Here is a 56,623-nt window from a genome sequence, read left to right on the forward strand (position 1 = left end):
CCGCAATGTCAACTGCCTGAAACATTCGGTCGAATCCGGTTAACACGGCCTCCTTAGCGTCAGGGCATCCCCGAACCGCCGAGGAGGTGCCCGTGCCGCAGGTCGAAACCCACTGCCCCTACTGCGCGCTGCAGTGCGGGATGAGCCTCGACGGCACCCGCGTGACGCCGCGGGACTTCCCGGTCAACGCCGGTGGCCTGTGCCAGAAGGGCTGGACCTCCGGCAGCCTCCTCACGTCGCCGAAGCGGCTGACCACTCCGCTGCTGCGCGTGAACGGCGCGCTCGAGCCGGTGAGCTGGGACTTCGCCCTCGACTTCGTCGCGCGCAAGCTGGCCGAGATCAAGGCGGAACACGGCCCCGACGCCACCGCGATCTTCGGCGGTGGGGGACTCACCAACGAAAAGGCCTACCTGCTCGGCAAGTTCGCCCGCGTCGCGCTCGGCACCTCGCAGATCGACTACAACGGCCGGTTCTGCATGTCGTCGGCCGCCGCCGCGGGGAGCAAGGCGTTCGGGCTCGACCGCGGGATGCCGTTCCCCGTCACCGATCTCAAGCAGGCCGACGTCGTGCTGCTCGCCGGGGCGAACCCGGCCGAGACGATGCCGCCGTTCACACAGCACCTGCGCGGGAGCGACCTGATCGTCGTCGACCCGCGGCGGACGCCGACCGCCGAACTGGCGAGCCTGCACCTCGCGCCCGCGCCCGGCACCGATCTCGCGCTGGCGCTGGGGATCCTGCACGCCGTCGTCGCCGACGGCCACCTCGACCAGTCCTATGTGGACGAGCGCACCAGCGGGTTCGGAGCCGCGTGGCGGATCGTCGCGTCGTGGTGGCCGGAACGCGCCGAGCGCGTCACCGGGGTGCCGGCCGCCGACATGCGCCTCGCCGCGGCGAAGCTCGCCGGCGCCCGCAACGCCTACATCCTCACCGCGCGCGGGACCGAGCAGCACGCCACCGGCACCGCGACCGTCGGCGCCTGGATCAACCTCGCCCTCGCGCTCGGCATGCCGGGCCGGGCGGGCTCCGGTTACGGTTGCCTCACCGGCCAGGGCAACGGACAGGGCGGCCGCGAGCACGGCCAGAAGGCCGACCAGCTGCCCGGCTACCGCAAGCTCGACGACCCGGCCGCCCGCGAGTACGTCGCCGGCGTGTGGGGCGTCGAGCCGGACAGCCTGCCCGGCCCGGGGCGCTCGGCCTCCGAACTGCTCGAAGCGCTCGGCCAGGAAGGCGGCCCGAAAGCGCTGATGGTCTTCGGCAGCAACGTCGTCGTCTCGGCGCCGCGCTCGCAGCGCGTCCAAGACCGGCTGTCCGAACTGGACTTCCTCGTCGTCGCCGACTTCGTGCTGTCGGAAACCGCCGCGCTGGCCGACGTCGTCCTGCCGGTCACGCAGTGGGCCGAGGAGCACGGCACGCTCACCAACCTGGAGGGCCGGGTCCTGCTGCGGCGCAAGGCCCTCGACCCGCCGCCCGGCGTCCGGTCCGATCTGGACGTCCTCAACGGACTGGCGAAACGGCTGGGGCAGCCCGAAAACCGGTTCCCCGCCGACGCCGAGACGGTGTTCGAGGAGCTGCGGATCGCGTCCAAGGGCGGGATCGCCGACTACTCCGGCGTCAGCTACGACCGCCTGCGCGCCGGCGAAGCCCTGCACTGGCCGGTCCCGGCGGACGACCACCCCGGCACCCCGCGGATGTTCCTCGACAGCTTCGCCCACCCGGACGGCCGCGCGCGGTTCGTGCCGGTCGAGCACACCGGCCCGGCCGAGCTGCCCGACGACGAGTTCCCGCTGACGGCCACCACCGGCCGGGTGCTGCAGCACTACCAGTCGGGTGCGCAGACCCGGCTGATCGAGGAACTCAACGACGTGGTGCCGGAGGCGTTCGTCGAGGTGCACCCGGACACCGCCAAGCGCGCCGGGCTCGAAGAAGGCGATCCCGCGCTGATCCGGTCCCGCCGCGGCGAGACCACGGCCAAGGTCCGGTTCGTCCAGAGCCTCCAGCCCGACCTCGTCTTCCTGCCGTTCCACTTCCCGGGTGAGCAGCGCGCCAACCTGTTCACCAACCCGGCGCTCGACCCGGTGAGCCGGATGCCGGAGTTCAAGGTGTGTGCCGTGTCCCTGTCTACTGTGGATGGTGCCGCATGACCCCCCGTGAAGTCGTCATCGTCGGCTACGGCATGGCCGGTGCCCGGCTGGCCGACGAAATCCGCCGCCGCGACCCGATCGCCGAACGCGTTCGCCTGACCGTGCTCGGCGCCGAGAAGCACGCCGCCTACAACCGGGTGCTGCTCTCGGCCGTCGTCGCCGGCGGGATGAGCGCCGAGAGTGTCCGCCTGCACGACGACGAATGGGCCGTGCGCCACAACATCGACCTGCGGCTCGGGGTCGACGTCGCCCGCATCGACCGCGAGAAGCGCTGCGTCGAACTCGGCGACGGCTCCACAGTGGACTACGACGCGCTCGTGCTCGCCACCGGCGCCAACCCGTGGATCCCGCCGGTCGAAGGCCTCGAGGCCGGCCCGGGTGTGGTCGCCTTCCGCAGCCTCGACGACTGCGCCAAGATCCTCGAAGCCGCCCGGTTCGGCGCGCCCGTCGCGGTGCTCGGCGGCGGCCTGCTCGGCCTGGAAGCCGCCCGCGGCCTGGCCGGGCGCGGCAACCAGGTGACCGTCGTGCACCCGCTGGGGCACGTCATGGAGCGCCAGCTCGACCCGGCCGCCGGGCACGTACTGGCCCGGCAGCTCACCGACATGGGTGTGACGTTCAAGTTCGGCGCCACCGCCGCCCGCTACCTCCCCGGCGACGGCCTCAAGCTCGACGACGGCACCCTCGTCCCGGCCGACCTGGTGGTCGTCGCGGCGGGGGTCCGCGCCGAGACGCGCCTGGCCGTCGAAGCCGGGCTCGACGTCGAGGGAGCTGTGCTGGTGGACGACACGCTGCGCACCAGCGACGGCCGCATCCACGCCCTCGGCGACTGCGCCCGCCACCCCGGCGCCCCGGCCGGGCTGATCCAGCCCGCGTGGGAGCAGGCCGAAGTCCTCGCGGACGTCCTGACCGGGACGAACGCGGCCGCCCGGTACCGCGGCACGACCGCCGTGACCCGGCTCAAAGCTCGCGGCATCGACCTCGCCGCGCTCGGTGAGACGCAGCTCGACGCCGGTACCCCCGACGCCGAGGTGCTGACGTTCAACGACCCCACCGGCGGCCGGTACGGAAAGCTCGTCGTCCGCGAAAACCGCGTGGCCGGAGCGATCCTGCTCGGCCTGCCCGACGCGGCCGCCACGATCACCCAGTTCCACGACCGCGGCACGCTGCTGCCCGACGACCGCCTCGCCGTCCTGCTCGGCCGCGCGCTGCCCACCGGCAGCACCCCGGCCGCCAGCCCGGCCGACCTGCCCGCCGCCGCGGTGATCTGCCGCTGCAACAACGTCACCAAGGGCCGGCTGGTCGAAGCGTGGAAGGCCGGCGCCACCGACACTCCCGCACTGGCGCGGGCCACGCGGGCCACGACGGGCTGCGGCGGGTGCACCGACACCGTCGGCGGCATCGCCAACTGGCTCGCGGCGCAATGACCAACCCGACCCGTCGCAAGGAGAACTCCGTGGCACACCAAGGCAAGCACTGGATCGAGCACTGGGAACCCGAGAACGAAGAGTTCTGGGAGTCCACGGGCAAGAAGATCGCCCGCCGCAACCTCTGGTTCTCGGTCTTCGCCGAGCACATCGGCTTTTCGATCTGGACCCTGTGGTCGGTGATCGTGCTGTTCATGGGCAAGGACTACGGTTTCTCCGCCGCCGACAAGTTCCTGCTCGTCTCGACGCCGACGCTGATCGGCGGCCTGATGCGGCTGCCCTACACCTTCGCCGTGGCGAAGTTCGGCGGTCGCAACTGGACGGTCGTGTCGGCCGCCCTGCTGCTGATCCCGACGATCCTCGCGGCGGTCGTGCTGCACCCCGGCACGTCGCTCGGCACCTTCCTGCTGGTCGCGGCGCTCGGCGGCGTCGGCGGCGGCAACTTCGCGTCGTCGATGACGAACATCAACACCTTCTACCCCGAGAAGCACAAGGGCTGGGCCCTCGGCCTCAACGCGGGCGGCGGCAACCTCGGCGTCGCCGCGATCCAGCTGATCGGGCTCCTGGTGATCGGCACGGCCGGCGCGACCGCGCCGCGGATCGTGCTCTACGTCTACATCCCGCTGATCGTCGTCGCCGCGGTGTGCGCGTACTTCTACATGGACAACCTCGCCACCGTGAAGGGCGACACCAAGGCGATGCGCGAGGTCGTCAAGGACCCGCACACCTGGGTCATGTCGTTCCTCTACGTCGGCACGTTCGGTTCGTTCATCGGCTACAGCTTCGCCTTCGGCCTGGTGCTGCAGAACCAGTTCGGCCGCACCCCGCTGCAGGCGGCCGCGGTGACGTTCCTCGGCCCGCTGCTCGGCTCGCTTTCGCGGCCGACGGGCGGCTGGCTGGCCGACCGGATCGGTGGCGGCAAGATCACCTTCTTCACCTTCATCGGGATGGCGCTGGCCACCGTGGTGCTGATCCTCGCGTCGACGTCGAAGTCCCTCGCGCTGTTCACGGTCGCCTTCATCGTGCTGTTCGTGCTCACCGGCGTCGGCAACGGCTCGACGTACAAGATGATCCCGGCGATCTTCCGCGCCAAGGCGAAGGTGGCGATCTCGAACGGCGCCGAGGAAGCGGCCGAGCTGCTCAAAGCGCGGCGCCTGTCCGGCGCGCTGATCGGCCTGGCCGGCGCGATCGGCGCCGAGGGCGGCCTGTTCATCAACCTGGCCTTCCGGCAGTCGTTCGCCGACGCCAAGAGCGGGGTCCCCGCCTTCATCGGGTTCCTCGTCTTCTACGGGCTGTGCTTCGCCGTCACCTGGGCGGTCTACCTGCGCAAGCCCGCCGAACAGCCCACGAGTGAGCGCGGTCTGGCGCTCGCGGGAGCGGAGGTCTGAGATGCCCACCCTGGTCGTCGCCGGACACGGCATGGTCGCCCACCGGCTCGTGGAGGCGGTGCGCGCGGAAGACCCTTCCGGCAACTGGCACGTCGTCGTCCTGTCCGAGGAGCCGCGTCCGGCGTACGACCGGGTGGCGCTGACGTCCTACGTGGACACCTGGAACCCCGCTTCGCTGGCACTGCCCGGTTCGGACTACGCCGGTGACCCGCACGTCGACCTGCGGCTCGGCGAGCTGGCCGTCTCGGTGGACCGGGCCGCGAAGACGGTCACCACGGCGTCCGGCGCCGTGCAGCCGTACGACGCGCTGGTCCTGGCCACCGGCTCGCGGCCGTTCGTGCCGCCGGTGCCCGGCCACGACCTCCAGGGCTGCTTCGTCTACCGGACCATCGAGGACCTCGACGCGATCCGCGCCGCGGCCGTCGACAAGCCGGGCCGCGGCCGGCGCTCGGCCGTCGTCATCGGCGGTGGCCTGCTCGGCCTGGAAGCCGCGAAGGCGTTGCGGGACATGGGACTCTCCCCGCACGTCGTCGAGATGGCGCCGCGGCTGATGCCGCTGCAGGTCGACGAGGGCGGTGGCTCGCTGCTGCGGCGGCTCATCACGAACCTCGACGTCACCGTCCACACGGGAACGTCGACCGACGCCATCGAAGCCGACGGCTCGCGGCTGCTCGCCAAGCTGGGCAACGGCACCGAGCTCGACGTCGACCTCGTCGTGTTCTCCGCCGGCGTCCGGCCGCGGGACGACCTCGCCCGCCAGTCCGGCCTCGAGGTGGGCCCGCGCGGCGGCGTGCTGACCGATTCGTCGTGCCGCACGAGCGACCCCGCGGTGTACGCGATCGGCGAGTGCGCCGCGGTCGAGGGCCGCGTGTACGGCATCGTGGCGCCCGGCTACGCGATGGCCGAGATCGTCGCCGCGCAGCTCACCGGCGGCTCCGGCGAGTTCCCGGAGCCGGACACCTCCACGAAGCTCAAGCTGATGGGCGTCGACGTGGCGTCGTTCGGGGACGCGCACGCGAAGACCGAAGGCGCGCTGGAAGTCGCCGTCAACGACGCGGTCGCCGGCACGTACAAGAAGCTCGTGGTCACCGACGACGGCAAGACGCTCCTGGGCGGTGTGCTCGTCGGCGACGCGACCGAGTACAACACCCTGCGCGCGCTGGTCGGCCGTCCGCTGCCGGCCGAGCCGGGCGCGATCCTCGCCCCGGCGGGCGGCGGCGCGGCGGTCGGTGTCGACGCGCTCCCGGACGCGGCGCAGATCTGCTCGTGCAACGCGGTCTCCAAGGGCACGATCACCCGCGCCATCCACGAGGACGGCTGCGACTCGGTGCCCAAGCTCAAGGCGTGCACCCGCGCCGGCACCGCGTGCGGCTCGTGCGTCCCACTGCTCGGCAAGCTGCTGAGCGCGGCCGGCGTCGAGCAGTCGAAGGCCTTGTGCGAGCACTTCCCGCAGTCGCGCGCTGAGCTGTTCGAGATCGTCCAGGCCACCCGCATCACGACGTTCAGCGAGCTGATCGGCCGCTACGGCTCGGGCAGCGGCTGCGCGGTCTGCAAGCCCGCGGTGGCGTCGATCCTGGCCACCCTCGGCAACGGCCACGTGCTCGGCGGCGAGCAGATGACGTTGCAGGACACCAACGACCGCTACCTGGCGAACCTGCAGCGCAACGGCACGTACTCGGTCGTCCCGCGGATCCCCGGCGGCGAGATCACGCCGGACAAGCTGATCGTGATCGGCGAGGTCGCCCGCGACTTCGGGCTGTACACCAAGATCACCGGCGGGCAGCGGATCGACCTGTTCGGCGCCACGGTGGACCAGCTGCCGCTGATCTGGCGGCGGCTGGTGGACGCGGGCTTCGAGTCCGGGCACGCGTACGGCAAGGCGCTGCGCACGGTGAAGTCGTGCGTCGGGTCGACGTGGTGCCGCTACGGCGTGCAGGACAGCGTCGGGCTGGCGATCGAGCTGGAGCTGCGCTACCGCGGGCTGCGGTCGCCGCACAAGCTCAAGTCGGCGGTCTCGGGGTGCGCGCGGGAGTGCGCGGAGGCGCGGAGCAAGGATTTCGGGATCATCGCCACGGAGAACGGCTGGAACCTCTACGTCGGCGGCAACGGCGGCACCACCCCGCGGCACGCCGACCTGCTGGTGTCCGATGTGGACACCGAGACGCTGATCCGGACCATCGACCGGTTCCTGATGTTCTACGTGCGCACCGCCGACCGGCTGCAGCGGACCGCGCCGTGGATCGAGGAGCTCGACGGCGGCCTCGACCACCTGCGCGCGGTGATCGTCGACGACTCGCTCGGCATCTGCGAGGACCTCGACGCGGCGATGGCCAAGCACGTCGACAACTACGCCGACGAGTGGAAGGGCGTCCTCGAGGACCCGGAGAAGCTGGCCCGGTTCTCGTCCTTCGTCAACGCGCCGGGCACCCCCGACCCGGCGATCTCGTTCCGCGAGGAGCGCGAGCAGAAGGTCCCGGTCATGCTGGGTGTCCCGGAGGTGCGGCGATGACGACGTCGATCGAGCGAACCTGGACGGCGGTCTGCGCCGCCGACGCGGTCCCCGAGTACGCGGGGGTGGCGGCGCTGCTCGACGGCGGCGTCCAGGTGGCGATCTTCCACCTGCCGGGCGACCGGTGGTACGCGCTGTCCAACTGGGACCCGTGCAGCGGCGCGGCGGTGCTCTCCCGCGGGATCGTCGGGGACGCCGGCGGTGTCCCGGTGGTCGCCTCGCCCGTCTACAAGGAACGGTTCACGCTCGACGGTGGACAGTGCCTGGACGCCGAGGACGTGTCCGTTCCGGTGTACGAGGTGCGCGTGCGAGAGGGCGTGGTCGAAGTGGAGAGCCCGTGACCGGCGTCCTCCCGCTGACCGGCTTCGTGGTCGGCATCACCGCGGCGCGCCGAGCCGACGAGCTCGGCGCGCTACTGGTGCGCAAGGGGGCGAGCGTCCGCTACGGCCCGGCGATCCGGATCGTGCCCCTGACCGACGACACGGAACTGCACTCGGCGACGGCCGGGTTGCTCGAGGCGCCGGTGGACGCGGTGGTCGCGACGACCGGCATCGGCTTCCGCGGCTGGCTCGAGGCGGCTGAAGGCTGGGGACTCGGCGACGCGCTGGTCTCGCGGCTCTCGGACTGTGCCCTGCTGGCCCGGGGGCCGAAGGTGACCGGTGCGATCCGCGCGGCGGGGTTGTCCGAGGCGTACTCGCCGGCGTCGGAGAGCAACGCGGAGCTGTTGCAGCACCTGCTGGCCACCGACGTCTCGGGCAAGCGGATCGCGGTGCAGCTGCACGGCGAGCCGTTGCCGTACTTCGTGGAGACGTTGCGGGCGGCGGGGGCGGAGGTCATCGAGATCTCGGTGTACCGCTGGGTCGGCCCGGTGGACCCGGGCCCGGTGGACCGGCTCCTGGACGGCGTCTTGGACGGGTCGATCCACGCGCTGCCGTTCACGAGCGCCCCGGCGGTGGCTTCGCTGCTGGCGCTGGCCCGGCGCACGGGCCGGCTGCCGGGCCTGGTCTCGGCGCTGTCGGGCCCGGTGGTGGCGGCCTGCGTCGGCCCGATCACGGCGGGACCGCTGGCGGCGCTGGGGGTGCCGACGGTCCAGCCGCACCGGGCGCGGATCGGCGCGCTGGCCCGCACGGTGGCGGAGACGCTGGTGACGCGCTCGCCCCGGTTCTCCGCGGGCGGCCGGGAGATCGAACTGCGCGGCCAGGCGGCCATCGTGGACGGTGACTGGCGGGAGGTGGCGCCGGCGCCGATGGCGTTGCTGCGAGCGCTGGCGGCCTCGCCGGGGCGGGTGGTGTCCCGGCGCGAGCTGATCTCGGCGTTGCCGGGAGGCGGCGAGGAGCACGCGGTGGAGACGGCGATCGGGCGCCTGCGGACGTCGCTGGGCGGCGGGAAGGTCGTCCAGACGGTGGTGAAGCGCGGGTACCGGCTGGCCGTGGACGCCTGAACCGCGTGTCAGCGGGCGCGTCAGGCCGTGTCAGTGCGGTGGCCATCCGGTGTCAGCGGGCCGGGCGAAAGTGGCTTCACACCGAAAACGAGACACCAGGAGCCCCACGATGCAGCACTTCGCCACCACCGCCCCGATCACCACCGTCCTCGACATCCCCGCCGGCCGCGTCCGGTTCGTCGCCGCCGACCTGGCCGAGACCTCCGTCGAGGTCCTGCCCGCCGACCCCGCGAAGAACCGCGACGTGAAGGCCGCGGAGCAGGTCAAGGTCGCCTTCTCCGAAGGTGTCCTGCGGATCGAAGGCGCGGTGAAGAACCAGTACTTCGGCCCGTCCGGCGCCCTCGACGTGACCGTCCAGCTGCCCGCCGGATCCGACGTCCGGGCCAAGGCCGCCAGCGTCGAGCTGCGGGGCGTCGGCCGGCTCGGCGACGTCACCGTGGAAGGCGCGCACGGCGAGGCCGTGTTCGACGAGGCCGAGAGCCTCCGCCTCACCGCCCACGCCGGCGACGTCTCGGTCGGGCGCCTCACCGGCCCGGCGGAGATCACCACCGGCAAGGGCGACATCCGGATCGCCGAAGCCGTGAGCGGCAACGTCGTCCTGAGCACCCAGGCCGGCGACATCACGGTCGGCGCGGCCACCGGCGTGTCCGCGTCCCTCGACGCCGGCACCACCTACGGCCGGATCCGCAACTCCCTCAAGAACACCGAGGGCACGCCGGGCCTGACCATCCACGCGACCACCGCGTACGGCGACATCGACGCCGGCAGCCGGTGACCGCACCCCGTCGAGCGCCCCAATGTGGCGTTGGTTGCGTCCAACGCACCGAACGCCACATTGGGTGCGCTGGACGCACCGAACGCCACATTGGGGCGCTTGGGCCGGACCGCGGACCGGTGTCAGCCCACCCAGGTGACCGCGTGCTTCTCGAACCCCCGCGCCGCCGCCACCCTGGCCGCTTCGGCTTCGGCGTCCTCGCGGACCGCCGGGCGGAGGGGGTCGAACGCCGTCACCGTGAACGTCAGCTTCGCGCCGCTGCCCTTCGTGCGCCAGGTGCCCGCGATGTCGCCGTCGGCCAGGAGGACGCCGGGGTTGCCCAGCATCTTCCAGACCTCCTTGCGACGCGCGGGATCCGGGACCAGCAGCGCCTTGTCGCGGGCCTGGATGAAGGGGTCGAGCGGCGGCAGCAGCCGCACCACGTCGGGTTCCGGCGGGTTCTCCAAGGCCTCGAGCCGGTCCGGCGGCAGGTACTTCCGCCGGCCCGCCACTTCGACCTCGGCCAGGTCCGCCGGCCACGTCCGGTCCACGACCGCTTTGGCCGTCCCGACGAACTCCGCCGCCTCGCCCGGGGACGCCGGGCCGTTGAGCCGCAGGTAGTCCTCGACCACCTTGGTCGCGGCGGCCGGGTCCGGGGTGCGGCGCATCCGGCCGCGGCCTTCGAGTGGTGCCAGCGTCGCCGGGGAAGCGCCCGCGACCAGGCGGACGCCCGCGTGCGGCGCCGCGACGCGCATCAGCTGTTCCTGGATGTGGGTCGCGTTGCAGCCGCGGCACCACCGCGAGAACGACGGCGGCAGCGCCTGCGTCACCGCGGTGCTCACCGCCCCCTTCGTCATCGGCTTGGTGACGACCTTCCGCAGCGCGGCGGCCGCCGTGAAGACGACTTCGGCCGCTCCCTGCCCGGTCGCCGCCAGTTCCTTGCGCTGCCACAGCATCCGGGCGAGCGCGTCCGCGTCGTCGAGGGGCACCAGCGCCCGCGTCACTTCGGCGAGGCCCAGGTGGAAGTGCGGCGCGCCGCGCAGCGTCCAGGCGAGCACCAGCCGCGGATCGTCCACAAGGGACACCTCACCGTCCAGCCGGGCCACGAGGGCGAGCAGCGCGGTGTCGCGCATGCTGTCCTGCAACCCGGCCCGGACGACGGCGAGGTCGGCCACGTCCCGCGCGGTGCGGTGCAGGCCGTGCTCGGCGATGCGGTAGGCGAGTACCTGGCGGCGGTCCACGTGCGGCTCCTAGAACGTGTACTCGAACGTGTAGCCGACCCGGTCCTCGCCCAGCGCGCCGCCGACGGTGCCGGAGCCGGTGAGCCCGGCCAGCCCGCCGGTGCCCGAACCGGCGACGACGGTGAAGTTCGACGCGATGCCCTTGGCATCGAACGTGTACTCGTGGCGCACGATGAACGTCCCTTCGCGACCGTCGACCCTGCCCTCGAAGCGCTCGAAGCTCGGCGACGTCGTCTCGCCGCTGTTGTAGCCCTCGCCCGCGTAGTACAGCAGAAGGTCGCAGATCGACTCGCCCTCGAGGACGCCGTCGTACGCGAAAGTGGCGTGCGCGTACGCCACCCGAGGGCCGCCCTCGGTACCGCTGACGAGCTTTTCTTCCCAGTTCTTCGTGGTGAATCCGTTCATGGGGACCACTCTGCCGGGCATACCTGTCAGCTTGTGTCAGGTATTTCTGCCAGAATCGGGGCATGCGCGCGAGCCGCCTCCTGTCCGTCCTCCTGCTGCTGCAGAACCGCGGCCGGATGACGGCGGAAGAGCTGGCCGACGAGCTCGAAGTCTCGGTGCGCACGATCTACCGGGACATCGACGCGCTGTCGGCGTCCGGCGTCCCGGTGTACGCCGACCGCGGGCGGACCGGCGGCTACCGGCTGGTCGACGGCTACCGCACCCGGCTCACCGGGATGACCGAAGAAGAGGCGCAGTCGCTGTCGCTGGCCGGGCTGCCGGTGGCCGCCGCCGAGCTGGGCCTCGGGACGGTCCTCGCCGCGGCGCAGCTCAAGCTGTACGCGGCGCTGCCGCCGGAGCTGCGCGACCGGGCGGGGCGCGTCGCCGAGCGGTTCTACCTGGACGTCCCCGGCTGGCACCGGGGGATCGAGAGCCTGCCGACGCTGTCCGCCGTCGCCGACGCCGTGTGGGCGTCGCACCGGCTCCGGATCCGCTACGAGCGGTGGGGCCAGCGCGTCGTCGAGCGGGACGTCGAGCCGCTGGGGCTGATCCTCAAGGCCGGCAACTGGTACCTCGCGGCGCGGTGCGAAGGCACCGACCGGACGTACCGGATCTCGCGGGTGCTGGCGCTCGAAGACCTCGGCGAGGCGTTCGAGCGGCCGGCCGGGTTCGACCTCGCGCGGTACTGGCAGGAGTGGTCGGAGCAGTTCGAACGCCGGATGTTCCCGCGCGTGGCCGTGGTGCGGCTGTCGCCGCGGGCGCAGGCTCTCGTACCGTTCTACGCGGGCTCGGTCGGGGCCCGCGCGCTGCGCTCGGCCCCGGGCGAACCGGACGCGGACGGCTGGCTCACCGTGGAGCTGCCGGTGGAGCGGGGCGAACCGGCCATCGGCGAGCTGCTGCGCTTCGGGCCGCACCTGGAGGTCCTCGAACCGGCGGACCTGCGGGCGGAGCTGGCGGAAGCGATCGAGGAGATGGGCGCGATGTATGGGTGAGCTGAGCGGGATCGCCATCGGCGTCACGGCCGAACGCCGGGCCGACGACTTCATCGCGGCCCTCGAACGCTACGGCGCCGAGGTCCGCCACGCGCCGACGATCACCATCGTGCCGCTGGACGCCGATCCGGAACTGCGCGCGGGCACCGAGGCCGTGCTCGCGGCACCGGTCGCGGTCACGGTGGTCACGACGGGCGCGGGCTTCCGCGGCTGGCTCGACGCGGCCGCCGGCTGGGGCCTGCGCGAGCCGCTGCTGGACCGGCTGCGGGAGTCCCGGATCTACGCCCGCGGCCCGAAGGCGGTCGGCGCGATCCGCGGCGCGGGCCTGCGGGAGTCCTTTTCGGCCGGGTCCGAGTCGAACGCGGAACTGTTCGGCGCCGTCGCCGCGGCGGGCGTCGACGGCGCGCGGGTGGCGGTCCAGCTGCACGGGACGCCGCTGCCGGAGCACACGTCGTCGCTGACCGGGGCTTCGCTGGTGGAGGTGCAGCCGTACCGGTGGTATTCGCCGCCGGACGTCGGCCCGGTGCACGAGCTGATCGACGCGGTGGTGGCGGGGGAGCTGGGCGCCCTGGCGTTCACGAGCGCCCCGGCGGCGGCGAACTTCCTGGCGCTGGCGCGGTCGTACGGGCGGTACGACGCCGTGGTGGCGGCGCTGCGGGGACCGGTGCTGGTCGCGTGCGTGGGCCCGGTGACGGCGGCACCGCTGGAGGAGGCGGGAATCCGGACGGCCCAGCCCGACCGCCAGCGACTGGGGGCACTGGTCAAGCTCCTGGTCTCGACGCTCTCAGCGCCGGGCTAACGCCCCAATGTGGCGTTGGGTGCATCTGACGCACCCAATGTGGCGTTCGGTGCGTTGAGCGCACCCAACGCCACATTGGGGTGCTTGGGGCGGCGGTCAGTGACACCGGTGTGGGGTCGGTGCGCCGGTCGTGAGGCCGAGGTCGTCGGCGTGGCCGGCCGCCAGCCGGGGCCACTGGGCGATCGGCCGTCCGTCCGGCCACTCCGCGGTCGGTGGCCACTCCGGTGCCCCCGCGCCGGTCCGGACGTTCGTGCGTTCCTGCGGCCATCCCGGCGGCGAGTCCTCCCACGGCTCCCGGCGGCCGAAGACCGTCAGGTCCATCAGCGCGTAGCTGTGGTCCATCGCCTCGACGCCCCGCCGTTTCGTCCAGTACGTCTCGAAGACGCGGTCACCTTCGCGCAGGTAGCAGACCAGGTGGAACAACCCGATCTCGCGCCCGACGAGAAGCTCCCCGAGCGACGGCTGGGCCGAGTACCACGGCACGTCCCACCCCAGGAACGCCCGGTAGCGCAGGCTTTCGTCGTACGAAACCCGTGCGTCGCCCGGCTCCACCGCGACGTTCCGGCCCTGGGAGAACACCGCGTACGTGATGTCCCGCGAGTGCAACGCGGACAACTCGGCGACCTGGTTCGCGTAGAACGTGCAGCCCTCGCACTGTTCGGCCGCGGGCCGGCCCGGGTTCCACATGAAGTAGTACGCCACCAGCTGACGCCGGCCCTCGAACGTTTCGAGGAGGGTGACCGGTCCGGCTGGGCCGAGCAGTTCGAGCGCCGGGTCCACCTCGGTCATCGGCAGGCGGCGGCGGGCCGCGGCGATCGCGTCGCCTTCGCGGGTGTGGGCCTTTTCCCCGGTGCGCAACCGGTCCAGGGAAGCTTGGAAGGTGGCGCGGTCGACGATCCTCGGCGTGCTCATCACGACTCCTCGGCGAAGCGTTTGATCTTGGCCAGGCGGCGGTCCCACTCGGCCGCGAGCGCCGCCATCCAGCGGGCCGTCGCGTCCAGGGCGTCGGACCGCACCGCGTACCGGACTTCGCGGCCGGCCTTCACGCTGTCGACCAGCCCGGCCGCGTCCAGCACCGCGAGGTGCTTGACGACCGCCTGACGCGACACCGGCAGCCCGGCCGCCAGGGTCGTCGCGGTGGCCGGGCCGTGGGCCGCGAGCAGGTCGAGCACCCGGCGGCGGGTCGGGTCGGCCAGTGCGGCGAGCACCCCGTCGACAACTTCGGCGGACGTCATCCGGCGCGCGCGGCGAGCGCGGGGAGGCACTGCTCCCAGCCGGCGGTGTGGTCCTTGACCACGTTGTCGCGGTTCTCCCCGGACGTCGGCAGCCCGCCGAACCCGCTCTCGACGACGCGCAGCCGGGTGCCGCCGCCGTCCGGGGTCAGGGTGAACTCGACCAGCGTGGAGTTGTCTTCGCGCAGCTCCTCGCCGGGGAACGCGCTCACCCACCGGTACACCAGGTAGTGCGGCGGATCGACCTTCTCGACGCGGATCGGGAACTCACCGTGCGCCGAGTGCGTGACGACGACGGTCTCGCCCTCTTCGGCGAGCGTGCCATGCACGGTTTCGTCGTCGGTCGCCCAGAAACCGGGCTCGGCCACCAGCGGCCAGACCTTCTCCGGTGCGGCGGCGATCAGGATCTCGCGTTCGATCGGCATCGGCGGGCTCCTCTCGTGTGCAACTCAAGGGTTGCACATCGAAGAGGTGTGGTGCAACCGCGTGGCTGCACCGACGAGGTCAGTCTTCTTCCGCCGGGAGTTCGCCCGCCTCTGCCGCCCGGACCGCTTCCCGGCCCGCGGCCTCCTCGCTCAGCCCGCGCCGCCAGTAGCCCGTGAAGCAGATCGACCGCTTGTCGACCTCGCGCTCCCGCACCAGGTGCCGGCGCACCAGCTTCACCACGCCCGCCTCGCCGGACACCCACGCGTACGGCGTCCCGCCGGGGAACGCCGCCCCGCGCACCGCGTCCAGCAACGCCTCGCCCAGTGGTCGCGAACCGCGCAGCACCCAATGGACCTCGACCGCGCCGAGCGTGGCGAACGCCTGCCGGTCCGCCCGGTCCGCCAGCTCGACGTACACCGAAGCCCGCGTGCCCGGGGGCAGCTGCTCGACGATCGCGCCGATCGCGGGCAGCGCCGTCTCGTCGCCCACCAGCAGCTGCCAGTCGGCGGCGGGCGGAGGCGCGTACAGGCCGTGCGGGCCCAGGAACGCCACCTGGTCGCCCGGCCGGACGCGGGACGCCCACGCCGAGGCCGGTCCCTCGTCGCCGTGCAGGACGAAGTCGACGTCGACCTCCGCCGCTTCCGGCCGCAGCGCCCGGGCCGTGTACGTGCGCATCGGGGGCCGGACGTCGTCCGGCATCGCCAGGTACGTGCGGTACCAGGACATGACGTCCGAACCGGTCTCCGGGAGCACCGGCGCTTCCTGCCCGGCGAGCGGGAAGAACACCTTGACGTACTGGTCCGGCGCTTGCGGTGTCAGCTCGCGGAAGGTCTCCGCGGCGAACGTCACGCGCACCAGGTGCGGCGACAGCGGCCGGACCACCGTGACCGAGGCCCGGTGGTAGGTCAGGGTGGTGCGCTCCGCCTGCGTCGTCATTAGGCGAGGCTAACCTAAGAGTCGGGAATCAGAACAGCCCTTCCGGACCGGGATCCTCGTCACCTCCGTGCTTCCAGCGGTACTTCCGCAGGTCCACGCGCTGACCGTCGGCCAGCACCCCTTCCGCCCGCAGCCGCTCCAGCTGGTCGTGGACCAGGTGGGGCGCCGGGGTCCCGTTCGCGCGCAGGATCCGGTGCCACGGCAGGTCGTGCCCGTCCTCGGCGAGGATGGCGCCCACCATCCGCGGCGAAGGCGCGCCGGCGAGCGCCGCAATGTCGCCGTACGTCGCCACCGTGCCGGCCGGCACCGACTCGATGATCTCCCGCACGCGCTCGTGCAGAACGTCGTCCATACCGACACTCTGCCGCACGGGTACGACACTTTCGGTGGCCGTCCGCCGCACCGGGCGCCGCCTTCGCCGAACGCGCGCCCGCTAAGCCGTGCCGGTGCCGCACCCACTACTCCGGACGTGGTTCCATCGCGGGGTGAACGGGAGGCGAACGGCGCAGGCGGACGCGCGGCTGGTGCGCACGCCGGTCCCCGACGCACCCACGTTCACCTGGGACGAAGACGCCCGCCGCGTGCTCTCCGCACCCGGCGGGTTCCGCCGCGTGCTCGGCGGCCCCGGCACCGGCAAGACGTCGCTGCTCGCCTCGGCCGCCACCCGCCGCATCGCCGAGGGCGTGGACCCCGAGAACGTGCTCGTGCTCACCACGTCCCGCAAGGCCGCGGACGCCCTGCGCGCCGACATCACGCGCCGCCTCACCGCCGACCCGGACCAGGCGCGGCCGCTGCCCCGGACCGTCCGCGAACCGCTCGTGCGCACCGTGCACTCCTACGCCTACTCGCTGCTGCGGCTGGAAGCGACGGCCGGCGAGCTCCCGCCGCCGCGGCTGCTCGCGGGCGCCGAGCAGGACGTCGTCGTGCGCGAGCTGCTGGCCGGCGACCTCGACGAGGAAGCCGGGTACTGGCCGGAGGCGCTGCGGCCCGCCCTGATCGTCCCGGGCTTCGCCGAAGAGCTGCGCGACCTGCTGATGCGCGCGGCCGAACGCGGGCTCGGCCCGGAGGACCTCGCCGAGCTGGGGCGGCGCCGCGGCCGCGAGGAGTGGATCGCCGCCGGGCAGTTCTGGGCGCAGTACGAAGAGGTCACGCAGCTGCAGGGCGCCGGCGGCAACGCGCTCGGCGTCGCGAGCGCGCCCGCGCTGGACGCCGCCGAGCTGGTCACTTCCGCGCTGCTCGCCCTCGAGGACGACGACGAGCTGCGCGAACGGGAGCGCACGCGCGTGCGGCACCTGTTCGTCGACGACGCCCACCACCTCGACCCGCTGCAGACCAGCCTGGTCCGGGTGATCGGGCACACCGCGGCCGAGTTCGTCGTGGCCGGCGACCCCGACCAGAACGTGTTCTCCTTCCGCGGCGCGGACGCGAGCCTGTTCGCCGACGCCGACCCGGACGGCAGCCGGACCGTCACGCTCACGACGTCGCACCGGCTGGCCCCGGCCGTGCGCTTGGCCGTGGCGAAGATCGGCGCGACCCTGCCGGGCGCGTCGGCGCACCGCAAGATCGTCCCGCCGAAGGGGGCCACCGGCGGGAACGTGCGCGTCCGCGTGATGCCGACGCCCGCCGCCGAGGCGAGCTGGATCGCCGACCAGCTGCGCCGCGCGCACCTCGTCGACGGCGTGCCGTGGTCGGAGATCGCGGTGCTCGTCCGGTCGCCGGCGCGGACTTTCCTGGTGCTGCAACGGGCGTTGCGCGCCGCCGGCGTCCCGATCGGCTCGGCGACGGAGGAGCTGCCGCTGGCGAAGCAGCCCGCGGTGCGGCCGCTGCTCGCCGTGCTGAAGCTCGCGCCCGCGCCCGAACTCCTCGACGTCGACCTCGCGGAAATGCTGCTGTCGTCGGCACTCGGCGGCGCGGACCCGCTGGCGCTGCGGCGGTTGCGGCGCGGCCTGCGCCGGCTCGAACTGGCCGGGGGCGGGCAGCGCTCGAGCGACGAGCTGCTCGTGGAAGCGCTGCGCGGCGGGGACATCCTCGCCGGGCTGGCCGACGCCGAGGCCGAGCCGGTGCGGCGCGTCGGCGGGCTGCTGCGCGTCACGCACCAGGCCGTGGCCCGCGGCGACGGCGTCGAGCAGGTGCTGTGGCAGCTGTGGACCGAAAGCGGGCTGCAGGACAAGCTGCTGAAGCAGGTCGAGCGCGGCGGATCGCTGGCCGCGCAGGCCGATCGTGATCTCGACGCCGTGGTCGCGCTGTTCGACGCCGCCGGCCGGTACGTCGACCGGCTGCCGCGCGCGAGTGTCGCATCGTTCGCGGACTATCTTGGCGCGCAACGGATCGCGGGCGACACGCTCGCCCCGGCCGCCGTCCCCGGCGACGGCGTCTCGCTGCTCACCGCGCACGCGGCCGCCGGTCGCGAGTGGACGGTCGTCGCCGTCGCGGGCGTCCAGGAGGGCGCGTGGCCGGACCTGCGGCTGCGGGGATCCGTGCTGGGCGTGGAACGGCTCAAGGACCTGATGGCCGGCGTCGACGACGACGCCGTGTCCCAGACCGCGCCGATCCTCGCCGAGGAGCGGCGCCTGTTCTACCTCGCGATGAGCCGCGCGAAGCAGACGCTGCTGGTCACCGCGGTTTCGGGTGAGGACGAGCAGCCGTCCCGGTTCCTCGACGACCTGGAGGAGAACGGCGCGGACGACGGCGGTCTCGACTCGCGGATGAAGCCGCCGGGCCGGTCGCTGGTGCTGGCCGAGCTGGTGGGGGAGCTGCGCGAGGTCGTCTGCGACGACAAGGCGGAGCCGGCGCGCCGGCGCAGGGCGGCGAAGCAGCTCGCCCGGCTGGCCGACGCGAAGGTGCCGGGCGCGCACCCGAGCACGTGGTACGGCCTGCTCCCGGCGTCCAGCGACGAGCCGGTGCACCCGCCGGGCGACCTGATCCGGATCTCACCGTCCACAGTGGAGATCCTGACGAAGTGCCCGCTGCGCTGGATGATCGAGCGCCACGGGGGCAGCGACCCGGCGCAGCTGGCCGCGGTGACCGGGACGCTGGTGCACGGGCTGGCGGAGGCGGTCGCGTCCGGCCGCACCGACGCGGAGCTGCAGTCCGCGTTGGACGACGCGTGGGTGCGCGTCGACGCCGGGGCGCCGTGGTTCTCCCGGCGCGAACGGCGGCGCGTCGAGCAGATGCTGCAGAACTTCGTGACGTGGCTGGAGCGCAGCCGGGCGGAGCTGAAGGAAGCCGGCGTCGAGCAGGACATCGAGGTGGAGCTGCCGGCCGGCGGCGCCGACGAAGTCCGGGTGCTGCTGCGCGGCCGCGTCGACCGGGTGGAGCTGGACGCCGACGGGCGGCCGGTGATCGTCGACATCAAGACGGGGAAGGTGCCCGTTTCCGGCGCGGACGCCGAGGCGCACCCGCAGCTGGCGGCGTACCAGCTCGCGGTGCTGCTGGGGGCGATCAAGGGCAGCAACGAACCCGGCGGCGCGAAGCTGGTTTACGTCGCGAAGGCGAACAACAAGACCGGGGCCACCGAGCGGTCCCAGCCGCCGATGGACGAGGTCGGCGGCAAGCAGTGGCTGGAACTGGTCCGCGACGCCGCGGCTTCCGCCGCCGGCCCGGACTACCAGGCGCAGGAGAACCCGGACTGCGACCGCTGCCCGGCGCGCGGCTGCTGCCCGCTGCGTCCCGAGGGCAGGCAGGTGCCAGGCCCGTGACCGCCTCGACCACCGCCGCACTTTCACGTGAAAGTGCAGCTTTGCGCCACAAAGCCGCACTTTCACGTGAAAGTGCGGCGTCGGGGTGTGGGGTGGGGAAGTGAGCCCGCTTCTCGTCGCCACTCCCGTCGAGCCCGCGGAACTCGCCGACGCGCTCGGGCTGCACCGGCCGACTCCCGAGCAGGCCACCGTCATCGCCGCGCCCGTCGAACCCTCCCTCGTGGTCGCCGGGGCCGGGGCCGGGAAGACCGAAACCATGGCCGCGCGGGTGGTCTGGCTCGTCGCCAACGGGATCGTCAGCCCCGACCGCGTGCTCGGCCTCACCTTCACCCGCAAGGCCGCCCGCCAGCTCGGCGAACGCGTCCGCGCGCGGCTGCGGCGCCTCGCCGGGTCCGGGCTGCTCGACCGCCTCGACCCCACCGGCGCCCTGCGGTCCACTGTGGTCGCGGGGGAACCGACCGTCCTCACCTACCACGCCTACGCCGGGCGCATGCTCTCCGAGCACGGCCTCCGGCTGCCGGTGCAACCCGGCGTCCGGCTGCTGTCCGAGACGTCGTCGTGGCAGATCGCGCACCGGGTCGTGTCCACTTGGGACAACGAGCTCGACACCGACCGCGTCCCGCCGACCGTCACCGCGGACCTGCTCGCCCTCGCCGGCGAACTCGGCGAGCACCTCATCTCCACCGAGCAGCTCGCCGAGTACACCCGGTGGCTGTGCCAGGTCATCGAAACCGCGCCGCGGGCCAAGGGGCAGCGGGCCGCGCTGCCGCAGAAGCTCACGGAAATCATGGCGGCACAGCACTTCCGGCTCGCGCTGCTGCCGCTCGTCGAGGAGTACCACCGGCGCAAGCGCAACGAAGGCGCGCTCGACTTCGCCGACCAGATGTCGCTGGCCGCGCAGCTCGCGAGCGGCTACCCGTCGGTCGTGCGCGGCGAGCGGGAACGCTACGGCGCCGTCCTGCTCGACGAGTACCAGGACACCGGGCACGCCCAGCGCGTCCTGCTGCGCGCGCTGTTCGGCGGCGTCGAGAACCCGCCGATGCCGGTGACCGCCGTCGGCGACCCGGCGCAGGCCATCTACGGCTGGCGCGGCGCCAGCGCCGCCAACCTGCCCCGGTTCACCACGGACTTCCCGCGCTTCGACGGCGAACGCCTGGTGCCCGCGCACGACTTCGGGCTGCTCACCAGCTTCCGGAACCCCCCGGAGATCCTCGACCTCGCGAACGCGATCGCCGAACCGCTGCGCGCCCGCGGCCTCGGCGTCGAACGGCTGCGGGCGCGCGAAGGCGCCGGTCCCGCGGACATCGCGTGCGCGCTGCTGCCGGACATCCGCGCCGAACGCGAGTGGGTCGCCGACGCGCTGTCCCGGCGCTGGTACGCCCACCAGGAACGGACCGGCAAGCCGCCGACCGCCGCGGTCCTCGTGCGGCGCCGCGCCGACATGGCCCCGATCGCCGCCGAGCTGCGGGCGCGCGGCCTGCCGGTCGAGGTCGTCGGGCTCGGCGGGCTGCTCGACGAGCCCGAGGTCGCCGACCTCGTATCGACGTTGAAGGTGCTCGCGGACCCGCTGTCGGGCAGCGCGGCGGCCCGGCTCCTGACCGGCGCGCGCTGGCGCCTCGCGGCCGCCGACGTCGCCGCGCTGTGGCGGCGCGCGGGCGAGCTCTCCAGCCCGGAGAAGCCGGACACCCCGGAGCTGGTCGCCGAGCGCGTCGAGCAGGCCGGGCTGATCGACGCCATCGACGAACCCGGTGCGGCGGACCGGTATTCCGCGGAGGGCTACCGGCGCATCCGGCGGATCGGCTGGGAGCTGGCCGCGCTGCGGCGCCGGCTCGACCAGTCGCTGCCGGAGCTCGTCGCCGACGTCGAGCGCACGATGCTCCTGGACGTGGAATCCCTGGCGCGGCCCGGATCCGCGGGACGCGCCCACCTGGACGCGTTCGCCGAAGTCGTCACCGACTACGCCGAGACGGCGCCGACCGCGACCCTGTTGTCCTTTGTGGACTACCTGAACACCGCCGCGCACGCGGAAGACGGGCTCACCCCCGGCGAGGTCGAGGTCGTCCCGGACCGGGTGCAGGTGCTCACCGTGCACTCGTCGAAGGGCCTGGAGTGGGAGGTCGTCGCGGTCCCGCACCTGGTGCACGAGGTGTTCCCCGGCCGGCGGCGCTCGTCGTCGTGGCTGCGGACCGCGACGTCGCTGCCCGCCGTGCTGCGCGGCGACGCCGAAGACCTGCCGGAGCTGCGCATCGCCGAGGGCTACGACCGCAAGGAAGTCCAAGAAGGACTGGAGCTGCACGAGGTCGGGTTCGTCGAGCGGGAGCAGTCGGAGGAGCGGCGGCTCTGCTACGTGGCGCTGACGCGGTCCGAGCACGCCCTGATCGTTTCCGGGCACTGGTGGAACGAAAGCAGCAGCCGCGCGAAGGGACCGTCGGAGTTCCTGACCGAGATCGCCGACGTGCTGCGCGAAACCGGCGTCGGGCAGCTCGCCGACTGGGCGCCGGAACCGACGTCGGACGACGAAAACCCGCTGGTCTCGGACTCGCGGAAGGCCCGGTGGCCGGTCGACCCGCTGGCGGACCGGCGCACCGGCGTGCAGACCGGGGTCGAGCTGGTGTCCGAAGCGATGTCCTCTTCTTCCGAGGACACCGCGGAGTCCTCGGAAGAAGAGGACGACGACCCGGACGGCTGGCTGACCGACACCGACGTCCTGCTGGAGGAGTGGGCGCGCAAGGACGACCACGTCAAGCGGGTCCCGCTGCCTTCGCGGCTCACGGTGAGCCAGCTGGTCACGCTGGCCGACGACAGTGCCCGGCTCGCGAGCGACCTGCGCCGGCCGCTGCCGATGGAGCCCAACAGCTTCGCCCGCCGCGGCACGGAGTTCCACGGCTGGCTGGAGCGCCGCTTCGGGGGCGACCAGCTCATCGAAATCGACGATCTCCCGGGTGCGGCCGACTTCGACGAGGCCCCCGACGCGGACTTCGAGGAGCTCCGGGCGGCGTTCGAGGAAAGCGAGTGGGCGGAGCGGGTTCCGGAAGCGGTGGAGGTGTCGTTCTCGGCCGACGTCGAGGGCATCACCCTGCGCGGCCGGATGGACGCGGTGTTCTGGCATCCGGACGGCTATTGGGAAGTCGTGGACTGGAAGACGGGCTCGGTCCCGGCCGAGTCGCGGCTCCCGGCACTGGCGGTCCAGCTGGCGGCGTACCGGATGGCGTGGGCGGCGCTGAAGAACGTCCCGGTGGCGCAGGTGCGGGCGGCGTTCCACTACGTCCGGGCGAACCGCACGATCCGCCCGGCGGACCTGCTGGACGCGGAAGGCCTGCGCCGCCTGCTGCGGGACATCCCGGAGGCGTGACCCGGCCCCGGTGCGCTGAAGGGGACGTTCCTCGCATCAGATGCGAGGAACGTCCCCTTCAGCGCGTCGGATGAGACGAACGTCCCCTTCAGCGTCAGGCCCGGTCGCGGACCTTCAGCGCCCACGCGATCAGCGGCCACTGCAGCGGCAGCCGTCCCCACGCGATCGCCTTCTGCGGTGCCGGAGCGTTCCGCGCGTCCACCGCCATCTTCACGTTCCCCGGGAACACCCCCAGGAACAGCAACGCCGCCGCCAGCCCGCCCAGCCGGCGCGTGCGCGGGGCGGCCACCGCGGCCGCGACGGCCAGTTCCGCCACCCCCGAGCCGTACGTCCACGCCCGGCGCGAGCCCGGCAGTTCCTTCGGGATCAGGCCGTCGAACGGCTTGGGCACGGCGAAGTGCAGGACGCCCATGAAGCCCAGCGCCCCCGCCAGGAGGTGCGCGGGCCGTTGCGAGGTAGCCATCGGGTCATCGTCGCGTTCCACGCGGCGGCCCGCCACCCGGTTGGGCTATCCTCCGGGCGTGAGTGACGCTCGACACCAGCCGCTGGGAGCCGGTGCATGAAGGCCCTGAGGCGGTTGCCACTGGGCAGTCTCACCGATCGGCCGGACCACGAGCTCGTCGGCGTCCTGCGGATGCCCGAGCTGACGGTCAGCCCGCTGCGGTCCATCGTGAAGCGGATCATCGGCGCGCTGCTGGCGCTGCTGGCCACCGTGATCATCGTCTACGTCGACCGCGACGGGTACCGCGACGCGAACGGCGACGGACTGTCCCTGCTGGACAGCCTGTACTACGCCACCGTGTCGCTCTCGACCACCGGTTACGGCGACATCGCGCCGGCCACGTCGTCCGCCCGGCTGGTGAACGTCCTGGTGATCACCCCGCTGCGGGTGCTCTTCCTCATCGTCCTGGTCGGGACCACCCTGGAAGTGCTCACCGAGCGCTCCCGCCAGGCGTTCAAGATCCAGAAGTGGAGGACGAAGGTGCGCGACCACACGGTCGTCGTCGGGTTCGGCACCAAGGGCCGGTCCGCCGTCAACGCGCTGCTCGGCGACGAGAACGTCGCCCCGGGCCAGATCGTCGTCGTCGACACCGACCAGCAGGCCCTCGACGCGGCGAGCGCGCTGGGCCTGGTCGCCGTGCACGGCTCGGCCACCCGCTCCGACGTCCTCCGCGTCGCCGCGGTGCAGCACGCGCGCGCGGTCGTCGTCGCCCCGAACCGGGACGACACCGCGGTGCTCGTCACCCTCACCGCCCGTGAGCTGGCGCCCAAGGCGCACATCGTGGCGTCGGTGCGGGAGGCGGAGAACGTCCACCTGCTCAAGCAGTCGGGCGCCAACCAGGTCGTCGTCTCCAGCGAGACCGCCGGGCGGCTGCTCGGCATGGCGACGTCGACGCCGCTGGTCGTCGACATCATGGAGGACCTGCTCACCCCCGAATCCGGCCTGGCGATCGCCGAGCGGGCGGTCGAGCCGGCGGAGGAGGGCGGGTCGCCGCGGCACCTGCCCGACCTCGTCCTCGGCCTGGTCCGCGACGGCGTCCTCTACCGCGTCGACGCCCCGCAGGCCGACGCCATCGAGCCCGGCGACAAGCTCCTGTACGTCAAGAAGGTCACGCAGGCGGAGAAGATCGAGCAGCGGTAAGGCCACCTGGGTTTCGGCCGCGGAATCTGGAACCATGGCCGGGTGCCCCCGCGATCCCTCGCCCTCAGGTGGCCCACGGTGGCGATCCCCGCCGCGGCGGGCGTGCTCGTCGTGCTGCTCGCCTGGCTGGCCGGGCCCGGGCTGCTGGGCATCACCAGCGACAGCCTCGGCGCGCCGGTGCAGGCCGAGGTCACCAAGCCCGCGGCGTGCGACAAGCCGGACGCCGTCGAGACGGTCAAGTTCACCGTCGCCGGCAAGACGCACGAAGGCACGCTGAACGGCTGCGGGCACGGCCAGGGCGAGCGCGTCGAGGTCGGCGTCCCGGAGACGCTGCCGGACCAGGGCCCGGTCGCGGTCCACGCGGCCGACACGTCGATCGGCGCTTCGGACGCGCGTCGCCCGCTCGGGCTCGCGCTGCTGGTGTTCGCGTGCTTCTCCGGCGGGATGTTCGTTTACTTGTGGCTGAGCATCCCGCTGCGGCCGAAACCGGCTGCGGTCCGCCCCACGTCTTGAACGGGTCATTCAGGTCTTCGGAGGTCCTGAATGACTCATTCAAGACGGGCGGGCGAGCCGGTCACCTGCAGCGCCTGTGGCCTGGCCCGGGTCCGGAAACCCGTCAGCTGACCTCGGACGACGGCGCCGCGAAGGTGTTGCAGTCGGCGATCCGGTTGCTCGTCGCGCCCGCTCGCCACCAGGCCGCGTAGTGCGCGTTCGTGCCGTGGTCGTGGCTGCGGGACGTGTTGTCGCCGCGGGTCTCCTGGTCGTTCCACGCCTTGTTGTACATGTCGCGGCTGATCGTGCCGCCCTGGTCGACGTGCGCGCCGAGGAACATGCCCGAGAAGCACTGGGCCTGCAGTTCCTTGCGGCGGGACATCTCCAGCCCGGCGGGGCTGTTCTGGCCGGCCTCGTAGATCTTCTGCCAGGCCGCGTCCATCAGGCCCGCGACTTCCTGCACGTGGTGCCCGTACTCGTGGGCGAACAGGGCCAGGTAGACGCCGGGGTTGTTGCCGTACTGGTCGGTCTGCAGCCCGCGGAACGGGACGTACAGGTTGTTTTCGCAGTAGTACGCGGCGGTCGCGATGCCGACCTGGATGGTGCCGCACTCGGTCTCGAAGCTCGCGCCGGTCGGGAAGTGCAGGGCCGGCGGGGTGAACGGCAGGTGGTAGGCCTCGAGGAACGGGCCCCACGCGGCGTCGAGGCACTTGCTGGCCGCGGTGAAGAACGCCTCCGCGCCCTCCTGCGTGCTCTGCCAGGCCGGGAGCGTGCAGACGCGGTTCTGCAGGCCGGCGTTCGGGTCCTGCAGGATCGGGTGGTCGGCCAGCTTGAGGACCTTCTGCGGGCCGGTCGCGGTGGGCGACGGCGTCTCGGACGACGGGGCCGACGCCGACGCCGGGGCACCCGCGCCGCCGGGCGGCAGGGGCGCCGGACTGTCCTGCGACGACGGTGCGTCACGGAAGTTGGGGTTGGCCAGCGGGGTCTCGGTGCGGTTGAGCGCGACGATCGCGACCAGCCCGAGCACCAGCACGGCCACCGCGCCCAGGCACACGCCGATCACGGCGGCCGGGGAGCGGCGCTTCGGGACGGCCACGGTGTGCGGCTGGCCGAGCCACGGGAGATCCGGTTGCGCACCCGGCACCGGCGGCGGCTGAACGGTTCCGCGAGGCGGTACCTGGCCGTGGGGCGGTTGCGTCACTAGGCAGTCCCGAAGGGTCTCGGTACGGACCGGGGGTACCCGATCCCGCGGTTCAGCATATCGGGGGAATGGGCCGTCTCGCACCCGTCCGTGCGCGTGGTGTCACGGCGACCGGACGTCACCCCAGGTCTGGCCGGGTGCAACCGCCTCTGAGAGAGTGTCGGCAAGCAGGCACTGCAGGCGAGGGGCTTCGATGACAGACACCGGTGGCGCGTCCGGCGGAGAGGGCGCCGACACGCCGACACCGAGCCAGGGCGTGCCCGCGGCTCAGGCCCCCGGATCGGGTGAGCCGAAGCCGTCGGAAGATCACGCCGCGTCACCGGCCACGCCGCCGCGCGGCTGGCAGGCGCCGGACACCCCGGCCGCCCCGCCGTCCCCGCCGCCGGGCTGGCAGCAGCAGGCACCCGGGTGGCAGGCGCCGCGGTACGCGCCGCAGCCGCGCTGGAACCCGCACGGGCTGGGCAAGCCGGGCGTGATCGCGCTCCGGCCGCTGAACATCGGCGACATCCTCGACGGCGCGATCACCACGCTCCGCCGCCACCCGCTGCTGGTCCTCGGCATCGGCGCGGTCGTCGCGGTGATCAGCGCCGCGCTGACCTTCGTCGCGCAGAAGTTCCTGTACGCCGACCTCGAGAACTTGGCCTCGACGGCCGACCTCGGGCCGGGCGCGACCGACGAAGAACTGCGCAACGCCCTCTTCGGCACCTTCGGGGACCTCCTCATCGTGGCGCTGCCGGCGTCACTCATCTCCGCGCTGCTGATGACGGTCACCACCGGCCTGATGGCCGCGGTGGTGGGCCGCGCCGCGCTGGGCCGCGAGGTCTCCTTCGGCATCGCCTGGCGCGAGGTGCAGCCGCGGCTGCTGCCGCTGCTCGGCGTGGCGTTCGTCTACGCGCTGACCAGCACGATCGGGCTGATGCTCTGCATCATCCCCGGGGTGCTCGCCTGGGTGTTCTGGGCGCTGGCTTCCCCGGCGCTGGTGCTCGAACGCGGCACGTTCCGGGAGGCGTTCGCCCGGTCGGTCAAGCTGGTGAGCGGCGCGTTCTGGCGGGTGCTCGGCATCCTCCTGCTGGCGCGGATCATCCAGTCGTTCTTCGAGAACATCATCCAGCTGCCGTTCGCGCTCGGCACCGGCGTCTTCGACGGGTTCCTCAACCCGGGCAAGGTGTCCGTGCCGGGTACCGGCGAGCTGCTGCTGCAGTCCGCCGGGCAGATCGTCTCCGGGACGATCGCGATCCCGTTCGTCGCGCTGGTCACCGCGATCGTCTACCTCGACCAGCGGATGCGCCGCGAGGGCATGGACATCGAGCTGGCGCGCGCGGCCGGGGTCCAGCCCCCGCAGGCGTGGTGACGCTGTTCTTCACCGACGTCCCGGTCGACATCGACCGGGACCCGGCCCGCCGCGCCGCCGCGGAGGAGCTGAGCGACCCGAAGTACCGCGACGCGCAGCCGGGTTTCCTGGAGCAGGTCGGGCAGTGGCTCGGCGAGCAGGTGGAAAAGCTGCTGAAGGGCGTGTCGTCGGTGGTCCCGGGCGGGCCGTTCGGGCTGCTGCTGGTCCTGGTGCTGCTGATCGTGCTCGTCGTCGTGGTCCGGCTCCGCACCGGCAAGGTCGCCCGCACGGCCCGCGCCGACCGGGTCGTCTTCGGCGGGCAGCGCAAGAACGCCGCCGACTACCGCCGCTCGGCCGCCGAAGCCGCCGCGGCGGGCCGGTACGACGACGCCGTGCGCGACCGCTTCCGCGCGGTCGTGCGGGCGCTGGAGGAGCGCGCGCTGCTCGACACCCGCTCCGGCCGGACGGCGGACGAAGCCGCCGCCGAGGCCGGTGTCCTGCTGCCCGCCGTGGCCGACGCGCTGCGCACGGGCGCGCGGCTGTTCGACGACGTCCACTACGGCGGCCGCGAAGGCACCGAAGCGGCGTACCGGACGCTGACCGAGCTGGACGAGCAGTGCCGCCGCGAGCGGCCGGTCGCGGTATGAGCAGCACCTCGGTCTCGCCGGACGTGCGCCGGATCTGGCGCGGGGCCCGGATCCCGCTCGCCCTCGTCGCCCTGATCTTCGCCGCGGGCGCGCTGCTCCTGCTCGGCCGCGGGGAGCAGACGCACGGCGCGCTCGAACCCGGCTCGTACGAACCCGGCGGCGCCCACGCGCTCGCGAAGCTCCTGCGCGACCAGGGCGTGGACGTCCGGACCGCGCACACGATGGCCGAGGCGGACGACGCGGCGGGCGAGAACGCGACGCTGCTCGTCACCCAGCCCGACCTGGTGCCGGCGAAGCGGCTCGACGCGCTGCGGGAGCGCTCCGCCGACGTCGTGCTGGTAGCACCGGGAGCGGTGACCCTGCACGACTCGCTGCCGCTGGTGCGCCGGGAAAGCGACAGCGACGTCGGCACGCTGAGCCCGCAGTGCACGGTCGCCGCGGCCGTCGCGGCGGGCGACGTCACCCTCGGCGGCACCGGGTACGCGTCCCCGGGCGCGCGGTCCTGCTACCCCGGCGAAGACGGCGGTGGCACGCTGCTGCAGCTCGCCGACGCGGGCGGCACGACGACGCTGCTGGGCTCGGCGGCGCCGCTGACCAACTCGCGGCTCGCCGACGAGGGCAACGCGGCGCTGGCGCTGCACCTGCTCGGGGCGCACCCGCGGCTGGTCTGGTACCTGCCGTCGGTCTCGGACCCGGGGCTGGACGACACCCGCAAGTCGATCTTCGACCTGATCCCCTCCGGCTGGTACTACGGAGCCGCGCAGGCGGGCATCGCCGTCGCGCTGCTGGCGCTGTGGCGGGCGCGGCGGCTGGGCCCGGTGGTCACCGAGCCGCTGCCGATCGTCGTCCGCGCGGCCGAAACCGCCGAGGGGCGCGCGCGGCTGTACCGGCGGGCGAAGGCGGCCGACCACGCGGGTGAGACGCTGCGGAAGGCCACGCGGACCCGGCTGCGGACCGCGCTGGGCCTGCCGCGCGACGCCGATCCGGCGGCGCTGGTGGCCTCGGTGAGCGAGCGCACCGGCCGCGCGGCGAACGACGTCGGGGCGGTGCTCTACGGCCCGCCGGTGACCGGCGACGCCGCGCTGGTCCGGCTGGCGGGCGAACTGGACACGGTGGAACGAGAGGCAGGGCGAACTTGACCAGCGAGAACGCGACCGGGGCCCGTGACGCGCTGATCGCGCTGCGCGCCGAGGTCGGCAAGGCCGTCGTCGGCAACGACGCCGCCGTCACCGGGCTGATCCTGGCGCTGCTGTGCCGCGGGCACGTGCTGCTCGAAGGCGTCCCCGGCGTGGCGAAGACGCTGCTCGTGCGCGCGCTGGCCGCGGCGCTGGACCTGGAGACCAAGCGGGTGCAGTTCACGCCGGACCTGATGCCCGGCGACGTCACCGGCTCGATCGTCTACGACGCCCACAGCGGCGAGTTCTCCTTCCGCGAGGGGCCGGTGTTCACGAACCTGCTGCTCGCCGACGAGATCAACCGGACGCCGCCGAAGACGCAGTCGTCGCTGCTGGAGGCGATGGAGGAGCGGCAGGTCTCGCTCGACGGCAAGACGCGGCCGCTACCGGACCCGTTCATCGTGATCGCCACGCAGAACCCGGTGGAGTACGAGGGCACCTACCCGCTGCCGGAGGCGCAGCTGGACCGGTTCCTGCTGAAGCTGACCATGCCGGCGCCCTCGCGCGAGGACGAGATCGGCATCCTGTGGCGGCACGCGCAGGGCTTCGACCCGCGCAATCTCGCGGCGGCCGGGCTGAAGGCGGTCGCCGGCGCGGTGGAGCTGGCGACCGCGCGCGAAGCCGTCGCTCGCGTGACGGTCGGGCCCGAGGTGATCGGGTACGTCGTCGACCTGTGCCGGGCGACGCGGTCGCTGCCGTCGGTGCGGATCGGCGTTTCTCCCCGTGGGGCCACGGCGTTGCTGGCGGTCACCCGGGCCTGGGCGTGGCTCGCCGGGCGCGACTACGCGACCCCCGACGACGTCAAGGCGCTCGCGCGGCCCGCATTGCGGCACCGCCTCGACGTCCGGCCGGAAGCCGAGCTCGAGGGCGTCACCGCGGACGGCGTGCTGGACCGCGTGCTCGCGTCCGTGCCCGTGCCGCGCTGACATGGCCGTCACCGGGAGGCTCGGGCTGCTGGCGCTCTTCGGCGCATTGGTGGTCGGGCTGCTGGCGCCGTCGGACGCCGGGCTGCTGGCGGTCGGCGGGGTGCTGCTGGTGCTGGTCGTCGTCGACCTGGTGCTGGCCGGCAGCGTGCGGACGTTGACGTTTTCGCGCTCCGGCGACACTTCGGTCCGGCTCGGCGAGCCGTGCGAGGTGACGCTGCTGGTCGGCAACCCCGGCGGGCGGACCGTGCGGGGCGCGCTGCGCGACGCGTGGCCCCCTTCGGCGGGCGCCTCGGACCGGCACGCGGTGAAGGTGCCGGCGGGGGAGCGAAGGGCTTTCGTGACGGCGTTGCGGCCGACGCGGCGGGGCGACCGGACGGCGGCGCGGGTGACGGTCCGGTCGGTGGGCCCGCTGGGCCTGGCGGCGCGGCAGGGCTCGCACGAGGTGCCGTGGACGGTCCGCGTGCTGCCGCCGTTCCACAGCCGCAAGCACCTGCCGTCGCGGCTGGCGCGGCTGCAGCAGCTCGACGGCCGCAACGCGGTGCTGATCCGGGGCCAGGGCACGGAATTCGACTCGCTGCGCGAATACGTGATCGGCGACGACGTCCGCTCGATCGACTGGCGGGCGACCGCGCGGGCGGCGGACGTCATGGTCCGGACCTGGCGCCCCGAGCGCGACCGGCACGTGGTGCTGGTGCTCGACACGGGCCGCGTCTCGGCCGGCCGGGTCGGCGACGCGCCCCGGCTGGACGCGGCGATGGACGCGGCCCTGCTGCTGGCGGCACTGGCGTCCCGCGCCGGCGACCGCGTCGACCTGCTGGCCTACGACCGGCGGCTGCGGGCGGCGGTGCAGGGTTCGTCGGGTGCCGCGCTGCTGACGTCGCTGGTCAACGCGATGGCGCCGCTGGAGCCGTCGCTGGTCGAGACGGACGCGCGCGGGATGGTCGCGGAGGTGCTCCAGCGGACCCGGCGCCGGGCACTCGTGGTGCTGCTGACCGGCCTCGACGCGGCACCGCTGGAGGAGGGGCTGTTCCCGGTACTGAGCTCGCTGACCGCGCGGCACGAGCTGATCGTGGCGTCGGTGGCGGACCCGCGGGTGGCGGAGATGCTGTCCGGCCGCGGCGACGCGGAAGCGGTGTACGACGCGGCGTCGGCGTCGCGGACGGTGGCCGAGCGCCACCGCGTGACCGAGCGGCTGGGGCGGCACGGGGTGAGCGTGGTGGACGCGGTCCCGGAGGAGCTGGCCCCGGCGCTGGCGGACCGCTACCTGGCGCTGAAGGCGGCGGGCCGGCTCTAACGGGTGGCTGCGGTGGTGGGCGGTCGTCCGGCCTGTTAAGCCCGAAGCATGTTCAAGCTCATGGCGGTGGCACTGGCGGTCGCTTCGGCGCCCGCGTCCGACGGTTCTCCCGTGTACCTCGCCGACGGCGGGGGCAAGCTGTCGCTCGCGGTGGTTTCCGGGCAGCCGGTGCTGGCGGACGCGGCGGACCCGGGTGCGAAGTGGACGTACGCGTCGCAGCACTTCACCAATGTCCAGAGTGGACAGTGTCTGACCGCGGTGAGCCCGGTCGACGGCGTCGCGGTGAAGGTGGTGGCCTGCGACGCGGCGGACAAGCACCAGGCGTGGCGGCGGGTCGCGGGGCTGCCGGGCCTGGTGGAGATCGCGAACGTGGCCACAGCACGGTGCTTGACGGCGGAGAGCTCGTCGGTGGGAGCGCGGCTGTACCAGGAAGTCTGTTCGCTGACGGGCATCGCGAACACGTGGGCGGCGGGCGGCCGGACGCTGGCGATCCTGTCGGGCAACGGCCAGCGGCTGGCGTCGAAGGACCCGGGCGCGCCGTTCGTGGTCCGGGTGATCGGCGAGAACGGCCAGCCGGCGGCGGACGTCCCGGTGACGTTCTTCGTCCGGGCGGCGCGGCCGAAGAACGCCCTGGTTTTCGAGGGCGGCGTGGAGACGGTGACGGTGAAGACCGGGGCGGACGGGTCGGCGGCCAGCCCGAAGCTGACGTTGACGGAGGTGGGGGAGTTCGAGGCGCGGTTCGTCGGGTCGGCGGGGCTGGAGGACGGTTCGTCGATCGCCTTCGAGGGGTCCTGCCTATGCTGATTCGGGCAGCGCGTCCCCGGTGTCCCGTGCGTCGAGATCGCCCACTTCGCCGTCCTTCGCCGCCCGCCGGCCGAGCGTGAAAACGTAGACCAGGAAAGCCACTTCGGCCGCCACGCCGATGCCCACGCGCAGCCACGTCGGCCAGCCCGACGGTGTCACGAACGCCTCGATGATGCCCGTCACGAGCAGCACGCACGCCAGGCCGAGCGCGATCACCACCACCGAACGGCCCTGCTCGGCCAGCGCCGCGGAGCGCGAACGGCGGCCGGGGTCGATCACCGTCCAGCCGAGCTTCAGGCCGGTGCCCGCCGCGACGAAGACCGCGGTCAGCTCCAGCAGGCCGTGGGGAAGCAGGAGGCCGATCATCACGTCGCCGCGGCCCGCCGCGCTCATCGCGCCGATGATCACGCCGGCGTTGAGGGAGTTCAGCCAGAGCCCGCCGATCACCGGGATGCCCAGCGCGATGCCGAGGAACAGGGAGTTCGCCGCCACCAGCGCGTTGTTCGTCCACACGCGCGCCGCGAACGAGCCCGCCGGTCCGGTCGAGTAGTAGCTTTCCGCTTCGCCGCCGGGCCTGGTCAGCTCGCGCAGCTCGTCCGGGGTGGCCATCGACGCGCGCACGTGCGGGTCGCCCGCCACCCAGACGGCGATCACCGCCATCACCGCGATCGACACCAGCGCGGCCGGGATCCACCAGCGCCGCGACAGGTACACCGCGGCCGGGAAGCGGCGCGTGAAGAACAGCGCGACCTCGCGCCACGCCGGGTTGTGCGACCCCGAGATCGCCGACCGGCCGCGCGCGACCAGCTCGGACAGCCGGCCGATCAGGGCCGGGTCCGGCGCGACCGACCGGACGATCGACAAGTGCGTCGCCGTCCGCTGGTAGAGCGTCACCAGCTCATCGGCCTCGGCGCCGGTCAGCTTGCCGCCGCGGCGGGTCAGCTCGCCGAGCCGGTTCCACTCCGCCGCGTGCGCCGCGACGAAGACGTCCACATCCACGCCGTCACCCTATCCGTCGATACGCTGGGCCGCGTGCACGAGGAATCCGAGCTGGTCACCGGCGAAGCCGTCGTCCTGGACCTGCGCGTCGCCAAGCTCGCCAGCCGGGCGCTGGCGATGGCGCTCGACGTCCTCCTGCAGTTCGCGCTGCTGCTGGCCGCGTTCATCGTGCTCACGCTGACGGTGCCGGGCGAGGACGAAGCCCTCGCGCTGACGCTGATCCTGGTGCTCGTGGTGCTGATCCTGGTCGGCTACCCGGTGCTGTCCGAGACGCTCACGCGCGGCCGCTCGCTCGGCAAGATGGCGGTGGGCCTGCGCGTGGTCCGCGTCGACGGCGGCCCGATCCGCTTCCGGCACGCCCTGGTCCGCGGGCTCGCCGGGTTCGTCGTCGACTTCTGGACGCTCGGCCTCTTCGGCGCGGTCGCGGTGATCGTGTCGCTGTGCTCGTCCGACGGCCGCCGGGTCGGCGACTTCCTGGCCGGGACGCTCGTGGTCCGCGAGCGCGTCCCGGAGACGACCAACCACCCGGCCGTCGCGATGCCCCCGGGCCTGGAGGGCTGGGCGGCCCACCTCGACCTGACCCGGCTCCCGGACGACCTCGCCCTCGCGAGCCGCCAGTTCCTGACCCGCTTCGGCCAGCTGCGCCCGGAGGCGGCGCAAGCGCTGGGCTGGAGCCTCGCCCAGCAGGTGGGCGAGGCACTGGGCACGCCGGTCCCGCCGGGGATGCCGCCGTGGGCGTACCTGGCGGCGGTGCTGGCGGAGCGCCGCAACCGCGACCACGCCCGAGCGGTCCAGGCGTACGCGGCCCGCGTCCAGGCGGCGCGGGGTCAGGGGTACGGGACGCCGTCCCCGGACCAGCCGTACCCGGCGGCACCTTCGCCGGCTCCCGGGCCCCCGGCGGAGCCGGACCTGCCGACGCCGCCGTCCGGCAACCCGTTCACCCCGCCGAGCTGAGCGGCCCGGGTCAGGAAACGTCTCCCGAAGACGCCAGCCACGTGTTGCACTGCTGGTTGCGGTTGGTCGTCGCGCCGTGCTGCCACCACGAGATGTTGTGCTTGGCGCTGCCGTGGTCGCGCTTGCCGTTGCGGGCGTAGTCGTCGCCGCGGTCCTGGGCGTTCCAGGCCTCGTTGTAGATGTTCTTGTCGACCGAGCCGCCGGAGACCGAGGCCGAGCCGAGGAACATGCCGGAGAAGCACTGCGCCTCGAGCTCCATCCGCCGCGACAGCTCCAGGCCCGCCGCCGAGTCGGCGCCGGCGTCGTAGCGCTGGTTGCCGTACGCCTCGGAGATGCCGGCCATGTTCTGCACGTGGTGGCCGTATTCGTGGGCCAGGATCGAGAGGTACGGGCCGGGGTGGTTGCCCCAGACGTCGATCTCGATGCGGTCCATCGGCATGTAGATCGTGTTGTTGCTCGGGCAGTAGAACGGCGTGACCCCGGTCGTCGTGCCCCCGCTGCCGCACGGCGTCGAGGATTCGGAAAGCGACCGCGGCACCGACAGGTTCGGCGTCTCGAACGGCAGGTCGACGGCGCCGAGCATGCGCGACCACATCGCGTCCAGGCAGGTGATGCCGGACTGGAAGAACTTCGTGGCGCTGTTCTGGTCGGTCGCCCAGCGGCTCAGCGAGCACGAGACGTTCTGCAGGCCGTAGTTCGGGCTGCCGAACAGCGGGTTGTTCCCGGTGGCGGCCACCGAGCGGGGGCCGGACGGGGTCTGCGACGTCGGCGTCTCGCGCTCGGAGGTGCGGGTCGTCTCTTCGGTGGTCGTCGACGACGACGTGGTGGTCTCGGTCGTCTCGGTGGTTTCTTCGGTGCTGGTCGGGTAGGTGCTGGAGTACCCGGCGTCGGCGACGTGCCGCGAGTTCCCGCCCCCGATCAGCGCGACGGCGGCGACGAGCCCCCCGGCGACGGCGACGATGGCGAAGATCGCCACCGCGACGATCACCCCGGTGTTGGACTTCTTGGCGGGGTAGGGACCGAAGCGCGTGCCGTAAGGAGCGTAGGGCGGCGGCGCGGCGTAACCGGGCACGAAGGCAGCGGGCGCGGCGGCGGGCGGCGGGAGCGGGCTCCGCGCGGGCGGGGGAGCGGGGCGACCGAAGGGCGGCACGGGACTCGGCCCGGTCGGCGGCCCGTACGGCGCGGTGTGCTGCGGCGGACGCCCCGGCCCCAGCGGCATCCCACCCGTGCCTTGCGGCGACGCGGGGTAGCGCGGCGGCTGGCCGGGCATGCCGCCCGGACCTTGCTGCGGACCGGGTGGGCCGGGCGGACGCTGCCCGGGTGCGCCGGGGTGCTGCGGCCGGCCCGGCCCCGGCGGCTGCCCGGGCTCGCCACCCGCTCCCGGCCTCCCCGGCGGCAACGGCCGCACGGAGGGTGGCGGCAGGGGGCGGGCCCCCGGCGGCGGGCGCCGCGGATCGTGCGGACCGGGACCCTGTGGACCGGGACCCTGCGGGCCGTGCGTCATCGAGTGGAACCCCCCAAGCTTTTTCCCCGTCGGAAGCGGCGTACCTGCGGTGATCTCGCCGTTCCGGGCGTCAGCATAGATCGAGTGCTCTAGGGTGTGGTGCTGTGTCGATGAAATGGGGGGCCACGGCCGCGATCGTCGTCGTGGCCGGGTTGCTGGGGGCCGGGACCGCGGCCGCGCAGAACGCCGGGCCCAGCCTGCCGAACCTGCCGAGTGACCTGGTGCCGAAGCCCCAGCAGCTCACCGGCGGGGACGTCCGGTCCCCGGACGGCCCGACCGCCGACGTCGCGCTGAAAGTCCTCCGCGACGGTTCCCTTTCGGTCACCGAAAAGGTCACCGTGCCCGGCGGGAAGCAGCTCACCTCGCGCGTGCCGCTGCGGGTTCCGGCGGGCGACGACCAGGACCGCGTCTACGCCGTCCGCGACGTCAAGACCGAAGGCGCCGCCACCAGCCAGCTCACCGGTGACCAGCTCGTCCTCACCTTCAGCGGCGGCACCGGCAGCGTCACCTACCTGGTCGACGGCGCCGTCGCCGACCAGGGTGGCCGCCAGCAGGCGCGGTGGCAGGTCGCGAGCGGGTTCGACACCTCGCTGGCGAAGCTCACCGCGTCCTTCCTCGCGCCGTCGCCGGAACTGTCCCCGGTGGACTGCTTCGCCGGCCCGGTCGGCTCCAACCGCCGCTGCACCCTCGCCGAGCTGGACCACACCGGGGTCGTGCGCCTCGAACAGAACGACGTCGGGCCCGGCGACCGCGTCGACCTGCTCGTCGGGCTGCCCGCCGGCACCGCGCCGGCGACCGCGAAGTTCGCCGCCATCGGCCTGCTCGCCAACGCCTTCGCGCTGACCCCGCTGACCGGCGTCGTCTTCGCCGTCCTGCTCGTCCTGCTCGTCGCCGCCGGGGTCTTCGTGTGGCGGCGCCGCAAGCAGGACGCCGGTGCGCTGCGGACCGCCACCGGCCCGGTCGAGGTCCTCCTCCGCGACGGCGACCGCGTCTTCTTCGCCAGCCCGGACGGCGTGCTGCCCGGTCAGGTCGGCACGGTCGTCGACGAGACCGTCGACGTCGTGGACATCAGCGCCACCGTCGTCGACCTCGCCGTCCGCAACTACCTCTGGCTGGCCGAAATCGCCGGGCCGCAGGGACAAGACTGGCAGATCTCCCGCCGCAATCCGCCGGACGAGCACCTCCACGACTTCGAGCGCGCCGTCTACGAGACGCTCCTGCCCGAGGGCACCGACACCGTGCTCGTGTCGCAGCTGCGCGCCCGCGGCGGGCTCGACCTGCGCCGGATCAGCGACGCGATGTACGACGACGTCGTCACCAAGCGCTGGTTCTCCCGCCGCCCCGGCGCCGCGCGCGGCCGGCTGACCTGGCTCGGCGCCGGGATCTTCGCGCTCGGTCTCGTCGCCACCGCGGTCCTCACGTTCACCGTCGGGGACGCGCTGCTCGGCGTCGCCGTCGCGCTGGCCGGGCTCGGCGTCGTCGCGGCGGCCGCGCTGCTGCCGTCCCGCACCGCGCGCGGCCGGGCCCTCGCCGGCCAGGTCCGCGGCCTGCTCGACTACTTGCACACCGCCAAGGCCGAGGACATCCCGCCCGCCGACCGCGAGCTGGTGTTCTCCCGTTCGCTGCCGTACGCCGTGGTGCTCGGCGACACCGAACGCTGGCTCGGCGCGTTCGCCGGGCTGAACCCGGCGGCGGACGGCTCGGCCGGGCTGTACTGGTACGGCGGCATGGAGGCCGACCCCGACCTGCGGCGGTTCGGCGCGCACTTCCCGTCGTTCCTGACCGCGCTCGACGGGCTGCTCACCGCGTCCGGCCGCGCTGCCCGCTGACCGTGCTCGCCGCGGCCGCGCTGGCGCTCTTCCTGGCCGCGGCGCCGGTCGACCAGCCACCGCTGCCCACCCTGCCGCAGAGCGCCGAGATCCAGCTCAAGCTCGAGCGCGACGGCTCGCTTTCGGTCGCCGAAGCGATCTCCGTCCCCAACGGCGTCACGATGGACCGCCGGGTCGCGCTGCGCGTCGCGGCGCCCCACCACCGGGACCGCGTCTACCGGGTCCGCGACGTCGTCCTCGAAGGCAGCGGGACGGCCGGGGTGGACCAGGACGCCTTCACCGTCCACCTCACCTCCGGCACCTCGATCATCCGGTACACAGTGGACGGTGCGGTGGCCGGCGACCGGGTCACCTGGGAACTGGCCGGCGGCTGGAGCACCGAGCTCAAGTTCCTCCGCGCGTCCTTCGCCGCACCGAAGATCCCGGCCGCGGTCGACTGCCTCGCCGGGCCGCCGGACTCCGACTTCCCGTGCGGCGCCGCGCAGATCGACCACGCCGGGCTGACCCGGTTCAGCCAGCAGAACCTCACCGCCGGCCAGCGGATGACGGCGACCGTCGAGTTGCCCGCGGGCACCGTGCCCGCCAACGCCGTCGTGGTCCCGGCCGCGACGATCGCCGGCGCGTTCGTGCTCACCGCCCCGGTCGGCTGGGCCTGGGCCGGCTTCGGCGCGCTCCTGCTCCTGGCGGCCGCGCCGGTCTGGTCCGCCCGCCGCCGCGACGCCGCCGTCGGCGAACCGCCGAAGGTCGAACTGGTCACCGCGAAGGGTGAGTTCGCGTCGCCGGAGGGTGTGCTGCCGGGCCACGCCGGCGTCCTGCTGCACGGGCGCGCCGGGCCCGCCGACCTGGCCGCGACCGTGCTCGACCTCGCCGTCCGCAACTACCTGTGGGTGAGCGCCGAGGACGGCGGCTGGCGGCTGACCCGCCGCAACCCGCCCGACGAGCACCTGACGGCCTTCGAACGTGCGGTTTTCGCGGCCGCGGAGGACGCCGGGACCGTCGCCGAGCTGCGCCGGCGGCCCCTCGACGTCGACGCCGCCCTGCACGCCGACGCCGTCCGCCGCGGCTGGCTCGCCCGGAAACCCCGGCGGCTCGGCCGGGCGGGGATCCGGGTGGTCTGCTACGGCGCGTTCCTCACGGTGCTGCTCGCGCTCACCGTCGGCTACGCCCAGCTCGGCGTCATCCTCGCGCTGGCCGGGGTCGCCGCGGTCGTGGCGTCGGCCGCGCTGCCCGCGCGGCGGCGGGCGGGCACCGACGTGGCCCGGCGCCTTCGCGGGGTCGCCGAAGTGCTGGCTTCGGCCAAGCCCAAGGACCTCACGAAGCCCCAGCGCGAGCTCGTCTTCTCGCGCGGTCTCCCGTACGCGTCAGCTCTGGGCGAACTGGCGCCGTGGGTCGCCGCCTTCGCCGCGCTCCCGCACCCGCCGCGGGTGTACTGGCACGCCGGCGACGTCACCCCTGACCAGGCCGGATCCTTCGCCACGGCGCTCGCGGGCGCGTTCGCCGGTGCCCGCCGCGCGCACCTCCCCCGCCTCGTGAGTGGGAAACAGGATCAGAACACTGTTTCCCACTCACGAGGCCGGACGCCGGAATCCGCTCCGCCGTCGTAGGGTGGGGCCATGGCCGATCCCGAGCTCGTCCGATACACCCTCGACAACGGTCTGCGGGTGGTTCTCGCCCCCGACGCGACCGCGCCGGTGGTCGGCGTCAGCGTGCACTACGACGTGGGTTTCCGTTCCGAGCCGGAGGGGCGTACCGGTTTCGCGCACCTCTTCGAGCACCTGATGTTCCAGGGCTCCGAGAGCCTCGAGAAACTCGCGCACTTCCGGCACGTCCAGTCCAGCGGCGGCACCTTCAACGGGTCGACCCACCCGGACTACACCGACTACTTCGAGGTCCTGCCCAGCGCCGCGCTCGAGCGCGCGCTGTTCCTCGAGGCCGACCGGATGCGCGCGCCGAAGCTGACGGCGGAGAACCTGGCGAACCAGATCGACGTCGTCAAGGAAGAGATCCGGCTGAACGTGCTCAACCGGCCGTACGGCGGGTTCCCGTGGATCACCCTGCCGCCGGTGCTGTACTCGACGTTCCCCAACGCGCACAACGGCTACGGCGGCTTCGAGGACCTCGAGAGCGCCACGGTCGAGGACTGCGCCGCGTTCTTCGACACCTACTACTCGCCGGCGAACGCCGTGCTCACCGTGGCCGGTGACTTCGAGGTCGGCGCGGCCAAGGACCTGATCGAAAAGCACTTCGGCGACGTCCCGCACCGGCCCGCGCCGGAGCGCCCGTCGTTCGCCGAGCCGCTGCCGACCACCGAGCTGCAGGGCGAGACGATCGACCCGCACGCCCCGCTGCCCGCGCTCGGCATCGGCTACCGGATGCCGGACCCGATCAACGACGTCGACGGCTACCTGGCCTACCTCGTGCTGGCCGGCGTGCTCACCGACGGAGACGGCTCCCGCCTGCAGCAGCGGCTGGTGCACCGCGAGCCGCTGGTGGTCGACATCGGCGCCGGCGCCGGGCTGTTCGGCCCGTTCGAGGCCCGCGACCCCGACACGTTCACCATCACCCTCATCCACCCGCACGAGGTGCCCCGCGAGCGGGTGCTCGCCGCGCTGGACGACGAGCTCGAGAAGCTCGCCGAAACGCCACCGGACGAGCAGGAACTGCGCAAGGTGACGGCCCGCTGGACGGCGAGCCTGCACTCGGAGCACGACCGCCTGGTGTCCCGGACCCTGGCGCTCGGCTCGTTCGAGCTGCTCTACGGCGACGCCTCGCTGGTGTACCGGCTGGCGGACCGGATGTCGGCCGTCACCGCGGAGGCCGTCTCGGCGGCGGCGAAGTCGCTGCGCCCGGACGCGCGTGCCGTGCTGGTGGTCAAGCCCGCTTCGGAAGGGAACAACGAGCAGTGACTTCGGCAACGCATCGCAGCGCGGCGGAGATCGGCCGCACCGCGCAGGGTCCCCGCCCGCTGCCCCCGCTCGGCGCGCAGCGCGCCGCGGCCGACCTGTCCCACGTGGACACCGAACTGGCCAACGGCCTGCGCGTGCTGGCCGTGCGCAAGGCGACCGTGCCGCTGGTCGAGGCGCGGCTGTGGATCCCGTTCGCGGGTGACGACGCCTTGCACCCGGCGATCGCCGAGGTGCTCGCGGAGACGATCCTCACCGGCACCGCGCGCCGCAACCGCATCGAGATCGACGCCGAGCTGGCGCTGATCGGCGGCGACATCGGCGCCGGCGTCGACCCGGAACGCCTGGTGCTGACCGGATCCGCGCTCGCCGACAAGCTCCCGACGTTCCTCGACGTGCTCGGCGACGTCCTCACCGGCGCGACGTACGCGGACGAGGAGATCGCCCGCGAGAAGGAGCGGCTCGTCGAGCGGATCGCCGTCTCGCGGACGCAGCCGCGCACGATCGCGCGGGAAGCGCTGCAGAAGCACCGCTACGGCGACCACCCGGCCACCCGCGAGGTGCCGAAGGCCGAAGACGTCGCGGTGGTGACGCCGGAGCAGGTGCGGGCGCTGCACCAGGCGTCCGTGCTGCCGCGCGGCGCGGTGCTGGTCCTGGTCGGCGACCTCGACCCCACCGCGGTCATCGGCGACCTGGAGAAGGTGCTCGGCGGCTGGGCGTCCGACCGCGCCGCCGTGCGGCTCCCGGCGCTGCCGGACCTGACGGGCCCGAACGTGCTGCTGGTGCCGCGCGCCGGCGCCGTCCAGTCGCAGATCCGGCTCTCCGCGCAGACCGTTCCGCGCACCGACCCGGGGTACGCGGCGCTGCAGCTGGCGAACCTGGCCTACGGCGGGTACTTCTCGTCGCGGCTGGTGGAGAACATCCGCGAGAACAAGGGGTACACCTACTCCGCGCACTCGGGCTTCGAGTTCACCGACGGCACCGCGGTGGTGAACGTCGACGCGGACACCGCGACCGACGCGACCGCCCCGGCGCTGCTGGAGACCCGCTACGAACTGGGCCGCCTCGGCCAGGTCCCGCCGGCCGGCGACGAGCTGGAATCGGTGCGGCAGTACGCGATCGGCTCGCTGCTGACGTCGACGTCGTCGCAGGCCGGGCTGGCCGGGCAGGTGCTCGCGCTGGCGTCGACCGGGCTGGGCCTGGAGTGGCTGAACGAGCACCCGGCGCGGGTGGCCGCGGTGACCGCCGACGAGGTGGCCGAAGCGGCGCTGAAGTTCTTCGCCCCCAAGCGGTTCACCGGCGTGGTCGTCGGCGACGCGGCGGTGCTGGAACACAAGCTCCTCGCGCTCGGCGACGTCGTGGTGGGCGAGCCGGCCTGATGTCCGTCCCGTTCGAACTGGGGGATCCGCCCACTCTGTCCCGGTCCACTGTGGACCGCCAGGAAGGCTTGCGCACCAACCCGGAACGCCTGCTCGCGAAGTGGCCCGATGCCCGGGTCGTCCTGCTGGACGACACCGGGCGCACCCCGGTCGTCGAGGGTTCGTCCGTGCTGGCGTTCCGCAAGGCGATCGACTTCGGCTCGGAACCGCCGCCGGACGCGGTGTTCCTCGGCGAGTGGCAGGACGTCGACTACTGGTCGCTCCCGGGCGGCCCGTCGGGCGAAGCCGACACGGTGAAGATGGCGGGCAGCTGGGGCTTCGTCGAGGAGGTCCCGCGCGCCGACGGCGAGATCTGGGTCGAGCTGCGGGGCTACGGAGACCTGCTGGACGACACGTCGGCGGGCCTCTTCACGACGGCGCAGGCGTTGCGCTTTTGGCGCCGTCAAGCCAAGTTCTGCACCCGCTGCGGCCACCCGACGGAACTGGTCCAGTTCGGCTGGGCGAGCAAGTGCACCAACGACGGCCGCGAGGAGTACCCGCGCACCGACCCGGCGGTGATCTGCCTGGTCCACTCGCTGGAGGGCACGAACGGCTCGCACGTGCTGCTCGCGCGCCAGCCGACCTGGCCGGCCGGCCGGTATTCGGTGCTGGCCGGCTTCGTCGAGGCGGGGGAGTCCCTGGAAGCCTGCGTGGTGCGGGAGATCCGCGAAGAGGTCGGGGCATCGGTCTCGGACGTGCGGTACCTGGGCAGCCAGCCGTGGCCGTTCCCCCGCTCGATCATGCTGGGCTTCACGGCCCGTGCGGACCGGACGCTGCCCCTGGTCCCGGCGGACGGGGAGATCGAAGAGGCGCTCTGGGTGTCGCGTGCGGAGGTGCGTGAGGCGTTCGCGAACAGTGCGGTGCGGGGTGAGGGTTCGAAGCCGACGCCGATCGCGGGCGGCGCGGCGGAGATCATCCTGCCGGGCAACTCGTCGATCGCCCGCGTGATGCTCAAGGCCTGGGCGGACGCGGAGGAGTAACCGGCCGCCACAGAGCGCGACCACGAACGGCCCCGGCTACCCGCCGGGGCCGTTTTCGTTGCGCCCCGTGCACGTTTCCGGCAGGTGGCCCAGCACCGGACCAAGCGTTACCTGGCCGTTTCACGAGACCGTTGACGGCTGTGCTCCGGCTCACTACAGTCCCCGGAAACCGTCTGTAAAGTATCCTAATTAAGTCGGGAGCAACGAGTGCGAGCCGGTAGCCCGCGGATGCTGCGCGAGATCAACGATCGCGCCGCCATCGAGGTCCTCCTTCGGGAAGGCCCGTTGACCCGCGCCGAACTCGAGCTCGCCATCGGACTCTCGAAGCCCGCCACCGCGCAGCTCATCACCCGGCTCGAGCTAGACGACCTCGTCGTCAAGGCCGGGGTCCGGGGCGGTGGCCGGGGGCCGCGGGCCCAGCTGTGGGCGGCCAACGGGAGTCTCGCCTTCGTCGCCGCCGTCGATCTGACGCCGCACTTCGCGGACTTCGTCGTCGCCGATGTCGCCGGGGTCGTGCTGGCCGAGTACCGGACGCCGCTGCCCGTGCACGAAGGGGCCGATGTCGTCGGGACCTTCGGGGAGGCGCTCCAGAAAGTGGCCGAAGACGCCGGGATCACGCGGAACCGGCTGGCCCACGTCGTGATCGGCGCGCAGGGGGCGTTCGATCCGCGGACCGGCCTGCTGTCCTCCGCGCCGCACATCCCCGGCTGGCTCGGCTTCGACGTCCCGCAGAAGCTGTCCGACGAGCTCGGTGTCGACGTCCTCATCGAGAACGACGTCAACCTCGTCGCCGTCGAGGAGATGACCGTCGGGCAGGCCCAGGACGTCGACGACTTCGCCATGGTGTGGCTGTCCGAAGGCGTCGGCGGCGCCGTCGTGATCGGGCGGCGGCTGCTGCGCGGCGCGACCGGCGGTGGCGGCGAGATCGACTGGATGCGCGTCCCCGATCCGGCCACTGTGGACACCGGGGACATCTGGCCCGAGGCCGGCGCCCGGTTCGGCAACCTCGTCGACTCGCCCGCCATCTGCCGCCTCGCCGCCGCCCACGGCATCGAAGCGAAGAACGCCTGGGACGCCGTCGCCAAGGCGCCGAAGGGGCACCCGTTCCTCGACGACCTGGCGAAGCGGGTCGCCGGCGGCGTCGCCAACCTCGTCGCGGTCGCCGACCCGCAGCTCGTGCTCCTGTGCGGCGACACCAGCCGCGCGGGTGGCGAGGCCTTCGCCGCGCTCGTCGAGGAGAAGCTGCACGAACTCGTCCTGCCGCGCACGCCCGTCGGCTGCGCGTCCGTGCAGGGCAACGCCGTCCGCGCGGGCGCGCTGCAGTCCGCGCTCGCCACCACCCGTGAGGACGTCTTCGGCGTCGTCACCCCCACGCTCCTCGGGTCGCGCAGGCCCGAGGGCGACATCACCCGTCCCCGACCGAGTAGCCCCAACCGATGAGGAGGAGGGCCATGCCCCCTACCACCCGGACCCGTCGCGGCGCCCTGCTTGTGGCCGCCGCCGCGGCGTCCGTCCTGCTGACCAGCGCCTGCTCCGGCGCCGCCGCGCCGAGCGGGGGTGACGCCGCGGCCGCGCCCGGCAAGGACGACAAGCTCACGATCACCGTGTACTCGAAGTTCACCGACCGCGAGTACGGCGTGGTGACGGCCGGCCTCAACAAGCTCAAGGCGAAATACCCGAACATCGAGATCAAGCACGAGGGCAACCAGGACGACGACAAGCTCACCCAGTCGATCCGCGGCGGGAACCCGCCCGACGTAGCGATTTCCTTCTACACCGACAACCTGGGCGCGTGGTGCTCCACCGGCAGCTTCCAGGACCTGAAGCCCTACATCGAGCGCGACAAGATCGACCTGAACCAGATCCCGGAAGCGGTCCGCAACTACACCGAGTACCAGGGCAAGCGGTGCGCGATGCCGATGCTCGCCGACGTGTACGGGATGTACTACAACACCGACATGTTCGCGTCGAAGGGCATCACCTCGCCGCCGAAGACGCTGTCGGAGTTGTTCGAGGACACCAAGAAGCTCACCGAGTTCAATCCGGACGGCTCGATCAAGGTCGCCGGTTTCCTGCCCTCGATGCCGTTCTACGCCAACCAGGCGCAGTACTGGGCGCAGTACTTCGGTGCCACGTTCCTGGGGCAGGACGGCAAGTCGGACCTCGCCACCAACCCGGGCTGGAAGGCGATGTTCGAGTTCCAGAAGCAGCTCATCGACTTCTACGGCGGCCACGACAAGGTCGAGAAGTTCAAGGCGGGCCTCGGCGACGAGTACTCCGCCGACCACGGCTTCCACAAGGGCAAGCTCGCCATGATCATGGACGGCGAGTTCCGCACCGCGTTCCTCAAGGACCAGGCACCCGAGGTCAAGTACCAGACCGCGCCGTTCCCGGTGCTCGACTCGATGGCCGACCACTACGGCGGCGGCTTCACCACCGGCACGATCATCGCGATCCCCAAGGGCGCCAAGAACCCCGGTGCCGCGTGGGAGCTGATCAAGCAGGTCACCCTGGACACCGACACCCTGGTGGACATGGCCAACGGCCTGAAGAACGTGCCCAGCACCAAGGCTTCGCTCACATCGCCGAAGCTGGACCTGCAGCCGCAGTTCAAGACGTTCCTCGACATCTACGACAGCGGCAAGCTGGTGGCCAACCAGACCACCCCGATCGGTGACGCGCACCTCAAGGCCGTCAACGACTTCGCGGAGAAGTGGCAGGCCGGTTCGGTACCCGACCTCGTGGCCGGCCTGAAGACGGTCGACGCGCAGGTCAACGACGAACTCAAGCAGAAGGGCGCGGGCGGATGACCTCCACCGCCCTGCCCCTGCACACCGACGGTTCCCCGTCCGCGCCGAGCAAGGCGCGGGCGGGGGCCCGCCGGGCCAAGCGCCGCCGGACCGTCTTCTTCTTCATGGCACCGGCGTTCCTCGGGTTCCTGATCTTCTTCGGCTACCCGCTGATCGCGACGGTCTACTACTCCTTCACCCGGTACGACCTGATCAACGCGCCGGTGTTCATCGGCTTCGACAACTACGTCCGGATGTTCACCACCGAGCCGCTGGTCGGCACGGCCGCGTACAACACGCTGTGGCTGGTGGTCATCCTGACGGTCTGCCGGGTGGTGTTCTCCCTCGGCGTCGCGTCGGTGATCTCGCGGCTCAAGTCCGGCGTCGGCCTGGTCCGGACGCTCTGCTACCTGCCGACGCTCGCCCCGCCCGCGGCGGCGACGCTGGCCTTCGTCTTCGTGTTCAACCCGGAGTTCGGCCCGGTCAACCGGTTCCTGCGGCTCGTCGGCATCGACGGCGGGCTGTGGTTCAACAGCCCGGAGATGTCGAAGCCCGCGCTGACGCTGCTGGCGCTGTGGGGTTCCGGCGAGCTGATGATCATCATCCTGGCCGCGCTGCTGGACGTCCCGACCGAGCAGTACGAGGCGGCGGAGCTCGACGGAGCCGGCCCGATCCGCCGGTTCTGGCACGTCACGCTGCCGTCGATCTCGCCGGTGCTGCTCTTCGGCGTGGTCAACTCGATCATCTACGCCCTGCAGTTCTTCACCCAGGCGATCGTGGCGGCGTCCGCGAGCGCGGGCACCGCCGACGTCGCCGGCAACTCGAAGCTCATCGGGGCACCGCAGAACTCGACGCTGACCTACCCGATCTGGCTCTACGTGCAGGGTTTCCGCTACTTCAACATGGGCTACGCGGCCGCGATGGCCGTGCTGCTGTTCATCGTGAGCGCGGCCTTCACCTGGATCTTGGTCCGCCAGCTGCGGAAGTCCCAGCACCAGGAGGAGGGCGCATGACCGCGTTGGCCGAAGCGCCGCAGCGCGAAGCGGGCGTACCGCCGAAGGTGAAGTTCAAGCGGCAGTGGGACAAGCGGCTGTCGTTCATCGCCCTGCACTCGGTCGGCATCGCCATGGGCGTGATCTTCATGCTGCCGATCCTGTTCGTCTTCCTCACTTCGGTGATGAAGAGCGACCAGGCCATGACTGCGAGCCTGTGGCCGACCGAATGGCACTTCGAGAACTTCGTCGAGGTGTTCCAGAAGGCGCCGCTGCTGTCGTACTTCGGCAACAGCCTGCTGTACTCGGCGGTGGCGACGGCGGGCGCGCTGCTTTCCGCGATCCCGGCCGCCTACGGGCTTTCGAAGCTGCGGTGGCGCGGGCAGAACCTGTTCTTCATGCTGACCGTGGCCGCGATGCTGCTGCCGCCGCAGGTCACCATCGTGCCGCTGTACGACCTGTGGGTGCGGATGGGCCTCACCGGCACGCTGGTTCCGCTGATCGTGCCGTACTTCTTCTTCGACGCGTTCTCGATCTTCCTGCTCCGCCAGTTCTTCCTCACCATTCCGAAGGACTACATCGAGGCGGCGAAGATCGACGGCTGCAACGAGTTCCAGGCGATGTACCGGGTGCTGATCCCGATGGCGAAGCCCGGGATCGCGGCCACCGCGATGTTCTGCTTCCTGTTCACCTGGAACGACTACTTCGGGCCGCTGCTCTACACCGGCGAAAACCGCGACCACTGGCCGCTTTCGCTGGCGATCGCCTCCTTCCGCGGCATGCACCACGTCGAGTGGAACCTGACGATGGCCGCCACGGCCCTCATCATGGCGCCGGTCATCGTGCTGTTCATCTTCGCCCAGAAGTCGTTCGTCAAGGGCATCACATTCACGGGAGTCAAGGGATGAAGCTGGCAGTCGTCGGTGGCGGGTCCACCTACACGCCGGAGCTGATCGACGGGATCGCCGGCCGCCGGTCCACTTTGGACGTCGACGAGATCGTGCTGGTCGACCCGGATGCCTACCGCGTCGAGGCCGTCGGCGGGTTCAGCCAACGTCTGCTGTCGCACGCCGGGCACCCGGCGCGGGTGCGGACCACGCAGTCGCTGGAAGAAGGCGTCGACGGCGCGTCCGCGGTGCTGATCCAGCTGCGGGTCGGCGGGCAGCGGGCGCGGCGCTCGGACGAGACGTTCCCGCACGCCTGCGGCTGCGTCGGGCAGGAGACGACCGGCGCGGGCGGCCTCGCGAAGGCGCTGCGCACGGTCCCGGTGGTGCTCGACATCGCCGACCGCGTGCGCAAGATCGCCGGCGACGACACGTGGATCGTCAACTTCACGAACCCGGTCGGCATCGTCACGCGCGCCCTGCTCAACGAAGGGCATCGCGCGGTCGGGCTGTGCAACGTCGCGATCAACCTGCAGCGCCAGTTCGGCAAGCTGCTCGGGGTGGGCGCGGACGACGTCCAGCTCGTCCACACCGGACTGAACCACCTGAGCTGGGAGCGCGGCGCGCTCGTCGACGGCGTCGACCGGCTGCCCGAACTGCTCGACCACCACTTGGACTACCTGTCCAACGAAGTCAGCGTGCCGGAGAAGTGGCTGCGGCGCATGAACGTCGTGCCGTCGTACTACCTGAAGTACTTCTACGCGCACGACGAGCAGGTCACCAAGCAGCGCACCGAGCGCCCGCGCGCCGACGTCGTGTCCGACGTCGAGGAAGAGCTGCTGAAGATCTACCTCGACCCGGAGCGGAACACGAAGCCGGAGTCGCTGGAGAAGCGCGGCGGGGCGTACTACTCCGAGGCCGCGGTGCAGCTGGTGCACGCGCTGACCGCGGGTGGACCGGCCGAGGAGCACGTGGTGAACGTCCGCAACGACGGCACGTTCCCGTTCCTGCCGGACGACGCCGTCATCGAGGCTAGGTCCACTGTGGACTCGAAGGGTGCGACCCCGATCGCGCAACCGGCGGTCGAGCCGAACTTCTCGGGCTTGATTTCGGCGACGACGGCGTACGAGTTCCTCGCGCTGGAGGCGGCGTTGAAGGGCGGCCGGGACCGCGTCGCGGACGCGCTGCTGGCGCACCCGCTGGTCGGCCAGTACTCGAAGGCCGACACGCTGGCCGATTCGCTGGTGCAGATCAACCGCGAGTACCTGCCCTGGGCGCGCGGATGAGGCCCGCTGTCATCGCGATCGACGGCGGCAACAGCAAGACCGAGGTCCTCGTGATCTCGGAAGACGGCGTCGTGCTGGGGAAGTCGCGCGGCCCCGGCGCGTCGCCGCAGAACGTCGGCGTCGCGGCGTGCGTCACGGCGCTGGAAGGCCTGGTCCTGGCGGCGTACCCGGACTTCGGCGAGAAGCCCTTCGCGGTCCACACGTCCGCGTACCTCGCCGGGCTGGACTTCCCGCGTGAAGAAGAAGCACTGCACGCGGCGCTGTCCGCGCGCGGCTGGAGCGACACCCTGACCGTCGGCAACGACACCCTCGCGCTGCTGCGGGCGGGCAGCGCGGGGGTGGGTGTCGCGGTGGTGTGCGGGGCCGGGATCAACGGCGCCGGCGTCGGCCCGGACGGCCGCGTCCACCGCTTTCCCGCGCTGGGCAAGATCTCCGGCGACTGGGGCGGCGGCTACCGGCTCGGCGAAGAGGCCCTGTGGTGGGCGGTCCGCGCCGAGGACGGCCGCGGCCCGCGGACCGCGCTGAGGCCGGCGGTGGCGGCGTACTTCGGGAAGCCGACGCTGCTGGACGTCGTGCAGGGCCTGCACTTCGAGGAGATCGACGCGGCCTCGATCCACGGCCTGTGCCCGCTGCTGTTCGAGGTGGCCGCGGCCGGTGACGAGGTCGCGCAGGACATCGTGACCCGGTTCGTCGAGGAGGTCAGCGTGTTCGCCGCGGTGATCCTGCGCGAGCTGGACCTGACCGGGGAGGCCCCGGAGATCGTCCTCGGCGGCGGCGTGCTGACCGGGATCGGCGCACCGGTGATCGCGGAGATCGAGAAGCGGTGCCTGAAGGTGGCGCCGCGCGCGGTGGTCCGCGTCGTCGACGTGAACCCCGTGGTCGGGGCGGCGTTGTTCGGACTCGACACGCTCGGTGCGCCGGAGGCCGCGAAGACGGCCTTGAAGGCGGCGACCCAGCGCGTCTGAAGACCCTGGCGGGACCTGTCTCGAAGCGGCGCGAGACAGGTCCCGCCAGACCCCTTACGGCGCCGGGACCAGGATCTCGCCGGTCTCCAGCAGCGACTTGAGGTCGGAGAGCACCCAGGCCCAGCCGCCGCCGGCGTTCTCGCCCGGCCCGGCGTCGACGTCTTCCAGCTGCCCGCTGACGAGCGCGGCGGTGTTCGGCGCGCCGGTGAGGTCGTGGGTGATGGTGAGTCTGGTCCCGGCGGTCTTGGTTTCTTCGATGTCGTAGGTGAGCGTCGTGTAGGGCTCGGCGGCGACTTCGGGACCCATCAGCAGTTTCCAGGTGATGACGAGCTTGCGTGGCGGGTCGACCTCGAGGATTTCGCCGTCGACCAGGTCACCGGTGAACCCGGCGTCGATGAACGCCTGCGTCGGGCGGGTCCGGTGCTTGCCGCCGGCCTCGAGGTCGAAGTCGGCGAGGCCGGTGTAGCCGTACTTCTGCGTCCACTCGGGCTTGGTGATGGCCTCCCAGATGCGCTCCGGGGTGGCCTTGATGTAGACGCGGTGGACTTGCACGGTGTTCGTCATGGGTCTTCGCCTTCCAGTTCGTTCTTGAGGTCGAGCAGCGCGGTGACCTGGCGCTCGGTGTACTTGTCGATCCACCGGTCGTGGATCTGCCGGATCGGCACCGGGTTGAGGAAGTGCCGCTTCTCGCGGCCGTCCTTCCGCGTGACGACGAGTCCGGCTTCTTCCAGCAGCTTCAGGTGCTTCATGACGCCGAAGCGGGTCATCTCGACCTGGGTCTCCAGCTCGGTGAGCGTGCGGCCGTCACGCTCGAAGAGCAGGTCGAGCAGGAACCGGCGGGTCGGATCCGCCAGCGCCTTGAACACCAGGTCGTCGTGCACGCCCTCAAGATAGGTGACCAAAAGGTCACATGTCAACGCCGCACTTTCACGTGAAAGTGATCTGGAGGCTCCTCCGGATCACTTTCACGTGAAAGTGCGGCTTAGACCAGGAGTGACAGCGGCAGGATCAGGGCGATCGCGACCACCGAGATCAGGGTCTCCATCACCGACCAGCTCTTCAGGGTCTGGCCCACTGAGAGGCCGAAGTACTCCTTGACCAGCCAGAACCCGGCGTCGTTGACGTGCGAGAAGAACAGCGAACCGGCGCCGATCGCCAGGACCAGCAGCGCGCTCTGCGACGGGTCCATCCCCGCCGCCAGCGGGGCCACGATGCCCGCCGCCGAGACCGTCGCCACCGTGGCCGAGCCGGTGGCCAGGCGGATCGCCACCGCCACCAGCCAGCCGAGCAGGAGCGGGGAGAGGTTCGCGTCCTTGGCCAGGCCGGTGATGACGTCGCCGACGCCGGCGTCGACCAGGGTCTGCTTGAAGCCGCCGCCCGCGCCGACGATGAGGATGATGCCCGCGATCGGGCCGAGCGAGTCACCGACCACAGTGGACAGCTTGTCCCGGCCCAGCCCGGCCGGGCGCCCGAGCAGCACCATGCCGACCAGGACCGCCGCGAGCAGCGCGATCAGCGGGTCGCCGACGAAGTCCAGGATCTTGCGGGCCTGGCTGTCCTTGGCCAGCAGGATGTCGGAGAGCGCTTTCGCCAGCATGAGCACGACGGGCAGCAGCACCGTCGTGAGCGTGGCGGCGAAGCTCGGGCGCGGCTTGTCCGTCTCGGCGCGCTCCGGGACGAGCCGCTCGGGGGCGACGGCGTCCGGCACCAGCCGTGCGGCGAGGCGGCCGAACAGCGGGCCCGCGACGACCAGCGTCGGGATGCCGACGAGCAGGCCGAACGCCAGTGTGATCCCGACGTTCGCGTTCAGCGCGCCCGCCGCGGCGAGCGGACCCGGGTGCGGCGGGACGAGCCCGTGCAGCACCGAAAGCCCGGCCACCGCCGGAATCCCCAGCAGCATCAACGGTTTCCCGGTGCGCTTGACCGCCAGCAGCACCACCGGGATCAGCATGACGAGGCCGATCTCGAAGAACATCGGCAGCCCGATCAGCGCGGCGACGAGCGCCATCGCCCACGGCAGGCTCTTGTCGCGGGCCTTGCCGAGCACGGTGTCGACGATCTGGTCGGCGCCGCCCGAATCGGCCAGCAGCTTGCCGAGCATCGCGCCGAGGGCGATCAGGATGCCGACCGACGCGACCGTGCTGCCGACGCCGTTCGTGAAGCTCTTGAGCAGCTTGTCGACCGGCATCCCGGCGGTCAGCCCGAGCACGAGCGAACCGAGCACCAGCGACAGGAACGGGTGCAGCTTCACCTTGGTGATCAGCACGACGATGACGGCGATCGCGACGACGGTCGCGATGATCAGGCGGGAGTCGTGGCCGGTCCAGGCGGCGGCGAGGGTGGTCATGAGCGCTCCCGGAAGGCGGTGAGGGCGGCGGCGGTGATGTCCGCGGGCGTGTCGCGGATGTCGAAGATCGCGCCGGGCTCGTCCGGCTCGAGCGCTTCGAGGTCGGCGAGCTGGGAGTCCAGCAGCGACACCGGCATGAAGTGGCCCGAGCGCGACTTCATGCGCTCGGCGAGGATCTCGCGATCGCCGTGCAGGTGGGCGAACCAGACGTTCCCGCCGGTCCGCAGGACGTCGCGGTACCGGCGCTTGAGCGCGGACGACGTCACGACGCCGCCGGCGGCCTGGTGCTCGCGGATCCAGTCGGCGATGGCCTCGAGCCAGGGGGCGCGGTCCTCGTCGGTCAACGGGTGCCCCGCGGTCATCTTGTCGATGTTGGCCTTCGGATGGAACGAGTCCGCTTCGGCGTACTCGACGTCCAGCGCGCCGGCCAGCGCCGTGCCGATCGTCGTCTTGCCGGAGCCCGACACCCCCATCACCACGATGACGGTCATCCGCACCTCCCACTTCGTTGTGCCCAGGTGAGTCAAACTCAAAAGTACTACTTATTCAAGATGAAGTACTACTTAATCGAGTCAGACGGCTAGGTTGGGCGCTGTGAGGCACGAGCAGGTACTGGACGCGCTGGGTGCGGCGATCGCGAACGGGACGCTGCCACCGGGCACCGTGGTGCGCTCCGAAGAGCTGCAAGAGCGCTTCGGCGCCTCGCGGACAGTGGCCCGCGAAGTCGTCCGGGTGCTGGAGACGATGCGGCTGACCAGCAGCAAGCGGCGGGTCGGGGTGATCGTGCGCGAGCCGGCGGAGTGGAACCACTACGACCCGCGCCTGATCCGCTGGCAGCTCGACGGCCCGGCCCGCCCGGCGGCGCTCGCCACCCTGAACGAGCTCCGCTCGGCGATCGAACCCTGCGCGGCGCGCTACGCGGCCCTGCGCGCGACGCCGGAGGAGCGCGGCCGGCTCGGCGCGCTGGGGGAGCGGCTGGCGCGCACGGCCCGCGCCCGCGACCTCCCGACGTTCCTCGAGTTCGACATCGCGTTCCACGACCTGCTGCTCAGCTCGTCGCGCAACCCGATGTTCGCGCAGCTGTCCGAGGTCGTCGCGGAGGTGCTCACCGGCCGGACCGGGCACGGCCTGATGCCCCCGGAACCGCAGCCCGAGGCGGTGGCGCTGCACCTGGAGGTGGCCGCGGCGGTGGCGGCCGGGGAGGCGGACCGGGCCGAGCGGGCGATGCGGGACATCGTCGTCCAGGCGCGCGAGGAGATCGCGGCGCTGGTCGAGTAGTGCTGAAGGGGACTTTCCCGGCATCTGACGCGGGCAACGTCCCCTTCAGCTCGGCCCGGGCACGCGGTGAGGCGGGTTCCGGGGTCGAGTAACCTCCTCGGGAACTGCAGTTTTCTTCCGCCGGGGGGCACGGGTGAGCGCGGCGCGCGCGATCGGACTGGTGTTGGGTGTGGCGGCCGACGGCGCCCTCGGCGACCCCCGCCGCCGTCCGCCGGTGACGGCGTTCCGCAGGCTGACGCCCGGCCGCGGTGCCCTCGTCGCGGGCGCCGCGGTGGTGGGCGGGGTGCTCCTGGAGCGGGCCGGCCGCGGCCGGCCCCTGGTCCAGGCCTCGGCGACGGCGGTCACCACGTGGGCGGTCCTCGGCGCGGCCGGCCTGGCGCTGCAAGGCACGGAGCTGGCCCGCGACCTCGAGGAGTGCCGCTTCGAGCCGGCGCGCACCACACTGTCCGAATTGGACCCGCGGGTGGCCGACGGCCTCGGCCCGATCGCGCTGTCCCGGGCCTCGGTGGAGACGCTGGCCGAGAACACGTCCGACGCGGTGGTCGCCCCGCTGGTGTGGGGCGCGCTGGCGGGCGTCCCGGGCCTGGCCGGCGCCCGCGCGGTGAGCCTGCTGCGCCGCGCCCGCGTCGGCCGCCGCGGCCACTGGGCGATCGACCGGCTCGACGAACTCGTCCACCTGGTCCCGACCCGCGTGGCGGCGGCACTGACGGTCCTGGCGGCCCCGGTGGTCGGCGGCTCGGCGGGCGGCGCGTGGCGCGCGTGGCGCCGCGACACGATCGCCCACCCGAGCCCGAACGCGGGCCGGGTCGAGGCGGCGTTCGCGGGCGCACTGGAGATCCGCGTCGGCGGCCGCACGGTGTACCCGCACGGGGTGGCCGAGCTGCCGGTGCTGGGGGTCGGGCGGAATCCCGACGCGGGGCACGTGACACGGGCGGTGGAGCTGTCCCGGGTCGTCGGCTGGCTGGCGGCGGTGACCTCGGTGCTACTGGCCGCGGTGGCCGGTTTCCGGCGCCGGTCGCGCTGATCCCCGTAACTCCTCCGCGTATCGACGGGTGTAGACGCTCGCCGAAAACCGGGAGGAATCCGTGCGGTACCAGCACATCGCGGCCGGCGTGGCCGCCGCGAGCCTGCTCACCCTCGTCGTGACCGGGAACGCCGAGGCCAAGGGGCGGCGCTGCGGCCCCACCTACGAGGCCGACGACGTCGGCACCCTGGGCACCTCGTGGACGCTGAAGTCCAAGCACGACGACGACGGCCCGGGCGGGTCCTTCGTCGTCGGCGAGGAGTTCGAGATCCACACGAACGTCGCCGGGCAGGTCTGGACGATCACCTTCGCCGACAACGGCCGGGTCTTCTTCACCGGCGACGACGTTTCGACGACCACCGGCATCCGGGAGCAGCACCCGACCGCCAACCAGCCGGGCACCGTCCAGCACATGACCGTGCACGCGGTGAACCACACCACCGGCGAGACCATCGACGGCGACCTGGCCGTGCAACCGGTCCCGGCCTGCGGCGGCTGACCGTGAGCCGCGGCTGGGGATCGTTCCTCAGCCGCGGCGGCGCAGCTGCGCCAACGCCTCCGCGTCGAGGCGCCCGTCCCGCTCCGCCAGCCGGGACCCGATCCGCTCCCGGTCCTCGGCCGTCTTGTTGCCGCCGAACTTGAACTTCGCCCGGACGCCCGTGATCGTGAACTCGATCCCGCGGATCCCCGGCAGCAGCCGCTTGTCCGGCGCCTCCGCGGCGCTCACCGGCGCCCGTGCGCCGTCGGGTTCGAAGTGCCGCAGCTGCTTGTCCAGCAGCGCCGCCTTCGCCACCGGGTCGTCAACCAGCCGTACGTCGCCCTCGAGCTGCACGGTCGCGTAGTACGACGTCGGCACGCCGTGCGCCGGGTCCGCGGTCGTGTTCCAGTCCGCGCGGATGTAGGTGTAGTCGTCGACCACCGTCAGCAGTGCGCGCGGGTGCTCCTCCAGCAGCGGCCAGATCGGGTTGGGCCGGGCCAGGTGCGTGACGACCGTCCGGTCGCCGTCGAACGCGAAGTGCGCCGGGGTCACCACCGGCAGGTCGCGGCCGGTGCCGCCGGCGATCAGCTGGCCGAAGTCGTGCGAGGACAGCCACTCCCGCCATTCGGAGTCGTCGGCGGCGTCCCACGGGTGGATCAGCATGCCCGCAGTGTCACCCGGCCAAGTGGCCGCATCGAAGGGCCATTTCCGGCCTATTTCTGATGGCCACTTTCGGCGAGCTCGTCTTCGGCGAGGATCTCCGCCACCGACTTGCGGCGCGTCTTCTCCGGCGACGACGCGTCGAGCGCGCCGCCCGGCTTCAGCTCCCGCACGGTGAAGTACAGCCAGCCGAGCAGCGCCATCGCGCCGAACGCGATCCACTGCAGCGCGTACGACAGGAACGGCCCCGAATCCGTCTGCGGCAGCGGCAGCGCGCCGAGCACGCCGGGCTGGCCGGTGTCGAGCTGGAAGTAGCCCGGCCGGATGTCGAGCTGCCCGGCCCGCGCGACGACCCGCGAATCGACGACGTAGCTCTGCAGCCGCCCGCCGGTCGAGGCGTCGGCGAACGCGTCGCGGTTCTTCGGGTCCGTTTCGTCGGCGCGCGCCCGCGCGGTCACCGTCACGATGCCGGGCGGGGGCGGCGCGAACGGCAGCACGCCGGACTTGCTGTCGAGCCGGACGTAGCCGCGGTCGACGAGCACGACCGTGCCGTCGGTGGTCTGCAGCGGCGTCAGCACCTCGAAGGCACCCTCGCCCTGGACCGTCCGCAGCCGCGCGACGACCTCCTTGTCCGGCAGGTACCGGCCGGTGATCGAGACGAGGTGCCATTCGGTCCGCGGGCCGACCGCGCTCCCCGGCGGCAGCAGCTGGGCCAGCGGCACCGGCGCGGCCGTGAACGACGTCTCGAGCGCGGAGTTCTGCTGCTCGCGCTCGGTGTTGCGGCTGAACTGCCACGGTGAGAGCAGCGTGAAGCAGCAGATGGCGAAGGTGAAGACCACCGCCGTCAGAGCCAGCCACCCGGGCTTGAGCAGGAACCGCAACCGCACCCCACCACGGTAGGCCGTGCCCGCCCCCGGTTGCCCGCCGACCTCCGCCACCTGTGATTCCTACCCCCGCGAACGCACCCAATCGAGCAAACCGGGCACCGTGCGTTCGACCATGCCGAGCACGTCCTCGAAGCCGTCGTCGCCGCCGTAGTAGGGGT

52 protein-coding genes (1 of these 52 only partly in view) are annotated in these 56,623 nt (G+C 72.6%); 34 read left to right on the plus strand and 18 right to left on the minus strand.

Annotated elements, in window-relative coordinates:
- Positions 1-92: 92 nt before the first annotated feature.
- From AB5J73_RS17890 to AB5J73_RS17920, 7 genes are all read left to right on the plus strand, one after another.
- Positions 93-2,141: a molybdopterin oxidoreductase family protein gene (locus AB5J73_RS17890; protein WP_370970803.1), complete on the plus strand. Its 2,049-nt coding sequence runs from the start codon at positions 93-95 to the stop codon at positions 2,139-2,141.
- A complete protein-coding gene (locus AB5J73_RS17895; RefSeq protein WP_370970804.1) occupies positions 2,138-3,565 on the plus strand; it encodes an FAD-dependent oxidoreductase in 1,428 nt (475 codons plus the stop codon). The genes AB5J73_RS17890 and AB5J73_RS17895 overlap by 4 nt, the downstream gene beginning before the upstream one ends.
- Complete coding sequence (locus AB5J73_RS17900) at positions 3,562-4,953, plus strand: nitrate/nitrite transporter (RefSeq protein ID WP_370970805.1); 1,392 nt, start codon at positions 3,562-3,564, stop codon at positions 4,951-4,953. The genes AB5J73_RS17895 and AB5J73_RS17900 overlap by 4 nt, the downstream gene beginning before the upstream one ends.
- Position 4,954: 1 nt before the next feature.
- Positions 4,955-7,462: a nitrite reductase large subunit NirB gene (nirB, locus tag AB5J73_RS17905; protein ID WP_370970806.1), complete on the plus strand. Its 2,508-nt coding sequence runs from the start codon at positions 4,955-4,957 to the stop codon at positions 7,460-7,462.
- Positions 7,459-7,803 carry a nitrite reductase small subunit NirD gene (gene nirD / locus AB5J73_RS17910; protein ID WP_370970807.1) on the plus strand — a complete coding sequence of 115 codons (345 nt, stop codon included), beginning with the start codon at positions 7,459-7,461 and terminating at the stop codon, positions 7,801-7,803. Before nirB ends, nirD begins: the two co-directional genes overlap by 4 nt.
- Positions 7,800-8,903, plus strand: coding sequence for a uroporphyrinogen-III synthase (locus AB5J73_RS17915; RefSeq protein WP_370970808.1), 1,104 nt, complete (start codon positions 7,800-7,802; stop codon positions 8,901-8,903). The genes nirD and AB5J73_RS17915 overlap by 4 nt, the downstream gene beginning before the upstream one ends.
- Before the next feature lie 109 nt (positions 8,904-9,012).
- The gene (locus AB5J73_RS17920; RefSeq protein WP_370970809.1) at positions 9,013-9,678 is read left to right on the plus strand and encodes a DUF4097 family beta strand repeat-containing protein; all 666 of its coding nucleotides are present in this window, start codon (positions 9,013-9,015) and stop codon (positions 9,676-9,678) included.
- A gap of 122 nt (positions 9,679-9,800) precedes the next feature.
- On the opposite strand, the gene AB5J73_RS17925 is transcribed toward AB5J73_RS17920, so the two are convergent.
- A complete protein-coding gene (locus tag AB5J73_RS17925) occupies positions 9,801-10,898 on the minus strand; it encodes a DNA glycosylase AlkZ-like family protein (RefSeq protein WP_370970810.1) in 1,098 nt (365 codons plus the stop codon).
- Between the two features lie 9 nt (positions 10,899-10,907).
- Complete coding sequence (locus AB5J73_RS17930) at positions 10,908-11,303, minus strand: DUF3224 domain-containing protein (protein WP_370970811.1); 396 nt, start codon at positions 11,301-11,303, stop codon at positions 10,908-10,910.
- Between the two features lie 62 nt (positions 11,304-11,365).
- Between AB5J73_RS17930 and AB5J73_RS17935 the strand changes: the two genes are divergently transcribed.
- Together AB5J73_RS17935 and AB5J73_RS17940 are read left to right on the plus strand one after the other, a co-directional pair.
- Positions 11,366-12,334: a helix-turn-helix transcriptional regulator gene (locus AB5J73_RS17935; RefSeq protein ID WP_370970812.1), complete on the plus strand. Its 969-nt coding sequence runs from the start codon at positions 11,366-11,368 to the stop codon at positions 12,332-12,334.
- Positions 12,327-13,133, plus strand: coding sequence for a uroporphyrinogen-III synthase (locus AB5J73_RS17940; protein WP_370970813.1), 807 nt, complete (start codon positions 12,327-12,329; stop codon positions 13,131-13,133). The genes AB5J73_RS17935 and AB5J73_RS17940 overlap by 8 nt, the downstream gene beginning before the upstream one ends.
- A 96-nt stretch (positions 13,134-13,229) precedes the next feature.
- On the opposite strand, the gene AB5J73_RS17945 is transcribed toward AB5J73_RS17940, so the two are convergent.
- The 5 genes from AB5J73_RS17945 to AB5J73_RS17965 form a co-directional block, all read right to left on the minus strand.
- The gene (locus AB5J73_RS17945) at positions 13,230-14,045 is read right to left on the minus strand and encodes a DUF899 family protein (RefSeq protein ID WP_370970814.1); all 816 of its coding nucleotides are present in this window, start codon (positions 14,043-14,045) and stop codon (positions 13,230-13,232) included.
- Positions 14,045-14,368 (minus strand): ArsR/SmtB family transcription factor, encoded by a 324-nt coding sequence (locus AB5J73_RS17950; protein ID WP_370970815.1) that lies wholly within the window; start codon positions 14,366-14,368, stop codon positions 14,045-14,047. Before AB5J73_RS17950 ends, AB5J73_RS17945 begins: the two co-directional genes overlap by 1 nt.
- Positions 14,365-14,790, minus strand: a complete 426-nt coding sequence (locus AB5J73_RS17955) for an SRPBCC domain-containing protein (RefSeq protein WP_370970816.1) — start codon at positions 14,788-14,790, stop codon at positions 14,365-14,367. Before AB5J73_RS17955 ends, AB5J73_RS17950 begins: the two co-directional genes overlap by 4 nt.
- Before the next feature lie 79 nt (positions 14,791-14,869).
- Complete coding sequence (locus AB5J73_RS17960) at positions 14,870-15,727, minus strand: siderophore-interacting protein (protein ID WP_370970817.1); 858 nt, start codon at positions 15,725-15,727, stop codon at positions 14,870-14,872.
- 28 nt (positions 15,728-15,755) lie between these two features.
- Entirely contained in the window at positions 15,756-16,079 is a 324-nt protein-coding gene (locus AB5J73_RS17965) for an MGMT family protein (RefSeq protein WP_370970818.1), read from the minus strand.
- Positions 16,080-16,251: 172 nt separating this feature from the next.
- Here AB5J73_RS17965 and AB5J73_RS17970 point away from each other — a divergent pair, with 172 nt between their 5' ends.
- Positions 16,252-19,425: an ATP-dependent helicase gene (locus AB5J73_RS17970; protein ID WP_370973221.1), complete on the plus strand. Its 3,174-nt coding sequence runs from the start codon at positions 16,252-16,254 to the stop codon at positions 19,423-19,425.
- Between the two features lie 100 nt (positions 19,426-19,525).
- The gene (locus AB5J73_RS17975; protein WP_370970819.1) at positions 19,526-22,777 is read left to right on the plus strand and encodes an ATP-dependent helicase; all 3,252 of its coding nucleotides are present in this window, start codon (positions 19,526-19,528) and stop codon (positions 22,775-22,777) included.
- A gap of 94 nt (positions 22,778-22,871) precedes the next feature.
- Here AB5J73_RS17975 and AB5J73_RS17980 read toward each other — a convergent pair whose 3' ends face one another.
- The gene (locus AB5J73_RS17980) at positions 22,872-23,240 is read right to left on the minus strand and encodes a hypothetical protein (protein ID WP_370970820.1); all 369 of its coding nucleotides are present in this window, start codon (positions 23,238-23,240) and stop codon (positions 22,872-22,874) included.
- A gap of 96 nt (positions 23,241-23,336) precedes the next feature.
- Here AB5J73_RS17980 and AB5J73_RS17985 point away from each other — a divergent pair, with 96 nt between their 5' ends.
- Together AB5J73_RS17985 and AB5J73_RS17990 are read left to right on the plus strand one after the other, a co-directional pair.
- A complete protein-coding gene (locus tag AB5J73_RS17985; protein WP_370970821.1) occupies positions 23,337-24,419 on the plus strand; it encodes a TrkA family potassium uptake protein in 1,083 nt (360 codons plus the stop codon).
- Positions 24,420-24,497: 78 nt separating this feature from the next.
- Positions 24,498-24,932, plus strand: a complete 435-nt coding sequence (locus tag AB5J73_RS17990) for a hypothetical protein (protein WP_370970822.1) — start codon at positions 24,498-24,500, stop codon at positions 24,930-24,932.
- A gap of 103 nt (positions 24,933-25,035) precedes the next feature.
- Here AB5J73_RS17990 and AB5J73_RS17995 read toward each other — a convergent pair whose 3' ends face one another.
- Positions 25,036-26,055 (minus strand): neutral zinc metallopeptidase, encoded by a 1,020-nt coding sequence (locus tag AB5J73_RS17995; protein ID WP_370970823.1) that lies wholly within the window; start codon positions 26,053-26,055, stop codon positions 25,036-25,038.
- A gap of 250 nt (positions 26,056-26,305) precedes the next feature.
- On the opposite strand from AB5J73_RS17995, the gene AB5J73_RS18000 reads away from it, so the two are divergent.
- The 6 genes from AB5J73_RS18000 to AB5J73_RS18025 are packed head-to-tail and all read left to right on the plus strand — an operon-like array spanning position 26,306 to position 32,288.
- Positions 26,306-27,463, plus strand: coding sequence for a hypothetical protein (locus tag AB5J73_RS18000; protein WP_370970824.1), 1,158 nt, complete (start codon positions 26,306-26,308; stop codon positions 27,461-27,463).
- Positions 27,457-28,089, plus strand: a complete 633-nt coding sequence (locus tag AB5J73_RS18005) for a DUF4129 domain-containing protein (RefSeq protein ID WP_370970825.1) — start codon at positions 27,457-27,459, stop codon at positions 28,087-28,089. The genes AB5J73_RS18000 and AB5J73_RS18005 overlap by 7 nt, the downstream gene beginning before the upstream one ends.
- Positions 28,086-29,228 (plus strand): DUF4350 domain-containing protein, encoded by a 1,143-nt coding sequence (locus tag AB5J73_RS18010; RefSeq protein ID WP_370970826.1) that lies wholly within the window; start codon positions 28,086-28,088, stop codon positions 29,226-29,228. The genes AB5J73_RS18005 and AB5J73_RS18010 overlap by 4 nt, the downstream gene beginning before the upstream one ends.
- Complete coding sequence (locus AB5J73_RS18015) at positions 29,225-30,190, plus strand: AAA family ATPase (RefSeq protein ID WP_370970827.1); 966 nt, start codon at positions 29,225-29,227, stop codon at positions 30,188-30,190. Before AB5J73_RS18010 ends, AB5J73_RS18015 begins: the two co-directional genes overlap by 4 nt.
- A 1-nt stretch (position 30,191) precedes the next feature.
- Entirely contained in the window at positions 30,192-31,484 is a 1,293-nt protein-coding gene (locus tag AB5J73_RS18020) for a DUF58 domain-containing protein (RefSeq protein WP_370970828.1), read from the plus strand.
- Positions 31,485-31,532: 48 nt separating this feature from the next.
- On the plus strand, positions 31,533-32,288 hold the full coding sequence (locus tag AB5J73_RS18025) for a hypothetical protein (protein WP_370970829.1): 756 nt from the start codon (positions 31,533-31,535) through the stop codon (positions 32,286-32,288).
- Here the strand turns inward: AB5J73_RS18025 and AB5J73_RS18030 are convergent.
- Entirely contained in the window at positions 32,280-33,287 is a 1,008-nt protein-coding gene (locus tag AB5J73_RS18030) for a stage II sporulation protein M (protein ID WP_370970830.1), read from the minus strand. The two genes, AB5J73_RS18025 and AB5J73_RS18030, sit on opposite strands and share 9 nt — an antisense overlap.
- Positions 33,288-33,320: 33 nt before the next feature.
- On the opposite strand from AB5J73_RS18030, the gene AB5J73_RS18035 reads away from it, so the two are divergent.
- Positions 33,321-34,241 (plus strand): RDD family protein, encoded by a 921-nt coding sequence (locus AB5J73_RS18035; RefSeq protein ID WP_370970831.1) that lies wholly within the window; start codon positions 33,321-33,323, stop codon positions 34,239-34,241.
- Between the two features lie 10 nt (positions 34,242-34,251).
- Here AB5J73_RS18035 and AB5J73_RS18040 read toward each other — a convergent pair whose 3' ends face one another.
- Positions 34,252-35,313 (minus strand): neutral zinc metallopeptidase, encoded by a 1,062-nt coding sequence (locus AB5J73_RS18040; protein ID WP_370970832.1) that lies wholly within the window; start codon positions 35,311-35,313, stop codon positions 34,252-34,254.
- A 542-nt stretch (positions 35,314-35,855) separates the two neighbouring features.
- Here AB5J73_RS18040 and AB5J73_RS18045 point away from each other — a divergent pair.
- The 11 genes from AB5J73_RS18045 (at position 35,856) to AB5J73_RS18095 (ending at position 49,791) form a co-directional block, all read left to right on the plus strand.
- The gene (locus tag AB5J73_RS18045) at positions 35,856-37,574 is read left to right on the plus strand and encodes a DUF2207 domain-containing protein (RefSeq protein WP_370970833.1); all 1,719 of its coding nucleotides are present in this window, start codon (positions 35,856-35,858) and stop codon (positions 37,572-37,574) included.
- A gap of 2 nt (positions 37,575-37,576) precedes the next feature.
- Positions 37,577-39,178 (plus strand): DUF2207 domain-containing protein, encoded by a 1,602-nt coding sequence (locus tag AB5J73_RS18050; RefSeq protein WP_370970834.1) that lies wholly within the window; start codon positions 37,577-37,579, stop codon positions 39,176-39,178.
- Positions 39,179-39,187: 9 nt separating this feature from the next.
- Positions 39,188-40,480 carry a M16 family metallopeptidase gene (locus tag AB5J73_RS18055; protein ID WP_370970835.1) on the plus strand — a complete coding sequence of 431 codons (1,293 nt, stop codon included), beginning with the start codon at positions 39,188-39,190 and terminating at the stop codon, positions 40,478-40,480.
- Entirely contained in the window at positions 40,477-41,856 is a 1,380-nt protein-coding gene (locus tag AB5J73_RS18060) for a M16 family metallopeptidase (RefSeq protein ID WP_370970836.1), read from the plus strand. Before AB5J73_RS18055 ends, AB5J73_RS18060 begins: the two co-directional genes overlap by 4 nt.
- Positions 41,856-42,875 (plus strand): NAD(+) diphosphatase, encoded by a 1,020-nt coding sequence (gene nudC, locus AB5J73_RS18065; RefSeq protein ID WP_370970837.1) that lies wholly within the window; start codon positions 41,856-41,858, stop codon positions 42,873-42,875. Before AB5J73_RS18060 ends, nudC begins: the two co-directional genes overlap by 1 nt.
- Positions 42,876-43,103: 228 nt before the next feature.
- Positions 43,104-44,315, plus strand: coding sequence for an ROK family transcriptional regulator (locus AB5J73_RS18070; RefSeq protein ID WP_370973223.1), 1,212 nt, complete (start codon positions 43,104-43,106; stop codon positions 44,313-44,315).
- An 11-nt stretch (positions 44,316-44,326) separates the two neighbouring features.
- Positions 44,327-45,685, plus strand: a complete 1,359-nt coding sequence (locus tag AB5J73_RS18075; protein ID WP_370970838.1) for an extracellular solute-binding protein — start codon at positions 44,327-44,329, stop codon at positions 45,683-45,685.
- Positions 45,682-46,677, plus strand: a complete 996-nt coding sequence (locus AB5J73_RS18080; protein ID WP_370970839.1) for a carbohydrate ABC transporter permease — start codon at positions 45,682-45,684, stop codon at positions 46,675-46,677. Before AB5J73_RS18075 ends, AB5J73_RS18080 begins: the two co-directional genes overlap by 4 nt.
- Complete coding sequence (locus tag AB5J73_RS18085; protein ID WP_125307030.1) at positions 46,674-47,564, plus strand: carbohydrate ABC transporter permease; 891 nt, start codon at positions 46,674-46,676, stop codon at positions 47,562-47,564. Before AB5J73_RS18080 ends, AB5J73_RS18085 begins: the two co-directional genes overlap by 4 nt.
- Positions 47,561-48,826, plus strand: coding sequence for a 6-phospho-beta-glucosidase (locus tag AB5J73_RS18090; RefSeq protein ID WP_370970840.1), 1,266 nt, complete (start codon positions 47,561-47,563; stop codon positions 48,824-48,826). The genes AB5J73_RS18085 and AB5J73_RS18090 overlap by 4 nt, the downstream gene beginning before the upstream one ends.
- Positions 48,823-49,791, plus strand: coding sequence for an N-acetylglucosamine kinase (locus AB5J73_RS18095; RefSeq protein ID WP_370970841.1), 969 nt, complete (start codon positions 48,823-48,825; stop codon positions 49,789-49,791). The genes AB5J73_RS18090 and AB5J73_RS18095 overlap by 4 nt, the downstream gene beginning before the upstream one ends.
- Positions 49,792-49,845: 54 nt before the next feature.
- Here the strand turns inward: AB5J73_RS18095 and AB5J73_RS18100 are convergent, their stop codons facing one another.
- From AB5J73_RS18100 to AB5J73_RS18115, 4 genes are all read right to left on the minus strand, one after another.
- The gene (locus AB5J73_RS18100; RefSeq protein ID WP_370970842.1) at positions 49,846-50,355 is read right to left on the minus strand and encodes an SRPBCC domain-containing protein; all 510 of its coding nucleotides are present in this window, start codon (positions 50,353-50,355) and stop codon (positions 49,846-49,848) included.
- The gene (locus tag AB5J73_RS18105) at positions 50,352-50,672 is read right to left on the minus strand and encodes an ArsR/SmtB family transcription factor (protein ID WP_370970843.1); all 321 of its coding nucleotides are present in this window, start codon (positions 50,670-50,672) and stop codon (positions 50,352-50,354) included. Before AB5J73_RS18105 ends, AB5J73_RS18100 begins: the two co-directional genes overlap by 4 nt.
- A gap of 101 nt (positions 50,673-50,773) precedes the next feature.
- Positions 50,774-52,138 carry a gluconate:H+ symporter gene (locus tag AB5J73_RS18110; RefSeq protein WP_370970844.1) on the minus strand — a complete coding sequence of 455 codons (1,365 nt, stop codon included), beginning with the start codon at positions 52,136-52,138 and terminating at the stop codon, positions 50,774-50,776.
- A complete protein-coding gene (locus AB5J73_RS18115; protein ID WP_370970845.1) occupies positions 52,135-52,629 on the minus strand; it encodes a gluconokinase in 495 nt (164 codons plus the stop codon). The genes AB5J73_RS18110 and AB5J73_RS18115 overlap by 4 nt, the downstream gene beginning before the upstream one ends.
- 103 nt (positions 52,630-52,732) lie before the next feature.
- Here AB5J73_RS18115 and AB5J73_RS18120 point away from each other — a divergent pair, with 103 nt between their 5' ends.
- The 3 genes from AB5J73_RS18120 (at position 52,733) to AB5J73_RS18130 (ending at position 54,939) form a co-directional block, all read left to right on the plus strand.
- Entirely contained in the window at positions 52,733-53,416 is a 684-nt protein-coding gene (locus tag AB5J73_RS18120) for a FadR/GntR family transcriptional regulator (protein ID WP_370970846.1), read from the plus strand.
- Between the two features lie 133 nt (positions 53,417-53,549).
- Entirely contained in the window at positions 53,550-54,440 is an 891-nt protein-coding gene (locus AB5J73_RS18125; RefSeq protein WP_370970847.1) for a cobalamin biosynthesis protein, read from the plus strand.
- A 61-nt stretch (positions 54,441-54,501) separates the two neighbouring features.
- Positions 54,502-54,939: a hypothetical protein gene (locus AB5J73_RS18130; RefSeq protein WP_370970848.1), complete on the plus strand. Its 438-nt coding sequence runs from the start codon at positions 54,502-54,504 to the stop codon at positions 54,937-54,939.
- A gap of 27 nt (positions 54,940-54,966) precedes the next feature.
- On the opposite strand, the gene AB5J73_RS18135 is transcribed toward AB5J73_RS18130, so the two are convergent.
- The 3 genes in view from AB5J73_RS18135 to AB5J73_RS18145 are tightly spaced (at most 60 nt apart) and all read right to left on the minus strand, a layout consistent with a single transcriptional unit that may run on beyond the window.
- Entirely contained in the window at positions 54,967-55,581 is a 615-nt protein-coding gene (locus tag AB5J73_RS18135) for an FMN-binding negative transcriptional regulator (RefSeq protein WP_370970849.1), read from the minus strand.
- Between the two features lie 50 nt (positions 55,582-55,631).
- Positions 55,632-56,465, minus strand: a complete 834-nt coding sequence (locus AB5J73_RS18140) for an SURF1 family protein (RefSeq protein ID WP_370970850.1) — start codon at positions 56,463-56,465, stop codon at positions 55,632-55,634.
- A 60-nt stretch (positions 56,466-56,525) separates the two neighbouring features.
- Positions 56,526-56,623, minus strand: the final stretch of a protein-coding gene (locus AB5J73_RS18145) for a low molecular weight protein-tyrosine-phosphatase (RefSeq protein WP_370970851.1). Its footprint extends 364 nt past the window's final position; only the last 98 of its 462 coding nucleotides appear in the window; its start codon lies beyond the right edge, outside the window — the gene reads right to left on this strand; its stop codon occupies positions 56,526-56,528.

The sequence above is a fragment of the Amycolatopsis sp. cg9 genome (genome assembly GCF_041346945.1).
In the GTDB taxonomy this organism is placed as follows: domain Bacteria; phylum Actinomycetota; class Actinomycetes; order Mycobacteriales; family Pseudonocardiaceae; genus Amycolatopsis.

Bases quoted from the DNA above. Each gene is read 5' to 3' on its own strand.
- AB5J73_RS17940 (WP_370970813.1), top strand. From the start codon at position 12,327: ATGGGTGAGCTGAGCGGGATCGCCATCGGCGTCACGGCCGAACGCCGG.
- AB5J73_RS18000 (WP_370970824.1), top strand. From the start codon at position 26,306: ATGACAGACACCGGTGGCGCGTCCGGCGGAGAGGGCGCCGACACGCCG.
- AB5J73_RS17895 (WP_370970804.1), top strand. From the start codon at position 2,138: ATGACCCCCCGTGAAGTCGTCATCGTCGGCTACGGCATGGCCGGTGCC.
- AB5J73_RS17950 (WP_370970815.1), bottom strand. From the start codon at position 14,368: ATGACGTCCGCCGAAGTTGTCGACGGGGTGCTCGCCGCACTGGCCGAC.
- AB5J73_RS17945 (WP_370970814.1), bottom strand. From the start codon at position 14,045: ATGAGCACGCCGAGGATCGTCGACCGCGCCACCTTCCAAGCTTCCCTG.
- AB5J73_RS18045 (WP_370970833.1), top strand. From the start codon at position 35,856: ATGAAATGGGGGGCCACGGCCGCGATCGTCGTCGTGGCCGGGTTGCTG.
- AB5J73_RS18085 (WP_125307030.1), top strand. From the start codon at position 46,674: ATGACCGCGTTGGCCGAAGCGCCGCAGCGCGAAGCGGGCGTACCGCCG.
- AB5J73_RS18090 (WP_370970840.1), top strand. From the start codon at position 47,561: ATGAAGCTGGCAGTCGTCGGTGGCGGGTCCACCTACACGCCGGAGCTG.
- AB5J73_RS18080 (WP_370970839.1), top strand. From the start codon at position 45,682: ATGACCTCCACCGCCCTGCCCCTGCACACCGACGGTTCCCCGTCCGCG.
- AB5J73_RS18070 (WP_370973223.1), top strand. From the start codon at position 43,104: ATGCTGCGCGAGATCAACGATCGCGCCGCCATCGAGGTCCTCCTTCGG.
- AB5J73_RS17980 (WP_370970820.1), bottom strand. From the start codon at position 23,240: ATGGCTACCTCGCAACGGCCCGCGCACCTCCTGGCGGGGGCGCTGGGC.
- AB5J73_RS17930 (WP_370970811.1), bottom strand. From the start codon at position 11,303: ATGAACGGATTCACCACGAAGAACTGGGAAGAAAAGCTCGTCAGCGGT.
- AB5J73_RS17920 (WP_370970809.1), top strand. From the start codon at position 9,013: ATGCAGCACTTCGCCACCACCGCCCCGATCACCACCGTCCTCGACATC.
- AB5J73_RS17900 (WP_370970805.1), top strand. From the start codon at position 3,562: ATGACCAACCCGACCCGTCGCAAGGAGAACTCCGTGGCACACCAAGGC.
- AB5J73_RS18100 (WP_370970842.1), bottom strand. From the start codon at position 50,355: ATGACGAACACCGTGCAAGTCCACCGCGTCTACATCAAGGCCACCCCG.
- AB5J73_RS17935 (WP_370970812.1), top strand. From the start codon at position 11,366: ATGCGCGCGAGCCGCCTCCTGTCCGTCCTCCTGCTGCTGCAGAACCGC.
- nirD (WP_370970807.1), top strand. From the start codon at position 7,459: ATGACGACGTCGATCGAGCGAACCTGGACGGCGGTCTGCGCCGCCGAC.
- AB5J73_RS17965 (WP_370970818.1), bottom strand. From the start codon at position 16,079: ATGGACGACGTTCTGCACGAGCGCGTGCGGGAGATCATCGAGTCGGTG.
- AB5J73_RS18110 (WP_370970844.1), bottom strand. From the start codon at position 52,138: ATGACCACCCTCGCCGCCGCCTGGACCGGCCACGACTCCCGCCTGATC.
- AB5J73_RS18115 (WP_370970845.1), bottom strand. From the start codon at position 52,629: ATGACCGTCATCGTGGTGATGGGGGTGTCGGGCTCCGGCAAGACGACG.
- AB5J73_RS18010 (WP_370970826.1), top strand. From the start codon at position 28,086: ATGAGCAGCACCTCGGTCTCGCCGGACGTGCGCCGGATCTGGCGCGGG.
- AB5J73_RS18020 (WP_370970828.1), top strand. From the start codon at position 30,192: ATGGCCGTCACCGGGAGGCTCGGGCTGCTGGCGCTCTTCGGCGCATTG.
- AB5J73_RS18135 (WP_370970849.1), bottom strand. From the start codon at position 55,581: ATGCTGATCCACCCGTGGGACGCCGCCGACGACTCCGAATGGCGGGAG.
- AB5J73_RS17955 (WP_370970816.1), bottom strand. From the start codon at position 14,790: ATGCCGATCGAACGCGAGATCCTGATCGCCGCCGCACCGGAGAAGGTC.
- nudC (WP_370970837.1), top strand. From the start codon at position 41,856: ATGTCCGTCCCGTTCGAACTGGGGGATCCGCCCACTCTGTCCCGGTCC.
- AB5J73_RS18055 (WP_370970835.1), top strand. From the start codon at position 39,188: ATGGCCGATCCCGAGCTCGTCCGATACACCCTCGACAACGGTCTGCGG.
- AB5J73_RS17960 (WP_370970817.1), bottom strand. From the start codon at position 15,727: ATGACGACGCAGGCGGAGCGCACCACCCTGACCTACCACCGGGCCTCG.
- AB5J73_RS18025 (WP_370970829.1), top strand. From the start codon at position 31,533: ATGTTCAAGCTCATGGCGGTGGCACTGGCGGTCGCTTCGGCGCCCGCG.
- nirB (WP_370970806.1), top strand. From the start codon at position 4,955: ATGCCCACCCTGGTCGTCGCCGGACACGGCATGGTCGCCCACCGGCTC.
- AB5J73_RS18075 (WP_370970838.1), top strand. From the start codon at position 44,327: ATGCCCCCTACCACCCGGACCCGTCGCGGCGCCCTGCTTGTGGCCGCC.
- AB5J73_RS18095 (WP_370970841.1), top strand. From the start codon at position 48,823: ATGAGGCCCGCTGTCATCGCGATCGACGGCGGCAACAGCAAGACCGAG.
- AB5J73_RS17985 (WP_370970821.1), top strand. From the start codon at position 23,337: ATGAAGGCCCTGAGGCGGTTGCCACTGGGCAGTCTCACCGATCGGCCG.